The organism is Taibaiella lutea (assembly GCF_008629695.1).
Taxonomy (GTDB): Bacteria; Bacteroidota; Bacteroidia; order Chitinophagales; family Chitinophagaceae; genus Taibaiella; species Taibaiella lutea.
Genome location: NZ_VWSH01000001.1, coordinates 147,661 through 205,331 on the forward strand (window position 1 = coordinate 147,661; position 57,671 = coordinate 205,331).

The following is a 57,671-nucleotide window of genomic DNA, read 5'->3' on the forward strand; positions in this document are numbered from 1 at the left end:
AATACATTAACAGCTGTTATTGAAGCAAGGGCCAAAGCAACACAAATGAATGTGAACGCATCTGACCTGACTCCTGAAAAGATGCAGGAATTTCAACAAGCTCAGGGACAATTGAGCCAGGCGTTAGGCCGTTTGATGGTTGTTTCGGAAGCTTATCCCGATTTAAAAGTAAATCAAAACTTCCTGGCATTACAAGATCAGATTGAAGGAACAGAGAATAGAATTACTACAAGCCGGAAATATTACAACGATGTTGTATTGGTTTATAATACAAAAGTCACCAATTTCCCAACCAATATAGTGGCGGGCGCTATGGGCTTTCAGAAACGTCCGACTTTCAGCGCAGATAAAGATGCACAAAAAGCGCCTAAAGTTCAGTTCTAAACACAGCAATACTTATTCACAAAAAGGCGGTTAATACCGCTTTTTTAATTTCATACAACCATGTTTGGATTATTGAAATCAAAGAAGGAACCTTTAATAGCGGATGCTGAACAACGAAAAATTGTAGAGGCTATCAAAAAGGCGGAACGCAATACTTCGGGAGAGGTACGTGTCTTTGTGGAATCGCGCTGCAGCTATGTTGATGCAATGGACAGAGCGAAGGAAATATTTTTCAAATTACAAATGGACAGGACGGAAGAACATAATGGTGTATTGGTGTATGTTGCGCTTGAAGACCGTCAGATGGCTTTGTACGGAGATGAAGGTATTTATAAAAAGACCGGGGGAGACCCTTATTGGGTTTATGAATTGAATATGATGAAACGTTCGTTTCAGGAAGGCAAAATAGCGGATGGTATTGCAAATTGCGTTATAAATATAGGTACAGCATTAGCACAACATTTTCCGTATAATATTGACACTGACAAAAACGAACTGCCTGACGATATCGTTTTCGGCAATTAACTGCAAAGAAAAAATAAAATGAAATCATTATTCTTAAAAAGACTGGCAGCCTTCGGCCTGTTGTTGCTGCTGACTTTGACCGCGTTTGCAGATGATTCAAAGGAATATCCGCAACCAATGAATCCGCCAAGACTGGTCAATGATTTTGCCGGCATGATGAATCCGGATCAGCAGGCTGATCTGGAACAGATATTACTGAATTACGAAAAGGCCAGTTCTACGCAAATAGCTATTGTTACTGTCCAGACGCTGAATGACCATGATGTGGCCGAATATACCATTGAACTGGCGCACAGGTGGCAAATAGGCCAAAGCAAAAAAAACAATGGTGTTTTAATTCTTGCATCGGCAGGTGACAGAAAAATGTGGATTGCTACGGGCTACGGCATGGAAGGGGTGTTGCCGGATGCTCTGGTAGGAAGGATTGTAAGGAATGAAATGCGGCCTGAATTTAAAGACGGCAATTATTATCAGGGTTTTAAAAACGCGGTCAGCGCTATTATAGCCGCAAGCAAAGGGGAATATACGAATGAAGACAAGGGTTCTGATGATCGTAAAGGTACGGGGGCAGGGTTTATTGTTTTGTTTATAATTATTATCATCGTTCTTGCCGTCATAAAAGGTGGCGGTGGCAGAGGCGGTGGCAATTATATGAGCCGCAGAGGCGGCGATTTCCTTACAGGTGCCATTATCGGAAGTTTATTGAATGGCGGCGGAAGAAGTGGCGGCGGTTCATGGGGAGGAGGAAGCAGCGGAGGTGGCGGCGGTTTCGGTGGTTTTGGCGGCGGCGGTTTTGGCGGCGGCGGAGCCGGAGGTAGCTGGTAGATGTTAGACGTTAGATATGAAATATGAGATGTGGATGTGGATGTTGAATTTAAGATGGTGAATGATAGATGTATGAAATCCTGTCTCTCTAATTTGATATATTTTTAAACTAAACCATAAATAAAAAAATCAAACCAAAGGAAAATGATAAGCAATCACGAAATTGATTACAGGATTGTAGGAGAAGAAATGCAGTATGTAGAGATTGAACTTGATCCTAACGAAACTGCAGTTGCAGAACCCGGCGCCTTCATGATGATGGATGACGGTATTGCAATGTCAACGATTTTTGGAGACGGCAGTAACCAGCAACAACAAAGCGGGCTGTTGGGCAAACTGTTCAGCGCCGGGAAAAGAATGTTGTCCGGCGCCAATTTATTCATGACCACTTATACTAACATGGGTCAGGGAAAGAAACATGTTTCTTTTGCGGCGCCTTATCCGGGTAAAATCATTCCTATAGATTTACTGAGACTCGGAGGAAGGGTTATCTGTCAGAAAGATAGTTTTCTTTGCGCTGCTAAGGGCGTTTCTATTGATATAGAATTTCAGCGTAAACTTGGCACAGGGCTTTTTGGTGGCGAGGGCTTCATTATGCAACGGTTGGACGGCGATGGCATGGCTTTCATGCATGCGGGCGGACATGTGGTGGAACGCGAATTAATACCGGGAGAAGTTGTTAAGATTGACACAGGTTGTATTGTGGCATTTACTTCTTCGGTTCAATACGATATTGAATTTATCGGAGGTATTAAAAATACATTGTTTGGTGGCGAAGGTGTGTTCTTTGCAACATTGCGCGGCCCCGGAAAGGTATGGATACAAACATTGCCGATAAGCAGGCTGGCTGGAAGAATATTAAGTTATGGAACTTACAAACGCAAAGAAGAAGGCAGTATACTGGGAGGATTAGGCAATTTGCTGGACGGAGACGGGATATAAGCGTTGAAGACCTTTCCAAAAGGAGGAATCACTTATGTGATTCCTCCTTTTTTGTACCATAAATACTGTGCCATTTCTTAATAACATTATAGTAAGCATTATTGTGTCATTGTTTTTAAACAAAAATGTCTGAAATGTATTATAGTGTTGATTCAGTATGATTTTTTGCGCTGAAATTCAATGACCATTTTAACCTATACCTATGTCGGACTTAGCAAATCGATTGATTAATTTTAATAAAACCCGCCTTGCCAATGTACTTCAATATAAATACGATGCTATGGCAGAAAACATTTTTCGTTTTTACAGAGGCACCTGTCATATCTTCTATGAAAACCTTCAAAAAATAAAGAACATCCCTAAATCACCGCTGACATGGATTTGCGGCGATTTACACCTTGAAAACTTCGGTAGTTATAAGGCAGACAACAAACTTGTATATTTTGATCTGAATGATTTTGATGAATGCATTAAGGCTCCCGCGCTTTGGGAGGTATTACGGCTGATTACAAGTATTTTCATCGCCTTTATTTCATTGGATATAGATCAGGATCAGGCAGTAAACCTGGCTACGCTTTTTATAAAAACATATAGCCTTACTTTAGCCAGGGGTAAAGCTGTGAGTATCGAACCCAGAACAGCAAAAGGAATTGTTTGCCAATTTCTGAAGGGCGCAGATAAAAACAGTTATAAAGATATACTGGCTAAAAGGACTAAAACAAAACATAACAAGGTTATCTTCTCGCTGAAGCATGAAAGGCACTTTCAGCTTGATAAGAAACTGAAGGAACAGCTTATAGAGCACATGACAAAATGGATAAGGCTGAACAATAACAGTCCTTATAATTATGAAGTGAAGGATGCTATCTTCCGGCTGGCAGGCACGGGAAGCATAGGAGTGAAGCGTTATCTGTTCCTGTTAAAAAGTACAAAATCGAAAGATGATTATCTGCTTATCGACATGAAACAAGCTTTACCTTCTTCTTTACAACCATTTTTAAGAAACAGGCAACCCGAATGGCAATCTGACGCGGAAAGAGTTATAGCAATCCAGCAACGAATGCAGAATATGTCGTCTTCTATGCTAAGCACTTCTGAATTTCAGAATGACCATTATGTGATGCAGGAATTACAACCGGTAAAGGACACTTTGAAATTTAAGATGATTAAAGATCAATACCGCCATCTTTATCAGGTTATTGATGATATGGCTGTACTTACTGCGTCGTCGCAAATACGCTCCGGGGGAACAGATGGCTCGGCAACTATAGATGAACTTAAAGCGTTTGGAAATTCCAAAGACTGGCAGGATGAGATATTAATGTGTGCTATTCAGTTAGCAGCAATAGTCAAGCAAGATTATAAGCAGTATTTGAAGGATTACAGAAGAGGTGCATTTAATCAGGAAACCTGATTTCAAAAGTCATCAATGCTTCCAGAGCAAACAACCGTCACCATAACTCAAGAACCTGAAATCGCGCATCAGTGCGTACTCGTATATTTCACGCCAGGCCTCGCCTACTAATGCGGATACAAGCAGCAATAAGGTGGATTGAGGCTGATGAAAGTTGGTAACCAATCCTTGTATTACCCTGAACTGATAGCCGGGGGCAATGATAATCTGGGTACGCATGATGATCTTTTGCTGCTTTTGTTGCTGCAGGTATTGCAATACTGCTTTATATGACTCTATCGCAGTCATTTCACTATCCTTATCATAAGGATACCATTGCGGCACTGCAATGCCTTCGAGGGAATCAATATCTTTTCTGTGTAAGCGAACGCCAAGCCAATAAAGGCTTTCGAGTGTTCTTGAAGATGTAGTACCGACTGCAACAACTGGCAAATTTTGTTCCAGCTGCTTAATGACTTGCTGCAATAATTCCGGTGAAGCTTCCAACCATTCTGCATGCATATCATGGCCTTCCATCGTATCGCTCTTCACAGGCTTAAATGTTCCTGCTCCGACATGTAATGTTACAAAGCCCGTTTTAAGCTGCTTTTCAGATAAGCGTTGTAACAATGATGTAGTAAAATGCAAGGCAGCAGTAGGAGCAGCTACACTTCCTTCATGCTGTGCAAAAATAGTCTGATAACGTTCTTTATCTTCCGCATCCGCCTCTCTGTTCAGATAAGGAGGCAAGGGCACTTTTCCTGCAATCTGCAATGCTTCTGCAAAAGAATATTTTTTATTCCAATTTAGCTTCAAAATGAAATATCCCTGTTGTTTCTCAGCAACCGCAGCTTTTAATTGCAGATCATTTACTGCATCATCCGCAACCGATAATTGTAATACCTGTTCATCTTTCCATTTGGCTGCACCGCCTACAAGACATTTCCAATATACTTCTCCGTATTGCAGCATCGCTGTCTGAACATCGGGATATCGTTCATCTGCTTCCAGACAAAATACTTCAATTTTTGCTCCGGTAGGCTTTTGAAAAAGCAGCCTTGCGTGAATTACTTTTGTCTCATTAAAAATAAGCAAGGTATTTCCGGGCAGATATTGATCCAGGTTCCGGTATACATCTTCCGTAATTTTAGCACCTTCAAATACGAGCAGCCTGGACGCATCTCTTTCTGACAGAGGATATCGCGCGATTTTTGCATCAGGAAGATGATAGGTAAAATCTTTTATTTGCAGTAAAGAAGGGTGCATTCTTGGATGTTAGATGTTGGATGTTAGATTTCCTGTCTCAAATAAGGGTAGTTGGATACTAACATCGAATATTAGAAAATCAGCAAATAATTTTATTGATTAAGGAAGAAACAAAAAACTTCCTTTGGCCCGTGAACGCCTGTTACCAATGTTTTTTCAATGTCGGCAGTGCGGCTTGGTCCGGTATTCAGATTAATCATGGACGGGAGCTGGTCGTTATATTTTTGCTTCAAAAATTGTAAGCCATCCCCGATATCGGCAACAATCTGATGTGCCTGTAAAACCACAATATGTACCGGAAAATATACAGGCGCTACCCTACCGTGATTCTGATGGCTGCTAAGAAGAAAACTTCCGGTCCTTGCTATGGCTGTTTCACAGTCGGTAATGCAAGCTTGTGCATGGTCATGCTTCGGATTAAATTCCCGTACAAAAGAAACGCCATTATTCACAAGGTAAGAGAACAATGGTTTATGTGCACAAAGCACTTCCGTCCAGCCACGGCTTTCAGCTAATAATTTAAGATTGGCCAAAAGATCTTCCTGTGTGTTGCAAAATACAAAATGCCCGCCCGCATTGGTAAATGAAGCAGCAAAATGTTCTTCCATTGTACCCTCGTTCATTGTTGCAAAAAGGGATGCAATTTTTGTTTTTTCCACTTCCGGAAATGGCAATGAAATGGCATCTTCCTGCAAAGCAGTCCTGATTTTCCGCAATATATTTTCCTTGGCCTTGGATGTTTTGAATGTTTGCATACAACGTAAAACGGTTCAGCGGACGAAGTTAAATGATTTATGGTTAATGAAAACGGGGATGGTATTTTTCCAATGTCATACGCAGGAAATTCCGGTCGAGATGTGTGTATATTTCTGTAGTGGTAATACTTTCATGTCCCAGCATTTCCTGAACTGCTCTCAAATCCGCGCCACCTTCCACAAGATGGGTAGCAAAGCTATGCCTTAAAGTATGCGGATGAATATTCTTTCTGATACCCGCATTTAGACCGGCTTCTTTTATAATGTAAAATATCATTACTCTTGATAAGGCAGCGCCTCTCCTGTTGAGAAACAAAGTGTTTTCAAAACCCTTCTTTGGTACCTGATGTACCCTGATATTCTCTTTGTAAAGGTTTATATATTTCACAGCTTCATCACCTATGGGTACCAATCTCTCTTTATTACCTTTACCAATTACCCGAATAAATCCTATGTCCAGGTACAGATTAGTGATTTCCAGATTAACAGCTTCGCTTACACGCAGGCCACTGCTGTACATTACTTCAAGTATGGCGCGGTTACGCTGGCCTTCAGGCTTACTATGATCTATGGAAGACAGCAAAAGCTCCACTTCTTCAATTCCAAGCACATCGGGCAAAGCTCTTTTTAGTTTGGGAGCTTCCAGTAAGTCTGTGGGATTTGATTTAAGGATGTCTTCCAGCATAAGATATTTAAAAAAAGATTTTATACCTGAAATAATTCTTGCCTGTGAAGCCGCTGCAAATTCCTGCAAGCTGGCCGATGCAAGAAATTGCTGTAAGTGTTCCAGTTCAATTTTTTCAAAAGATAATTCCGGAAATTTTTCATTCAGAAAAAGGGAAAACAAATCAATATCATGCAGATAAGCTTCTACAGAATGCTTCGATAAAGATTTTTCTAACTGCAAATAACTCTTATAGCCTTTGATATAGGTCTGCCAGATTTTCATTTATAGATTTTCAAAAGCAATTTAAGCTATATTCCTGATTGCATCCAGCCAATCAGCCATTTCTCTTGCCTGTTCTTCCGACAAAACATTGCTTATGTCGTTAATTGCTTTCTGAGCAATGCTATCGGCCTCATTAATGACTTTTAAACCTGCTTTTGTAATCAATATATCTACTATTCTTCCGTTATCGGGGTTGTTTTTACGGGTAACCAGTTTTTTATCTATCAGCTTTTCAATGATTCTTGTAACATTAGATGTACGATGAACCATACGGTCCTGAATGGCAAATGCACCAATGGGAATACCATTCTGACCACGCAAAATACGGAGTACATTAAATTGCGGAGGAGTAAGGTTATATTTTTTTAAATCCTGCTGCATTTTAGACTGCAGGAAATTACCGGTAAAAACGATGTTCAGATAAGCTCTTTGAAAGTCATCACGAAAACGAGACATTCTCAATTCCTGTTCCAATTTCATTGAGGTAGATAATTTTGAGGTTGTTGTGTTTTAATTATTCTAAATTTGACAACATGTTATAAAGTGACTGAAGATATCATAAATGAAACATGCATTATCAAATAGAATATGATAGCAAAAATAAAGGAAATCATTAATAAATACTGGAGAATTTTAAAAGATGCGGCTAACGGTTTTTCAGATGACAAGGGTATGAAGTTAAGCTCTGCCCTGGCTTATAGCACCATTTTTTCATTACCACCTATGCTATTGCTTATTATTGTTTTTGCAGGAACGTTTTATGGTAAAGATGCGGTAGAGGGGAAAGTTTTTATAGAACTAAGGAGAATATTTGACGATTCGGAAATTGCATTACAGATTCAGGATGTAATAAGGGGGCTTCAGAAACAGCGAAACAGTACAATGGCTACCATTATAGGTTCCATTGCTTTGATAATAGGTTCTACAGGTATTTTCGTGGAAATACAGGATTCGTTGAATATGATATGGGGCGTAAGGCCCAGAGCAAAAAAAGGCATCATTAAATTTTTATTGAATCGCGTCATTTCTTTTTCCATGATTATCGGCCTGGGATTTTTGCTGATTGTTTCACTGATTATAAATGCTCTTTTGATTGCTTTGAGCTCCAAGCTGGTGGAATGGTTTCCCGGCCTTCCTCTCAACCTTTTAAACTTCATCAACTCGGGTCTGATTTTCCTTGTACTTAGCTTTTTATTTTCTGTCATTTTCAAAATGCTGCCGGATGTAAGAATAAGGTGGAAACAGGTCTGGCCGGGTTCCATTGTGACGGCAGGTTTATTTCTGGTGGGTAAATTTGTAATCGGCATTTATATCAGCCAAAACAAAACAGTGAGTTTATATGGGACGGCAAGCAGCATTATTATATTGTTGCTATGGATTTATTTCTCCTCAGCCATTCTATATTTTGGCGCCGAATTTACCAGAGCTTATATAGAATATCATGGTAAAAGAATTGTACCAAACAGTTATGCCGAATACAGTGATAAACGCATTCTTAAACATTTAAGGGAAGATGAAACTAAAGAGAAAACGTAGCTTGTTTTCTCTTTTTTTATGGAAAATAAAAAATACCAGGTCATTAAAAGAAAACAATATCATGGCCCAAATACTTTTAAAATCCGACAAAGGCGGCAGGTCCAAAGCTGCGCCAAGAATAGATCTTACGCCAATGGTTGATCTTGGTTTCCTGCTTATTACTTTCTTCATGCTGACTACTACAATGAGTAAGTCCAATGTAATGGATATACAGATGCCGGCAAAAGTACCGGTAAAATCGCCTACCACATTTTACGAATCTTCTGCAATCACTTTACTGCCTGCAGCTAATCATTATATTTATTATTACGAAGGCATCTTCAATCCGAATAATCCGTTAAAAATGGCAAAAGATATTGCGGACATAAGAAACATACTGCAACATAAAAAAGCGCTTCTTAAAAATCGGACCAAGGTTGAAGAAAGAGATCTGCAGGTGCTCATAAAAGCCAATAGTGATGCAACATGCAGCGATATTGTGGCTTTGTTTGATGAAATGAATATTTCATCCGTAAAATACTATGCGATGGTTGACATCAGCAAAGAAGAAACAGCGCTGATTAGCCAAGACAACAGACCATTTTAATATTATCTGAATATCATTTTCTGGAAAACAACATCGGCAATGCACACAGGAATCCTCCGATGGCTAACATGATCAATAAAGACGGCATTACAGCTCCTATATTCCCATTACGGATAACCACCTGATTTACGCCTTCGAGGCTCCAATGCAAAGGAGATACCATTGCTACTTTTCGCATAAGATTCGGCAAAATTTCAATAGGTACCCAAACACCGCCCATGGCTGAAAACAGCACTACAGATATGGCGCCGACTGGCATTGCCTGATTAGCAGTTTTAAATACGCTTCCGACAAAATAACCATAGCTTACTGCTGCAAAGGCAATACTTAAGGCGACAGGAATCAATAACCAAGGGTGAAGCCCCAATGTGAACGACTGCAATCCAAAGACAGGCAACAGATAGACACCAACCCAGGTCATTACGAAAAACTGAAAGACGCAGACCAATATGTAAAATACAATTTTACCTATGCTAACGGGCGTATTTGCGTTAGGAATAAGCTTGATGCGCACATCGCTTCCTTCGTCACGCTCTCTGATCATATTACCGGAAATAGGCACCACAATAAGAAACATACCGAATATGGTCCAGGCGGGTACATTGTGCTGTGTGGAATTAACTTGCTTTAATTGCTGGCCATTGTCAAGGCTCCTTTCTATTACGGATAATCCCTGAAATGTGCTCAAATCGACAGGAGTGGCGTTATTGGCGCCATTCAGTTTGGATAATCGCCCCAAAAGCACTTCCATCTTTACTTTTGAAATATATTCGTTCAATGCAAAAGTCAGTGAGCTCCTGAAAGAAGGCTTTACAACGGGATCGAAAACGAGTTCGATATCGGTAGATTTAATGATATTATTAACCGGCAACGCAGCAGGCAGCTGCATAGATGCTGCCAATTGATTTGCGACTTTATTAGACATGTTTACCATTGTCTTTGTCGCATCTTCGGGAATAATAATACCCATTTTGTATTTTCCGTTCCGCAGGTTTTCCTTGAAACTTTTATCATTCAAAATATCATTATCTGCCGAGTCTATTACCACAAAGTTTTTACTCATTCCAATCTGTTCTACAATTTTCTTTCCTACATCGCCTTTATCGTTATTGATTACCAGAATATCAAACTTCATTTCCTGATAATCTTTATAGGGAGCTTCCTGTACAAGCGCCATTACAATAATCAAAGCAGCCGGCATGATGAGTAATAAAAGCAACCCACCGGGATCTCTTATGAGTAGTAAAAATTCTTTTCGGATAGTAGCAAACAAAGGAACAGTATTTATTTTTGAAAGAAACGGGAGGCTGAAATTAAAGATTTTAAGGCAACTTTTTATTGAGCTGTCAGCTTATCTGCAAATTACATTGTTTGCAGATGGATGCTAAAATATTTTCAGGTTTTTGGGAAATGTATCCGGTCTAAAAAAGTAAAGCCCTGCCGTATGGCAGGGCTTTACTTTTTTAAGATAAGAACTATTTAAAAGCCGAAGCTTTCAAACCTGTATTTGCTTCAATTGAATCGAATGCAATTTTTTGTGCAGGTTGTCCGGCAGCACTTATGCTTATGGAAAAAGGCATTTTATAGCCGTTACCGTTTTTAATCTCTTTATAATCGCCAAAAGTAGAAATCTGGATACCTTCTGATGATTTCTTGATTTCCTTTACTTTTAATCCACTTGCTACATCATAATAAGAAAGTGTTTTATCTTCGGAACCGGCTTTTGAAGTTTCTACTACGTAGGCTTCTTTACCATCTACATCTTCTTTACTGATAACTTTCAAGGTATTGCCATATTTTTCAGGATGCAAATCAGCTAACAAGTCAGCTTGTTCTTTTGCTTCTGCCAGTTTTTTCGCATCAAAATCCTTCGCTCCCTGACCGGCCTGAGATGAATATCCTTTATCTCCGTTCAAAACTTCTTTCTGAACTTCACCGTAACCGCTTACGATGATAGACATCATCCATTGTGTAGGAGGAATTGTTTTGATAATAAGGTTAATTTGCGCACCATTTGCTTCAAACTCTGAAGACATTGTTATATCCTTGATAGCTTCCAAAGCTGTTTTGCCTCCTGTAGCTTTGATATAATTATCAATAACTGTTGCAGCGGAAACACTATTATCTACTGCTTTAGGCGCTTCGTTTTTAATAGGATTGCCGGCATAGTCATAATAATTGATGGTACCGTCTGTGCTGTATTTGGTTAATTTAGCAGCTTCGCCTTTATCACCCACTACAACGATGTTTGCTTTATCGGCATGAATGTATTTGTCGGCAGTTGATTGTACATCAGCGGCGGTAACAGCATTCAGCGTTTTCAGGTAATTTTTGTAATAGTCTTTTGGCATGTTATACCTGTCGATATTAATTGCATAGGTTGCAATTGTCGAAGGATTCTCAAGACCAATGGCAAAAGTTCCTGTCATGTAATTTAATGTGTTTTGCAAAGCATCTCCGTTAACGGGAGTCTTGCGCAAATTGTTCATTTCATTAATGATTTCATTTACGGAACTGTCGGTAACTTCATTACGCGCCTTTGCATATGCCTGGAAATGGCCTACTATCTCATCAGATGCAATTTGTGAATAAGAACCATAAGTCCAGCCATGTTGTTCACGCAGGTTAAGGAACAATCTTCCCTGAGAAGAGCCACCAAGAATTTCATTCAGAACTTTTGCTCTGATAACATCAGGTGTACCCGGTTTCAATTCTATAGGATAAGTAATACCGATTACACTTTGTACAGCGCCTTCACGCGGCACAAATTGCACAATAGCTTTATCCGGTTGCGGAGTAGCGGGATAAGTTGCAGACGGAACATTTGCTTTTTCCCATTTGCCAAAATACTTTTCAGCCATTTTTTTTGCATCTGCAAAATTAACATCACCTACAATTGCAAGATATGCTACGTTTGGTCTGAAATAGGTTTTGTAATAGTTGTTACAGTCAGCCAGTGTGATATTACCTAATGTTGCTTCTGTCGTTATCTCTCCGTAAGGATGTTGCTTTCCGAAATTCAAAACAGCGGAAACGTTTTTCAACATTTCATCAGGTTCATTTTTGCTTTGCTCGAGGCCGGCTTGTGCTTGTTTCTTTAACTTGTCTAATTCGCTTTGCTGAAAATTGGCATTCATCAAAGCATCACTCATTAATTGTAGTAATTTGTCCTGATGTTTTACCAGTGAAGAGCCGCTCATACCATCATTAGATGCATCAATAGAAGCGCCTATCAAGTCTGTTTCTTTATCAAACTGGTCTTTGGTTAAAGTTTTGGTACCGGCTGTAATAAGTTGACCGATAAATTCATTGACACCCGTTTTGTCACCTTCCGCTTCCGGATGAATGTTCAATAGAATATTATAGGAAACTCTTGGTAATTTATGGTTTTCAACTACAAAAACTTTAAGTCCGTTTGGTAAAGTAAAGGTTTGAGCGTCTGCCAGTTTAATTTCAGGTGCAGGACCGGGTTGCGGACGAATGCTGCGATCTAAAGTCTGCGCATTAACCGAAGTCAATAAAGCTAATGCTGCTATGGATAATGTTACTTTTTTCATTTTTGTTAATTTGAATGTTTTTGAATGAGATTTTTAAAACCGGAGATGATTTTCATACATCCGCTTATCCCTTTTTCTCCATTGATTTTGGAAGGTAATAAACAACCGTTCTGTTACTCTTATTCAAATATTTATTAGCTACGCGTTTCAAATCTGCAATAGTAAGTTTCTGATATTTTGCCAATTCGCTGTTCACAAGATTAGTGTTGCGGAAATAAGTATAGTTTGACGCTAAATTTTCAGCAATACCGGCAATTCTTGCATTCTGCGATACGAAGTCTGTTTCAGCCTGATTTTGTAATTTGGTAAATTCTTCTGTTGAAATTTCACCGGTTTTTACTTTCTCAATTTCGGCATCCATTGCTTTTTCCAGATCTTCAGGACTTACACCCATATTACCGATACCAAAGCACATTACCAAACCCGGATCTTCCAATGGGAAGGAGAATGAACCTACTGCTACTGCTTTCTGGTCTTTGTCAACGATTTGTTTTTGGAAGCGGGAGCTTGCTCCTTGAGATAATAACTGATTTAATAAATTCAAGGCGTAAGAATCGTCAGAACCCATTTTAGGGCTGTGATAAGCAAGAATTACAGCAGGTAATTGAACATTGTCATAAAAATCAACATGCTTTTCAGCAGTTTGCTCTGGCTCTGCGTTGGTTGGTCTTGGAATAGCTTTTGTCCCTTTTGGAATAGAACCGTAGTATTTTTCAATCCATGCTTTTGTCTGGTCAGGGTTAATGTCACCTGCTACAACCAGTACAGCGTTATTCGGAACATAAAACGTTTTATAGAAATCCTGGAATTCGCTGTAGCTTGCCTGATCGATATATTGCGCAGAACCAATAGGTGTCCATTTGTAAGGATGTGTTGTATAGGCATTGGAAAACACCGACTCCAGCAAATGGCCATAAGGACGGTTATCGTAGCTTTGTTTCTTTTCTTCTTTTACAACTTTACGTTGCGTCTCAATACCTATGCTGTCAATTTTTGAATGAAGCATTCTTTCCGATTCCATCCACAAAGCAAGCTCTGTCTGATTGGATGGCATAGTCTGGAAATAATAAGTACGATCCTGTGAGGTATTTGCATTCAACACACCACCATTAGATTGTATCAATTTCATGTATTCGCCTCTTTTGATGTTTTCGGAACCTTCAAACATAAGGTGCTCAAAAAAGTGTGCAAAACCGGTACGTTGCGGATCTTCATTTTTTGAACCCACATGATACATTACAGATACATTAACAATAGGAGTGGTATGGTCTTCATGCAAAATCACATGTAGTCCGTTAGGTAAATCATATTCTGTGAATTTGATTTCTCCTTCTTTAGCAGAAGCTGATAAAGCCAACGCCGACAGGATTACAGAACTTAAAATAAAACGTTTCATGAAAATTATTTTTTATAATTGCTCGCAAAGATAACAGATAAACCTTTTAATCGGCTCACACTAAATGGGGGAAATTGAAGTTTTTTCTGTCAATTAAAGAGAATAAAAACAGGCATAACTTTCGTTATGCCCATTTGCTTCTCTAAAAATATCATCAGTAAATACTGTTTCTGCTGCCTTCAAATTCCTTCGGTTTCACAATCTGGAATATTCTTGAAATATTAAACCCAAAATGTATCTGTCCTTTGCTCCAGGAATCTGATGTCTGACCTATAAAAGCACGTTCCGTAATACCGGTGGAGTTTGTAAAAAACAATTGGAATACGTGGCCGCCTGTTTCAATATCTATACCAACAGACAAAGAGTTTTTTGTGTCTGTCAATTTATATCCCGGAATCTGATAATAATATTCAGCCGTCAATGATATGCGGTTAGAAAGTTTTGCCCTGCCACCTATTCCGACAGCCAAAACATTATTAGGATCCACATCCAGTGGAACAAGATTGTAATGAATAATAGTCGGCATTAATTGCAATGAAAATTCGTTGTTGAATTTACGGGCAATCAAAATCTGGTTAACATAACAATTGCGGTAAGCAAACTTATATTCGACACCGGTTCCCAAATCGGGAGCAGCATCAGATTGCGTAGAAATGGCGCCCACATAATCCAAAGTAACAGGTATGTGGTTATCTTCCGTCTGCGCCAGTATTTTGGCTTTTACATAGCCTTCGTACTCTTTATTGTAAGTGCTGCGGCTTACGCCCACAGTCAATCCCCTTGTAATGCCGTAATCGAAGCCTAATTGTGTTACCGCGCCATCCAAACCAAAAAACTGTTTCACGCCACCATCAATAGAACCAAAGCGATGCGAAATTTTAAAATCCAGCACACCCTTCCCTGTTGTTTCAACACTTTGCCCGTTAATGATACGGGTTGTCTTGAAAGTACCGGTCACCGGCTCGTGAGCGCCCGAAGGTTCTGAAGCATTGAGCATGTCTGTCAGATTACCTGAAGTGGAGTTATCAGTTTGTGCGTGCAATAAAACGGGAGCCTGAAAAAAGGCAATGAAAGAAAGTAAAGATAAATAACGCATTGATTGTATTTGTAAAAATGAAATTACTGTATGCTCTGTTTTAAAAAAAGACCCATAAAGTGCTTCACTTTACAGGCCTTTTTGGGGGATTTGAAAATTTATTTAAGGATAGCATTTACCGTAATCGCAATAGATTTTGCAATTTTACCTTCAGCTATACTTGGTATTTTAATATTGTAATCGGCAGTCGCCACATTGAAAGTTGCTTTAAAAGTAGCAACACCGTCTTTCACATCAATTGTTCCCGGAATACTTACGCTTTTGTTTACGCCATGTATTGTCATAGTTCCGTTGGCAACTACTTTATAGCTTCCGTTCTTTTTAAAGTCAACTTTATTATAGTCTGCAATTTTGCCTGCGAAGGATGCTTTCGGAAATTTACTGCTTTCCATATAGTCTTCGTTAAAATGCTCCTGCATCAGTTGCTTTTCAAACTTAAAGCCTTTTACAGCTATCTGAAATACCAAATCACCTTTGGATACATCATAAGCCGCCGCCACTTCGTTATTGAAAGCTTCAATGTTTTCAATGGAAGTTGAAGAAAAGAAACTTACTTTACCTGTACGGGTCATTATTTTTTGAGCAAACAAAGAAGTTGAACAACTTAGCACCAGGCCTGCCAGAATTATTATTTTTCTCATTCTTTAAAAATTTTCTTGTTTAGACTATTCAGGTGCTCCTGCGTTTACCCAGGCTGTAATCTTGTTTATGGTACAATCGCTCAATTTTGCTGCATTTTCAGGCATAGCGGTGAAATTGTCATTGTGATTAATAACACCAAGCAAAAGACTTGTATTATGTTCTGTTGTAAGTGCAACGCCTTTAACACTGGCATAATTGCTTAAATCTATCCCATCGCTTTTTGTGGCGGCATCATGACAACCGGCTGTTGCACAACTTCCGTCCATTACGGATTTCACATAACCGGTATAAGTAATATTGGTAGTGTCGCAACCGTTTCCAGAATTATCAGGAATAATATTTTCCTTGCTTTCGTTGGTACAGGCAATTATCGATAAGGAACTTAATAAAATCGTAATAACCGCAATCGTCTTAACTTTTTTGAACATACAGGTCAAACTAAAATTTAAAATTTATTTCTCTATCAGGATACAATCGTTGACAACAACATCATTAACCATTCCCGTACATTTTCCTTTTACAATTACCGGTTTCCCTTTCTCGCTTGTGGCGTTTTTATCACGCATTACGCACATCACAGCCTGCATCAAATCACCTGTCTCCAATATCAATATTTTTTGACCATCCTGATTTGTATCCACGCTTTGAACATTGCCACTCACTTCCAGCCACTTACCTAAATAAAGGCTGTCGGCGGCTTTATCATTTTGAGCATAGGCAGTAAATAATGATTTTGCCTCTACTTTCAAGGCATCCTGGTTTTCAGCTTTAGGCGCAGGCTTATTCCATAAATAAATGCCGTAGCCAACGCCTCCTGCAATCAGAATCAATAAAACAATCCCTATTTTCTTTAGCATAAAACTAATTTTCTAATACCTCTTTTTATAAACGGCCTATTTGCTAAATGTATTCTATTTACAAATAAAACTCAAAAATAACTTCAGTTGAAGCAGATTATTACAATACTATGTTAACCAGGCAATTTTTCATCAATTATACTAATACAAACAAAAAAAGATGTTACGCTTGTTTTCAAGTGTAACATCCGGATTCCGTTAAATGGTAATTATGTTATTTAGAAAATTGAAAATATAGAAGGGACAGGAGTCTGAATTCTTTCAGGGCAACCATATTTGTTACGGGAGGACGCGCATGACTGCATCATTAAACACATCACAGCTCCAACGATAGCCGCAGTCCAGAATTTATTTAGTTTTTTCATTTTCAGATGTTATTTTTAATAAAGATAGTATTTGGCGATACCGCTGCAAAATAAATAAAAATTCCGTTTAAAAAAACGGTTGTTATTTTTGCAACAAATTTAATACAAATAATCCTAATGTACATACATTTTATTGCAGTTGGCGGCGCTATCATGCATCAATTGGCTATAGCCCTTCAAAATAAAGGTTACAAGATTACCGGAAGCGATGATGAAATAACCGATCCGGCAAAAACAAACCTCGCAAAGAAAGACCTGTTGCCCCCATCTTTTGGTTGGTTTCCAGAGAAAATTACAAAAGAAATAGACGCCGTTATTTTAGGTATGCACGCCAAAGGCGATAATCCGGAAATATTGCGTGCAAAAGAATTGGGCATTCCTGTTTATTCTTTTCCCGAATATATTTACGAGGCATCGAAAAACAAGCAAAGAATTGTGGTTGCGGGAAGTCACGGTAAAACAACTACCACTTCCATGATTATGCACGTGCTCCGCGACCGGAAAATTGATTTCGATTATCTGGTAGGCGCTAAGGTGGAGGGTTTTGATTTATCAGTAAAAATATCGGATGCTCCTGTTATCATTCTGGAAGGCGATGAATATCCTGCTTCTGTATTGGAAAAAAGGCCTAAAATCCATTTCTATCATCCGCATGTATCCGTCTTGACGGGTATTGCCTGGGATCATGTAAATGTCTTTCCTACTTATGAATTTTATAAAGAACAATTTGCCATTTACCTGCGCGATATGCAGCCCGAAAGCACTTTGATTTATAATGCGGAAGACAAAGAGGTAGTATCATTGGTATTGGATGAGGCCAAACATCTGAAGCAAATGCCTTATGCTACCCCTTCTTTTAAAGTGGAACAGGATGCCGTAACATTAGACACTACGGACGGCAAGGTTTCTTTACAGATCTTCGGCGGACATAACCTGCAGAATATGGAAGCGGCAAGAAAAGTGTGTAACAGCCTGGGCGTAACTGATGTGGCTTTTTACCAAAGCATTAGAAGCTTTACAGGTGCGGCCCGCCGGCTGGAAAAAATAAATGAACGTGAAGGGTTTATTGCCTATCGCGATTTTGCGCATGCTCCATCCAAATTAAATGCCACATTAAAAGCAGTAAGAGAGCGTTATCCAGACCATTATCTGATTGCCTGCTTCGAGCTTCATACATTCAGCAGCCTGTCAGAACAATTTCTAAGCCAATACAAAAACTGTATGGATGCCTGCGACAAACCGGCAGTATTTTACAGCGCACACGCATTGGCGTTAAAAGGCTTGCCTGCTTTGAATCCTGATGAGATTAAAGAAAACTTCGATAATGCTACTTTGACGGTCTTCAATCAAAAAGATGCCTTACAGCAGTGGATAGCAGAAAGCATTCAAAATGCACCAAAACCTGTATGTTTGCTGTTAATGAGCTCAGGTACTTTCGATGGGATGGGCTTTGAATTTTAATTTTTACAGATGTTAGCTATCAGACATTGGATATTAAAAAAAGAGAAGCTTATTTCTAATGTCAATATCTAAAAAAATCAATCATTCGGACAGTATCTGACATCTAAAATCTAACTACTAATATCTAAAAACAAAATGAATAAAATACTTGTTGCCAATCGTGGCGAAATTGCTTTGAGAGTAATGCGTTCTGCAAAAGAAATGGGTATAAAAACTTTAGCTGTTTATTCTGAAGCAGACAGGAATATGCCTTTTGTGTCGTATGCTGATGAAGCAGTATGTATTGGTCCTGCACCTTCCGCGCAATCTTATCTGAGAGCCGATAAAATTATTGAGGTGGCGAAGGAGTTTGGCGCTGATGCCATTCATCCCGGTTATGGCTTTTTGAGCGAGAATGCTTCTTTCTCCAAAGCAGTTACGGATGCAGGCCTGACTTTCATCGGGCCATCGGCCTACTCTATCGAGATTATGGGTAGTAAAATAGGTGCTAAACAAGCTGCGCAAAAGTTTAATGTCCCAATGGTTCCCGGTACGGACAAACCATTGGAGAGTGTTGAAGAGGCAAAAGAAGTCGGCATGAAAGTCGGTTTCCCTATTTTGATAAAAGCTTCTGCAGGTGGTGGCGGTAAAGGTATGCGTGTGGTAAATAATGTGGATGAGCTGGAAGAGCAGATGCGCATGGCAAAGAGCGAGGCATTGAGCGCATTCAGCAATGATGATGTTTTTATAGAAAAGTATGTGGCTTCGCCCAAACATATCGAAATACAATTGATGGGCGATCAGCACGGCAATTATGTTTATCTTTTTGAACGTGAATGTTCCATTCAGCGCCGTCATCAGAAATTGATTGAAGAAGCACCATCCTCTTGCCTCACGCAAGATATCAGGAAAGCGATGGGTGAATGTGCCGTAAATGTTGCAAAGGCTTGTAAATATTACGGAGCGGGCACTGTAGAGTTTTTGGTGGATGATGATCTGAACTTTTATTTCCTCGAAATGAACACACGTTTGCAAGTAGAACATTGTGTTACAGAAATGATCAGCGGCGTTGATTTGGTTAAAGAGCAAATCAGAGTGGCAAGAGGTGAAAAATTATCTTTTACGCAAGATGATTTGAAAATAAACGGCCACTCAATAGAACTGCGTGTTTGTGCCGAAGACCCGATGGACAACTTTATGCCTGATACCGGAAAATTGAATATTTATATTCGTCCACAAGGCCCGGGGGTTCGTGTAGATGACGGTTATGAACAAGGCATGGACATTCCGATTTTCTATGATCCGATGATTGCTAAACTGGTAGTTTGGGGAAAGGACAGAAATGAGGCAATCGACAGACTATGCAGAGCGGTAGATGAATTTAAAATTCAAGGTATTCAAACAACTTTGGCTTTTGGTAAATGGGCCGTAAAGCAGCCTGCTTTCATGGAAGGAAAATTTGATACCAATTTCATCGGGAAATATTTCAAACCGGAATACCTTATTCATGAAAATGAAGAAGAAGCAGGCGTAGCAGCAGCTTTGGCCGGGGTGCTTTGGGAGAAAGGTAAAAAGGTGCATCAGGTTGCTTCGCAAAGCAGCAATCTTTCAAAATGGAAAATGCAACGGAATTAATTTATTCATTTGACATAGAAAGGAAAAAGAGGTTGAAAGCATAATTTTCAGCCTCTTTTTTTGCGAAGATATTATCAGAAAATATTCAAAAATAATTTCACTGTACAGCCAAATAGTTTAGTTTTACTATGATTCAGAAGATGCGTGATTTTGCAATATCAAAAAAACTGAAAAAATGAACGAAGACAATAATAAAGAACATAACGAAGAAGAAGAACAGTTCAGCGATGATCCGGAAGAACAGTTAAGAATTGAAAATGAATTATTACGCTTAAAACTGCAGGCCGAAACGGGTGCAGAATTACAGCAATTGGAAAATATACCGCCTGATGTTGAAAATGCTTTCCTGAATAATATACTTGCGTTTGAAAGACAATTAGATAGCATTGAAGAAACAAAAATATTTGATCTTATCGGTCAACCTGCAGATTTCAAAAATGAATCGGAATTAAGTAACGAGGAAATAGAAACAGAACTGGAACGGTTAGTAGAATTATTGGAATCACATCAGATAGAGGTGGATTACGGAACAGATTATTCTTCCAGATTAAAATACAAATTCATTACCGAAGAATTGTTTGAGCACAGCACACAAAAGTTCGATATCCCTGACATGGTGCATCATTTTATTTATGAGGAATTTCACCCCAATCATACGCTTTCTATAGAAGGCATTGCAGAAGACTTTCTGGAGATGTGGTTTTCCCGCAACATGGAAAAGGATAGTTATATTTTCAGTGATGAAATGATTTCGAAAGACGGCGAATCTGTAACCAAGGAACAGTTCTTATTGCGTGTACAACATGTTTTTGATGCTTATATTGATTTTGAAAACGCAAAGTATGAAATACAGGATGTATCATTTCATATGACACATGAAGGAGAGGAACCTACTGCAACAGGCTATACGGAAGGTATTTTGGAATATGATGCGGTTCTGGAAAATAAGGAAATCCAGAAAATAAAAAGCCCTTTCAAACTGTATATGCAACACCGCTTTGGTTACTGGGAATTGTTTAAAATTAATATGCCGGGCCTGGAGTTGTAGCAACCGCACATTCCAAACCATTCATTGCAGGTTATGACACTTTATAATAGATACCTTAACGGTGAAACAATACAGGTTTATAAAGATATTTCTGCCATGGGAGCAGATGCTTTTTTACCTAATAATTTTCCGGAAATTAAAAATGTATTAACTGAAACATTTCAACGGGTTTCTTATAATCTTAATATCATATACAAGGAGCTTAAGGATATACATTATCTTTTTAGAACCGATTTTGAATACAATTCAGATTTAGCCTTGATAAAGCCTTTGGCTAATGTAGACGTATTATTAGCAGATTTGGATAAAGTGGTTCGCCCATTTGGCTTTGTTCCACTATCTTTAAAGATGTTTTACAAAATTGTAGGATCGTGTAATTTTTCATGGGATTTTGATATAAATGAAGAACACATCTGGCAATTTGCAGATCCAATACAAATTTCAGGTGTGGACGATGTTTTGGAAGAATTGACACAAGAAGGGTTTTTAGACGACCTATCGGAGTTTTATGAAGAAGATGGTTATATTGCTTTGGAAATATCTGCCGATTATTTACATAAAGATAATACCAGTGGAGGTCCGGCTTACGCATTGCTATTGACACAAAAGCCAAGTATCGATTCCAGTCTGTTAAATGAAGAACATGATACCACCTTAATAGATTATTTAAGAATTTGTTTTGATAACTGTGGATTTCCCAGAATTACAAACAAAGAACATAACAATGATTATAAAGATTTTTTCGATAAAGTAAAGCCACAACTTAAACCAATATAAATTATGGCAGTATTTACTTTAAACCATGTGAATGCCTAAACAAATCTAAACATTTAGAAACTTGCCAAGGTTGGCAATCTTATTGTCATGGTTAGCAGTGTAGGTTTTCTACACTTGAAATCACATTTTATTCGATGTCTGATTGCTTTAAACCAAGGTCATATTTTGCACTTAAATCTTCTATAGCTTTTTTCTCCTCATCAGTGATCTTGTTCTCTTTTCTGTGCTTTTTAATCTCTTTAGATTTCTTTGCGTAATCCTCTTTGTATTTTTCAAATAATAGTAAAAATTTCATGGGGTATATATTAAGAGGAGGAATTTGGATTAACGTTGCTTTGACACGGGTGGCATTAAATATATTTTGATGAGTCAAAGTAAATTGATCTACAAATCTCTTTTTCTAATCCAATATTCATACCCAAGAAATAGCTGTTTAAAAATATCACTTTGTTCATCCTTTAAAATTTCAGTTAATCTATCCATTCCAACCTTAACTACATAAAGGAGATATTCTACATTCAATGATTTGATATTGCCAATATTAGTAAAGAGGTTTCCTCTATTATAATCTTGATATCCTAAACCATATCCAAGTTGAGCAAAAAAAGAATGTACAACACAATGTCTGTAACAGTCTTTGAAATTTTCATAAGTGTCGAAATTTTTCAAATCATCTCGATTCGAAATTTGGCTAAAATAATTTTTGGCAGAAATTCCAAAGTCATCATTTGGAGGATTATTTAACCATCTTCCAAATAGATCAATAATAGAAAAACAGACCATTGCAATTGGTATGGTACAGCGTGAAACTTTATTTTGAATTAGTGAATAAGAAATTTCATCTTCGGGTCGAATTGTAGTTTTCGTGGTAGAGGACGAGGAGGAATCAGAAAAACATCCATAATTAGCGATTTGTTCTAAATGGCTTAAATCTTGGGAACTATCTCTATAGTTCGTTGAACGAAATTCTTAAATTGATGATAAGTTATTAAACATTCAGTCATTATAATTCAGTTTTGTAAGCCTCTTAAATATTTTGTGATTTCCTATGTTTTAGAATTATTCGAGATAGTTCTAAAACCCTTAAAAAGGATAAAATCAAGTTGTTGCAATACCCTTTGGTTTTAATCCTATATTTCATCTTTCAAACTTAATTGAGCTATTTTGGAATTAATGTGAAGCTGAGATAAAAAAGCATTTTTTCTCCCATTGCCTATGGTGTTTTCACGCTCATCCCTTAATTTAAGTATTTTATTAAAAGTATTTAATTCTAACGTTTTAAGTGTTTTATCAACATCTTCAATTTTTATTTTGTTTAATTGTTTTTTTGATATTACTGCACAAGTAATTACATGCTCTTTGCCTTTAACAGCAATTGAAGATGGCAAATTCTCCATATTGAATAATACCTTAAGTTCATCTAAGTCTAACAATATAAATCCTTCTTTACCTATCCTTTCTCCTTTTGTCAATATTTTTGCCTCAATAATTATCAGGAAACCATTATCATTTATTGCTTCAATAATACTGTTTATGCTTTCTACCCATTCTTTAATTGGTATTTCGTGTAGAACGTTACATAACAGAATAAAATCGAAATGCGTTTTGGGTAAGTCCGAATGTTTGCCATAAACATTTTTCGCTCCCATTCCTTTAAGATTTTCATGGAATAACGGTTCTATCTCCAAAGCACTATAAGTAACCTTACTCATAAAAATTGAGTCAGATTTAAGATGCTCATATAAGCGTCCTTTACCTGCCCCAAAATCAAGTAAAAGATTTGAAGATGTCGTTGAACTTTGAGCAATAGCTTTTTTGAGCGCTATTAATTGAGGATCATCAGGTCTTGCACTTTCTATTACTTCTGGATCAGCAAAACATTCTGTCATGAAATTTACAAATGTCCATGTAGCAATGGATGATAAAAAATCTGACAGTTTATTAACTCGATCTTCGATACTCATTAACTCTGCTAATGATTCACCAATTGTTTCTTGTGAAGGATGTTTAATTTTCCCATCTTTAACCATAAATATTTCATCATAATTTAAGTTTGACAAAATATTTATTGAATGTGTTGCAAAAATTAATTGTCCAGTTTCTCCAATGACTTGGCGCAATCCATTAATCAAATCTATTTCTGAATCTGGATGTAAATGTAACTCAGGTTCATCAATCAAAATTATACACTCCTTGATATTCAGGTTAGGATTTTGATCGAGTAAAAAGAAAAGTAAAGCATAAGAAAAAAGTACTTTTTCCCCGTCAGAAAAGTCTGTATAATCAAAATCACGACCATTAAACTTCCATTGTCCCACAAAGTTACCAGTAACTCCTGTAGTAGTTAGTGTATTTGTTGAACTTTTTCTTTCCCAAGTAAGTTCTTTGTTTAAAAAGTCTTTAACGAATTTTTTCAAAGAAAGAAATCGTTTGTGTGAAATTCGTTCTTCATATTTAGATTTCTCACCCATGCAATCCATGTAATCAAATGTTAATTGATGTGGAAGCTTTGCCAAGAATTTTAGTGCACTTTTGTTAATAGATTTTAATTCATCATATTGTACTAAATTTGAGACATTTTCTATTAAATTCTCAAAAGATCCATTTTCTTCTCTTTCTGTTAATACATCTTGTAATTTCTGAATTTCGGAATATTCAATCTTTCTTAAATAAATTTGTTTTAGAGTTGTAATTGGTCCCTTTAAAAATTCATTTTCCATCGATTGAACTTGTTGAGAAAGATGGGTCTGCATTTGCGCATTTGGTTTTCTTTTTAACAATTGAATCTCAATGTTATTTTGAGTGTTTGAGGGATATTTTTTCTGTATTTCTAATTTTTCTCTTAATGCAAACCAATCTTTATAAGGTTCTAATTGCCTCACTTCATTTTGTATATGCTTAGGCATACCTACGATTGACTTATCAAAAATGTCTTGAATCTTTATATCATTAAGTAGATTTTCTTGAAAAATTCTTAAAATCCTTGTTTTACCTGACCCATTCTTTCCAACAAGCGCTATTACGTTACTCAATCTTTGAAGGTTAATTTCATCAATCCCTTTACTCGATGTTATTGACTTACTTATTTTAATCTTATTGAATTTCATAGATATGTTTTTGGGAGCCTTACAAAAATAGAATATAAGCAATGAAATATATCTATAACTTTTACACAACTCAAGCATATTGAATAAAATGTTATGTTTATCTTTATTCCATGGATAACATTTCAGAATTTTTCAAAGAATTTAAAAACAGACTTAATAATCCAATTTTTGGATCATTCATCATCAGTTGGTTGATTATTAACTGGCGAATACCAATCGGACTTTTTGGGTATAGACTCAGCGATTTAAAGTTGGATGGATATAATTCTTATGCTGATTTAATTCTTAGGAATGCATCAACATGGAATTATTTTTGGCATCCATTAATCTTTGCAGTTTTATACACGTTTTTATTTCCTGTATTCAGAATGCTCATTATAGCCTTTTTAAGCTATATAAAAAAGAAAAGTAACAACTGGAACACAGAGATAATGAAAGATTATTATGTGCCAATGAATCGGTTTGTAAGACAAGAGCAGAAGTATGACGACTTAGCCAGAACACTTCAACAAATATATACCGAAGACTCAAAGACAGTTGAAGAAAACGTGGAATTGAAAACCCATATATTAAAGCTCAATGAAGACTTGGTTGTAGAAAAAAACAAGCTACCGCAACTAAGATTGGAAGTGGAAGATATGAAAAGCGAACACCAACGATATGTTCAATTTAACAACATAAATTGTATTTCAGGTGAATGGCTATTTATAAGAACTAATCCTAATAGTGAATCTGAAAATGAAGAGGAAATAAAAATAATGATAATAGGCTCCAGTATATCAATTATGACACCAATCGATGTAATCCTTTGGGGACGAATCCTATCATTTAACTATAATAGCTTAAGAAAAGACATCACAATTGTTTGGGAGTATATGGATTATCATCCGCTTATAGATGCACATACATTAGGAAAAGCTGCCTTTCTGGATGTTCACATTCTTCAACTTGGTTACAGAGGAAAAACAGATGTTATCAGGGGCATGGAGGGTGTCGATCATTTGGGTAATAAAGTTCAATATTCACGCCTATTGAAAGAATCCTCTCGCTTATAAAATATTGAATCGTTTATGGAAAAGAAGCTTTGGCAACATGCAATAGAGAAAAATCAAAGAACATTGGATTCTATTATCTCAACTTATGAATATAGTAAGAAAGAACATTGGTATAATGTTCTTGCTAATAGCCCATTGTTAAATGGGAGACAAGCAAAAATATGGTATGAGGAGAATCATTTTCATTTCCATATTGCAATTGTGGATGATAATGTTAAACCAGCCGATTTGGAATTAATCATGAAGGCAAAGAATTTATTATTGATCTTCCAAAATTCTTCCTTTGAATGGAAATGTGATTTTGATTCTGTCGATTCTCTATCATCATCGATTCAACCAACGCAAGGTTATACGATTATTGAAGGCAAGCTCAAACATCTTAAATCCAATGAAAAAAACGATGATAAGCAGTTGTACACTGCCATTATTCAATGTCCTGATGAGAATTTCCTTGGCTCCCACTTTCCAGCATATAATTTAAAAGTTGGCGAAATAACCTATGGAATGAGACTTATTGAGCTAAGTATTATTGGACAACCATTACATTTTTATATTTACGGAAAAGAAAATTTAAAGGAAAAATTCTTGTTTGTAGAGAGTATTGACCAAATTGAATACGAGAAATTTAGCTGTATTATTAACGAAGTTCTGTTATGCATCGCTTATCTAACGGGTATATCTGTTGGAAAAGAAATTTTTACTTTAGTAAATCACCCTAACGAATCGTACAAAGCTTATCCTTATTGTCATTCTATTTATAAGGAAAATATTCAGTCAAACAAGTATGGTACGATTTTAAAATTGGATGACGGAATAACTGAACATTCAACAATTTTTTATAAAAATGGATTGGAGTTTTTAAAAACAATAATTGAAAAGTGCATATTATCAACCCAATATCGACGAGCAATATTATTACTTATTAAAGCAAATTCCGAAGAAGATTATATTAAAACAACTATTTATTCTGTGGCTTTGGAATCTATGTGCAAGCTTATGTATGAGAAGAAACCAATCAATCCAATTCCTGAAAAGAAGCTTGCCAGCCAGATACGAGACGATCTTAAAAAGATAATTAATCATCATGCTAAAGATTTACAAGAGGAATCAATTGCCAAGCTGAACAATTATGTCAATAATATTAATCGACCCAGTAACTCTGATATGCTAACCAAACCATTTGTCGAAAATAATATTAAACTAAACGAATTGGATTTGCAAGCTATTAATCATCGTAACGATTTTTTGCATGGACGATTACCCTATGATTCAGGAACGCATGAATTGTCAATTATTGCTTTGAGATTATTGTATTGCGTCAGTTGTTTAATATTGAAGTACTCAGGATATATAGGAGGATTAAATTACTACAGCTTCCATTATCAACATTATAATAACCTGAAAAAAGAGGGCAATCCTTATTATCTCATTTGAAGTCTTAAACCATCTACGACAAAATCTGTTGAATATACCTTTGCAATATTCTCCATATTGCCAATACTTATGACAAATGGATCAATTGCTTCTCTTTCGACATAAAATCGAAATTCTTTCTGATATTCAAATTCCATTGGCTTTTCGAATAAATTGACCTTTCGACTTATTTTCATTCTATCGTAATAATCTACAAAACCATGGCTGTATTTTACTCCTGCTTCGGTAAGTTTTTCTTCTATTAACTCTAAAAATCTTTCACTGTTTTTAACCATTAAACAATGTGTACCAAATTCTTTGACTTTTTGATTGATTTCAAATTCAAGCGGATTACCCCAACCATGTGATGAAATGCAATATAGACTGTAAATATTACCTAATACCTCTGGAAATGCTTCACGAATATGTATGTTAAGATAATTACCTTTAAAACCTATTTCTGGTATCTCAAATTCCCCAGGGAGACAGTTAGTTATTCTACTTGCACCCTCATATATATCTCCCCGCAATTCCTTATCTTCAAATAATCTAAAGTGCTGTATAGAGTTCATGTAGATAGTTCCGTTATGAAGTAAATCATAAATATTTTCTTCACAACCGAATTTTAAAAAAGTAGTAATCGTCGCCATTGTCATAAAAGTTTGTAACAAAAATTATGCTCTGTTTCTATATATGGCACTTTCTATTTTATTCAGCTCCTCATTAAATTTCTCAACACTTTCATCATTAGCAGATATAACAAGGGTCGCTTTTATTTCGACTTTTTGAGTTGGGTCAGAATTATATTTTTGGATACCTTGCTTGATTTCTTGACTTGCAAAATCTGGGTATTCCCAAATTTGATTCAATGTCACAGCAGGAAAATCTGAAAGTACTTCTTTCAGATTTTTATAATCTTCGTGCACTTTAGTTGATTTAACCATAATAGACCATTTCGCAATTTCGCCATACATACGTGCTATAGAAGATGCCACATAATATAACCCTTTTAAATCCGAAGGTTGATTTGGCTCTCCCCAATACTTCTGCAATGCATTATTAACTAAGTTGGTCAAAGAGGCAATTAAGTTTAAAATTATTTCGAAATTGATTTGTATCCAATTTGATAGTGCCTCAGGGTTTAAGATCGCACTATTACAAGACGTTGTGATTCTATATTCTAAATCCAGTTTTAAATCCTCAAATTTTTCAAGCTCGTCTTTTAGGACTTGAGCAAAGAAAAGAGGTTCCCATAATTGCTCTTTCTTCAAAATTATATCAAGAGCTTTTGCAGATAAATGTTTATAAAAATTTGGTGTATCCAGCATCCTGTATTTCTTTCTCAAATCAAGATTGCTTTTTGTTAAGTGAGATAACTGAATACGTAACGTATGAACTATATCCTGAGCTTTTTCAAATTCAAAGCACCATTTGAGATTTTTTTCTCGGATTTCTTCCAAGAATTCAAACACTTTAACTGAATCTACAACATTATTAAAATTGCCGTTTTTATTATCTTTCCAAACAGGAAGAATATTAATCAGAGGCTTGTAAATAAAGACATAAACAGGTATGCCGTTTTGTTTTGCGTATAAATATTCAGTGTTAGTTATAGACTTTCCTGAGTCGGTAATATATCCATATCTGCCACCCAGTATCAAGATAAAAATATCACAAGATTGAACATTTTGTAAACAATTCTCCAGAGTGTCGTTGTCGGGGTCTATTGGAAAAGAAGAATATTCTGATAATACTGGCAAGTATCCAATTTGAGATATAAAATCATTTAAATCCGCTCTTACTTGGGAAAGATCGTAACAGGTCGAACTAACAAATACTTTTGGTTGTGCCATGGGTAAATAGGTGATTTATTACATTGACCCTAAGATAATCTATCTGATAGCTTATCAATTAGAATCATGAGTTTATTATTCTGTTCTTCCAGTCGTGCAATAGTATCTTTATACATTTGTCTTTCTTCATCAGCTAATCCATTATGATGAATATTTACATTCTCAGAACATATACCATTGCTATGAGTAATGTGATGAATAATCGTTTGGTCATTTATTCGCAAAAAATCTCCAATATCCATTTTGTACAACTGCGCTAACTTTTCAATTCTATCAATGGAAAATGTTGCTTGACCTTTTTCCATTAATGAATATGTGTTAGGACTGATATCTAAAATCGAAGCAACATAGTCCTGAGTATAATTATGGACTTCTCTAAGCATGCGCAATTTAGGGGCTAATTTTTCGGATATATTCATAAGAGAAAGAATGTGTTGCAAAGTAATAAAAATCCTGTAGGAAATAGGAACATTCCCCAAAAAATCGTGGAAATTTCCTATTTACAATTACAAGTATTTCGGTCCATTTTTCGTCCTTTGTGAAACATTTCTTCACCTAAAAACACTATAAAAAAAATGGCTTCAGTTAAAATAACACTCGTAAACAATAGTAAAAAATCAGTCACATACAAGCATAGTTCAGGATCGGGAAACCTTCCTGCGGGTGCCCGTCGTGAAACAGTCGCTACTGTAGGCACAACCCTTTATTTTGAAAATGATAATGGGGCAAAATATACAATTGCTGAATCTGATAGAGGCAAAATTTTCTATTATAATAGGTAGTCAATATTCAAATATTTAAAAGATAAAAATAATGAAATGTCCTCATTGTAAAGAACCATTAAAAGTGAAATTAGTACCGCTTTTTGTGCCGTCTATGATAACTAATTTAGATGCATTGGAGTGCGTAAGTTGCCAAGCATTTATTACTCTATATCAAGATCATTTCAAAATTCTAAATAAGATAAATGATATAGCTGATATGAATCACTCACATCAGCAATAGCACATCCTATATATCATTATCTTGTCACTTTTTGACTTTAAAGCAATCCAAATTTGGATTGCTTTTTTAATATATAGGGTATGAAATATTTAAAAACGTATGAAAATTTCAATGGTGACTCCAGTCCTGTAATATTGACTTATGAACCAGAAATGGAACATGAAATTGAAAACCAAAAAACACAGGAAGAAAAGGAAAAAGACTGCAAAAAGAGCATTGAAAAAATCGAACTTTTTCCTCCGAAACAAACCGTACAAAAAACACTCGATGCTATAGAAACCGAAAATAATATACAACACCAAACGCTGCCTAATTAAGGTTCACGTCTTCAAGATAAAAAATACAATAACGATGAGAATCAACAATAGTTATTTCGCAATCAGAGTGCAATTAATAAACTTAGAAAACAATGAAAAATTAGAATATCGTTCTCTTTATTCTCACTTACATAAAATTGGATTGAGAGAATATTTTTTTGATGAGCACGATAATGAAATAAAATTGCCAGAAGGCATGTATGCTATATTATCTTATAATTATACAGGAGAGTCTATTCTTCGTAAAACAGCAGATGCTATAGAGGAAGCCCTAAAAGAATTTTATCCGAATAGTTGGTCAAATAAATTTACTCTAATGATATCAGGACCAGGCACCATATACTATGAGCATTTAGAACATGAAAATTCTGAGAAAAAATCTAATCATAAGTAAATCATCTAAGTAAAATATCTATCAATAAGATGTATATTTGGGTCATGCAAAAGAAGAAAAATTCCCTTCCGAAAAAATCATCAGCAGGGTCTGAAGATTTAAAAACCAAGAAGATTACCAAAGAAAAATTTGAAGCGAATCTTCTGAAATTTCTTGTACAGAAAGACAAGAAAAAAGAAAATTGATACTCCTATCTTGAAGCTCATTCCCATTTTGAATATAAGGCTAAATTCTTGTCATTATTTATTTGAATCAATTCAAAGTTTTCATCATAATCTTCTTCGTTTATTAGATGCACTTTGAATATTGTTTCAATCAAGTCTTGATCACTATACTCATAATATGATTGTTCAAAATAGTGATAACTTTTATCATCTGAATCATAAAACATTGAGTTTTCATCATCAATTAAAATATCCACTTTGTATTCTACTAAAGCATTGACTTCAATAGTAATTGATTCATCATCAACCGCAATTACTTCATAAGTACTATCCAATAGAGCAGTGGTAATCCCATCAACATCATAAATGTCAAAACCATTTACGACTCCATAAAGATTTGACGTGTCTTCCAATTGAGCTTCAACCCAGTCAAGAATTCTCACACTCCAATTCTCTTTTGCTGTAAGATAAAGTTTTGCCAAGAAATCTATGCGATTACGATACTGATGAATATCTTTCAACTTTGAAGAAAGATAATCTTCATAACTATTAACAGTCTTAAATGTGCCATGTTTATAATTTTGAAGATCGTGATCCATCGAGAATATCGTGCATTCAGTCTTAGTTTCTATGCACCACTCTTCAAGCATTTGTAATATAATGGCATCAGGAAACTCTACTTTTTTATTCTTTCCTTTAAATGGATAATCTCCGTTAAAATACTTTTCAAATACAGGTTGAACATTCATCAATTTATATGGTATAATGATTGCTTTTGCTTCTACTAATGCTATGTCAAATTTTTCATCAAATTCAGTACAAACTTGAAATAAATTGTAATCTTTTAATGAATCAAAATACAGAGGAAGATTCTTTAGATACTTACCTTCGCCTTTCTTTAAAATACCAATTTTATCATTGACTTCTTGTAAACTTTTTTTAAAGTTGTTTTTAACTTCAGCTATAACTATTTCCGGGACTACGATTTTTAAAAATAATTCTTTAGATAATCTTAATAACTCCTTGATACGAGTTCCTTCAAGATAATTTTCTTTAATGAATACACTTGTGTCTAAAAATACATGTTCCATATATGGTCACTTGAGATCAACAAGATAATAATTTTGAAGAACTAATGGACAACCGTTCATTTCAAATCAAGAAAAAAGAGAATTAAGTAAGTCATTGAACATATTGGAGCTATAGCGAAAATTATATTTAAAGATGGCTTCTTTCAAGTATAAAAATAAGTATTTCTTTTTAACACTTATATAGCTTCCGTTGAGAGTTCTTTTTAGGCAACTCCATAGGTTTTCTACCGCATTCGTACTTGCGTTACTTTCTGAAACATATTGTTTCTTTCTATGATTACACATTTCACGATTGTAATATCGTTCTAAAATTTTATACCCCCTATACTCATCAGTCAGAATGGTGCTTCCAGTCTTTATATGATCTAATAATACAGTTTTTAATGTAGTGCCTTTAACATCTGGAATTACTTTTGCAATAGCTCGACCACTGGTCATATCTATCATGCCAAGTACAGGTATTTTGTCAACATAAGCCCGACCTTGACTTTTCTTTGCTTTTTTGTCCGCATGTCTGTTCTTATTCTTACCGCCTACAAAAGTTTCGTCAATTTGAATAAAACCATCCATCGGGCTTTCATCGTTAACAAGGAAGATTCTGATCTGCTTTAAAATACGTAGTCCCGTCTTTTCACTGACCTTAATCATACGGGCAACCTCATGGGCACTAATACCATTTTTAGAAATCGTAAATGCGAAGATTGCATGGAACCAACTTTTGAGTGAAATTCGAGTTTTCTCAAATGGTGTACCTACTGTGGGATATACTTGATTATAGCATTTATATTTTCTACACTGATATGCTCTACGACCCTTTACTCTAATATAGTCCAATTTGCATTTACACTTAGGACAAACTTCCATTCTACCATATGTCATTTGGAATATCTTTTCCAAGCAAGCATCATCATCTGGATAATCCCTTAATAATTCATCAAGCGTGTACTCGTTCTTGGTAACTTTACCCATAGAGAAATTTAGTTTTAAAAGGTTAGAAAATAAATTGACTATCGTAAAGACAATAAGAATCGTACCCCATCATTGATAGGTTGTTTTATTGCCAAAAATATTTTTAGGATTTCAAGAAGTACTTGTTCCTATATCCAGAAGAATCTACACCAATCTCTCCAGCGATTCCAAGATTGCTTGCATACTGAGATATTGTTTTGATAACGAACTTAACACTATCAAACGCTTCTTCCTTCATTATAAAATCAGCTATCTCATTGACTATTGCTGGTCTGCCGATTTGGTTTAAAGCATACAATAGCTTATCAGCCCAAGTGCCACGCTTTGGATATTCTTCAGTTGACTGTAAAGGAATTGTATTGGTTTTGGGAAGAGTAACAGGAGTGATTACACTCTGTCGTTTAGGTGGACTCTGAGTGTCCATCGGTACTGATCCACCATAGTGAATTATGAGATCAGATACTTTGTATAATTTGTCTGTAAGGTCTTTATGTACTAAGTACAGTGAAGGTAAGATTGTGGACAAATAAGGGAGATTTTTTACAAAGATACAGATTTGACCCATTTACGCCAAATATTTTTACTAAAAAAATTTATTTTCTAAAATTTTATTTTGTATAAATAAGAATTAAAATTTCTTATTTATTATGTTTGCTGTTAAAAAATAAACAATGACAACTGACAATCCATTTGAATCCAAAACAGTTACTCTCACTCCACCATTTCACTTTACAGTAAGAATAGTACTTCGAAATATAAATGAAGAAGATTCAAAAGATAATCGAATATACACCGCCCTACACAAAGAAATGGAAGAGTTAAATTTTAAAAGAACCATTGAAAACGGAAGCTTACGATTACCTGATGCTGAATATTTTATTTCTTACAATACAAATTGTGAAGACGTAGCAGACTATGCTAAAAATGCAATAATGAATTTATTTGAATATTTTACTCGTTATAAAGCTATAATAGATAATCATTATTCAATTTTAGTTACAGGCAGAGGTACTTACTTAGCCCGAAATCTCGAACCAACTCCACCCATTAATTAATTAATCATCCCCACATATATTTCCATGACGTGTATAAACGCCATCATATGTAATATGGTCTGTTATGTTTTTCTTTCCCATTCTAATTCCAGATTTGTAGAGATAAAGAGAATTAACTTTAGATTCTAACTCATAAATCAACTGATTAACGTCACGTACATTCAATGTTAAACTGCTGATAATTTCCCTATCATCCATTTCAACAATTGTTTTTTCGTCAAGCTCTATTTTTACTTTCATGTGACTATATATTAAAAAATATCTCTCCCTTTAAAAAATCGAATAAATCTCTGCATTTGATTTTTTTATTTTTCAAACGAAATATCTTTTAATAATAACTAAAATGTAACCGTTGGCATTATATGTAGAACCAGTGTCTCAATTAACTCATATGCTATATATTAAAATTGGCATTTCCTGTTGTTGCTCTTAGGAAGAGTACTTTACAAATGAAAAGAAAGTAAATTATAGGTAAGTTAAGCGAATAATTTCTTTTATTAATTGTAATAAGCTTAGTAGAATATATAAAACCTCATTTCAAATCTTGTCTAAAATTAGACACATGTTTTAAAGGCTATACTGCCTAAATTATAATTCAAGAGGAAGTAATAACCCATCAATAAATCAATATCCTTTTATTTTTCTCCTTACTATGTGGATAGTCATTTTTTACTCACTTCTCGGATCCTGCAGTAAAGGTACTCTCGCCACTTTTTCAACTTCTATGGAAGGATAGCCGAAATCCAACACCACTTTACCTTGTATGAGATACACTCCAAATCCGTTTAAAGGATAGGCTTTAAGTGAAGGCGGAAAATGAATGGTATCAAAAAAGTCACCATTTACATCAAAAAAGGTTCCGAATTTCATTACCTTATTTTGTTTGGTCCACACTTTTTTATCGGCAACAAAATCGCCAAGGATGCGAATGGTTTTACCTTCAAACTGAGTCAGTGTTTTGGCAGAGGCATCGCCTCTGAACGTGGTCTTTACGAGATCAAACATAGAAGCCGATATAGGGAATCCTAATAATTCAATTTCATCATAAATATCTTCTACTACGTTTGTTTCCAGCTCGGGCAATGTAAATGTCCTGACATCATGATCGAATAAAGACAGCGTATTTACTTGTTGCTTTGCTCCGCTTAATAGCAAATGTGCTTCCCAAAGCAATGTCTTTTTATCAATACCCGTAAAATTAAATGCACCGCTGCGAATCAATATCACAAGCTGCTCCAACCCAATACCGGTCCGCATTAATAAATTGCTCAGGCTTGTATAATTACCATTTTGTGTTCTTTCATCAGGTATAAGATGCGCAAAATGTGTTTCGAGGTTTTGAATATGTTCCAGGCCTACATAGACATTATTATCTTTGATATTAGTAGCATAACTGCTGTTATTCACACAGGGCGTATGCAGCCGGGCACCTGCTTTTTTCACTTCATTAAAATAGACTTTGCTATGATAAAAACCACCGTGATTATTAATAACTGATACCATAAACTCCATCGGATAATTAGTTTTCAGGAATAAACTCTGATAACTTTCTACAGCATAAGACGCAGAATGCGCTTTATTAAAACTGAATCCTGCAAAGCTTTCTATCTGCCGCCATACTTCAAGGGCAGTACATTCAGAATAACCTTGCCCTTTGCAATGGTTAAAAAATTTGTCTTCAATCTCTTTTAGCTGAGTGGCATCACGTTTTTTACCACTCATCATTCTCCGCAATACGTCCGCATCTGCCAGATCAAGGCCTCCAAAATGATGTCCGATGCGCATCACATCTTCCTGATACACCATAATGCCATAAGTGTCTGTCAGATGTTCTTTCATTACCGGATGCAGATAAACAATATCTTCAGGATCCGTATTATGCCGTTCAATATAGGCTTTCATCATACCGCTGCTTGCAACCCCGGGCCTTATGATAGAACTTGCAGCAACTAATGTCAGGTAATTATCGCAATTCAACTTTGATATCAATTGCCGCATGGCCGGACTTTCAATATAAAAACACCCGACCGTATTGGCAGACTTTAACTGATTATTGATAGGTTCATTTTTGAAAAAACTTTTCACATCATGCACATCAATTGTCTGCTGTTTATTTTGTCGTACCAGTTCAATACAATCCTTAATGTGTCCCAATCCACGCTGGCTTAATATATCAAACTTCTCCAGTCCTATGTCTTCGGCATTATACATGTCGTATTGAACGGTGGGCATACCTTTTGGCGGATAATCCAATGCGGAATAGCTGATAAGCGGCTCTTCTGCAATCAATACGCCACTTGCATGTATCGTACGTTGATTGGGAAATTTCTCCATCTGACCATGAACCGAAAGTATCATTTTCGCTACTTCGTGTTTATTCATTATGGCTTCAGGATCATGTACCATTAAATCAATTTCACTCTTAGGGAGGCCATATATTTTCCCTAATTCCCTGATGATGCTCCGGTTTTTAAAAGTACTTGTTGCACCCAGTAAAGCCACATTGGGATAAGTTCTGAAAATATGGTCATAAATCGCATCCCTGTCGCGCCATGAAAAATCGACATCAAAATCAGGCGGGGATTTTCTTTTAGGATTCAGGAAACGTTCGAAATACAGATTCAATTCAATAGGGCAAACATCTGTAATGCCCAGGCAATAAGCAACCAGACTATTGGCACCACTACCCCGCCCTACATAATGAAATCCTTTATGAGTGGCGAATCTGCAAATATCATTAGTAATTAAATAATGAGGCGTAAAATTCAGTTTTTTGATTATGTCCAATTCCCTGCGGACACGCTCATTTGCTTGTTTATTATGTAAACCATATCGTCGTTCCAGGCCTTGCAACGCAAGCTCTTCTATATATTGCTCGTCGGCATACCGGCTTCCTTTAAATGTCTTTTTGTTTCTGTTGGTTGAAAAATCATAATTGATATTAAACGTAAAATCAAAGCTACAGGTACGCAGTAATTTTTCCGTATTACTTATCAATTCAGGGAAATCTTTAAATCCATTCAGTAGTTGCTGTTTTGAAGGAAAGGATTCCATGTTGTCGGCATACTGTTGCGGATTTAGCTGGGAAACCAGCAGGTTGTTATCAATGGCCCTGAGCTGCTTATGTAGTTCATAATCTTTGAGGGTGATGAATGAAACCGGTTGCCAGATTAGATACTTATTTTTCGATGCAGTATCTAACCGCAATTTATTAAGTTGAAAACGGCGTACACCTATATATTCCTGCTCTTTCAATGCGGTTATCTGTTTCTTGCCAAAAGGATAAATCCAGTAAACATCATTGTATTCCGGAGCGTCTTCAGGCAATTTGATATTATATTCATTATGGTAAGTACGCCATTCGTTCAACTGCCTGAATCCTGCAGTGTTCTTTGCGATACCGATATAAACTAAAGCGTCTCCATTACGGAATTCCATGCCGGCAAGCCCGTTAATGCCTCTTCCCTGACATTCTTTGATGAAAGCCAGGGAAGCAGCACTGTTGTTAATGTCCGTAAGTACAGCAGTATCATAACCACGTACAAGCAATCCCGTTACCAAATCATTGATGGCAATGGTACCGTAACGAAGGCTGTGGCAGCTATGTACGTTTAGCAGCATAAGCAAGAAGTAGTAATAGTTTCAAATTGTTTTGAAGCACGAAAGGCTTAATGCCAATGGTTCAACCCAATTATTAACAGACAGGGTTTGTCAAACACGAAAGGTAGCGGCTCTATAAGTCTTTCTTTTATCCTTTTTTTCTGTAAGCATAGCCTTTTTAATCATGGCTGTACCAAACCGCGTCCTGATATTATCCATTGCTGCCGATAAGTTCAACTCTGTAATAGCGTCGTTAAATAAATCAATCTGATAGCTGCCTGTAACCAAATCACTGCATTTTACACCTATCAGCCTTATCAACATACGTTTGGAATACAGTTTATGGAATAGGGCTAAGGCTTGTTCTGAAAGCGTTCTGTCTGATGCAGTATAGTCTATTTTTATTTGCCTGGTATATGTTTCAAAATTGGAATAGCGGATTTTCAGTGTCAGGCAGGAAGTCAGTTTTTGCTCCTTCCGTAATTCAAAAGCAAGTTCATCGACCATCGTTACAATGTGTTTTTTCAACAATTCCATATCAATCGTATCCTTGTCAAAAGTATGTTCCTTACTGATGGATTTCTTTTCACTATAAGGTACTACAGGTGAATCATCCAGGCCATTTGCCTTTTTCCATATCGATACCCCGTTTACACCCATCACTCTTGCCATTACTTCCAGGTCCATCTTTTGTAATGTGCTAATCCTTGCAATGCCCATATTGCGCAAAAGCGTAAAGGTCCTGCTTCCTATCATTGGTATTTTACGAATAGACAAGGGCGCTAAAAATTCTTTTTCCCCGCCCCGAAAAACATGTTTTTCCCCATTAGGCTTTGCCTGGCCTGTGGCTATTTTTGAAACAGTTTTATTAACAGAAAGACCAAAGGAGATGGGCAACCCACTTTCCGTAATAATATGCTGTCTCAATTCCTGCATCCATTTCCAGCAACCGAAATGTTTATCCATGCCGGTCAGATCGAGATAATGTTCATCTATGGAAGCCTTTTCTACTATAGGTGCTTTTTCAGCAATAATATCAGTAACCATTTTGGAATATCGTGCGAAAGAATCGTAATCGCCCGGCACCAAACGGGCTTCAGGGCAAAGCTGACGCGCCAGTTTCATAGGCATAGCACTATGAATTCCAAACTGACGCGCTTCATAACTACAGGAAGCTACAACACCCCGATCGGAAGAACCACCTATAAGCACAGGTATGCCCCTAAGACTTGAATTTTCCAATCTCGCTACCGACACAAAAAATGTATCCAGATCTAAATGAACAATATTTCTTTCCATTGGTCTATAAATAAGAGTCTTTATAAATTGACACTATAAATGTCATTATTTTGACTACAATAATAACACTAAAAGACAGTTTTGCAAAAAATATTTTATGCCATTATCATTGAATAACCCTGCTCTACAATCTATAAAATTATTATCCTTGAAAAAATTTAATAAAAAATCGCAAGTAAATATTTTGCAACCGAATAATTGCATTTATATTTGCAACCGAATGGTTTCTTTAATAAATTTAAATCTTAGAAATGAGTAAAATTGATATTTGGCTGGAATGGTTTAGAAAAACCTGGGAAAGTCGCTTTAATGAACTTGAAAATATATTATCCACTTTTAAAAATAAACAATCATGAACAGTAATCTTCTTTTCGATTTTTCCGTAGATAAGGAAAACAAATGCATCCGAGTAAAACGTGCTTTCGCAGCAGACAAGGAGTTAGTGTGGGCAGCCTGGACAACTCCTGAACTATTGGACTTATGGTGGGCTCCCAAACCATATAAAGCACAGACCAAATCAATGGACTTTAAAGAAGGTGGCACCTGGCTTTATGCAATGCGTTCACCGGAAGGCGTGGCACACTGGTGCAGAGCCGATTATCAGAAAATTTCAGCTCCTGAGTATTTTTCAGGGTTAGATGCTTTTTGTGATGAAAATGGAAATATAAACAAGGATTTTCCACGATCCTTATGGAACAACACTTTTAGCGAACATAGAACAACTACACAAGTAGATATTGTAATACAGTATAAAGAGCTTGTCGATCTTGAAAAAATTATTGAAACAGGGTTCAAAGAAGGATTTACTATGGCATTAGGCAATCTTGACCAGTATCTTGAAGAACAATCCAAACTCCGGAATCAATTGCGTGAGAATAAATAGTCCGGGCTATTTTATTTACCTTACTTTAATCCAAAAGGCGAACATCAAATTGAATGTTCGCCCTTTTTATAATATTTGTTTGAATATGATCAGACACAGTATTATTTCGCTATCTGTGCGAGATAGATACCGTATCCGCTTTTTTTCAAAGGTTCGGCCAGTTTCAGTAATTGTGATTTATCGATAAAACCCATTCTGTAAGCTATTTCTTCAGGACAACCTATTTTCAGCCCCTGACGGTTTTCAATAACTTGTACAAATTGGCTCGCCTGCATTAAAGAATCGTGCGTGCCGGTATCTAACCAGGCTGTACCACGACTTAAAACCCCTACTTTTAATTTGCCTTGCTCCAGGTAAACTCTGTTTACATCTGTAATTTCGTATTCACCACGTGCAGAAGGCGCAATATTCTTCGCTATTTCTACTACCGAGTTATCATAGAAATATAATCCGGGCACTGCATAACTGGATTTGGGTTGTGCCGGTTTTTCTTCAATTGAAATTGCCTTAAAATTATCATCAAATTCAACTACACCATATCTTTCAGGGTCGCTTACCTGATAAGCAAAGATGACTCCGCCTTCAGGATTATTGTTTTCCTGCAATAATTTAGCTAAGCCACTGCCGTAGAAAATATTATCACCCAATACCAAAGCAACACTGTCGAAACCAATAAAATCTGCACCTAATACAAACGCCTGTGCCAAGCCATTAGGCACTTCCTGAATCACATATTCAACCCTGCAACCCCATTGAGAACCGTCACCCAATAATCTTATAAATCCTGCCTGATCTTCGGGAGTAGTAATAATCAATATTTCCCTGATACCTGCCATCATTAAAATGGAAACAGGATAATAAATCATGGGTTTATCATAAATAGGCATCAATTGCTTACTGATACCTTGTGTTATGGGATATAATCTGGTTCCGGAACCTCCGGCGAGAACAATGCCTTTCATTTTGATTTGTAGTTTGGGATAGTGTGTTTTTGACTATTGGCTATTTAAAAATATAAGCTGATTGAAAATCTCCAAGCAGGACATCCTTTTCTGATATTTCAGCACTTTTCATGGGGATTTTCCAATCTATATTAAATTTGGGATCGTCGTAACGGATACCGGATTCGGAAGCTTTATTATAGAAATTGTCACACTTATAAGAAAACATAGCGGTTTCACTTAAAACAGAAAATCCATGCGCAAATCCTCTTGGAATATACAACTGCAGGTTATTATCTGCGGAAAGCTCTATTGCAAAATATTGTCCGAATGTTTCTGACTTTTCCCTTAAATCAACTGCTACATCTAAAACGGCTCCCTGAAGCACTTGAACCAATTTAGCCTGTGCATGTTCTCCCATCTGAAAATGCAGCCCTCTTATAACTCCATATCCTGAAACAGAAATATTATCCTGCACAAATGCACCACTTTGTCCGATTGCGTCTTCGAATTTCTGACGATTAAAGCTTTCAAAAAAAAATCCTCTCTTATCCTTAAAAACTGCAGATTCTATAATGAAGCAATCTTTAAGTTTTGTCGCTGTTGCCTTCATTTAAGATTGATATTGTTTTTCATAATATTGCTGATAACTTCCACTTGTAACATTATTAAGCCATTCTTCATTAGACAAATACCAGTCAACCGTTTTTTCCAACCCCTCTTCAAATTGCAGGCTTGGTAACCATTCCAATTCTTCTTTTAATACGGTAGCATCTATTGCGTATCGTAAATCATGTCCCGCCCTGTCTGTTACATAGGTAATCAGTTGTTCGGATGTTCCTTCATGCCGTCCCAGTTTTTTATCCATTATGTTACACAGCAATCTTATCAGATCAATATTCTTCCATTCATTATGGCCGCCGATGTTGTATGTTTTTCCTGATACCGCTTTATGAAAAATAGTGTCGATAGCCCTTGCATGATCTTCTACCCAAAGCCAGTCGCGTACATTTTCACCTTTACCATAAACAGGAACGGGTTTGTTGTTTTTGATATTATTGATAGCCAGAGGAATCAGTTTTTCAGGAAAATGATGGGAGCCGTAATTGTTGGAACAATTGGAGATAACACAGTCCATACCATAGGTATCCTGATAGGCTCTTACAAAATGGTCGGAACTTGCTTTGGAAGCAGAATAAGGACTGTGGGGATCATAAGCCGTTTCTTCGGTAAACATACCTTCTTCGCCCAAAGCCCCATATACTTCATCGGTACTTACATGATAAAAACGATGCGCTTTCAGGTTATCTTTCCATTGATGACGGGCTGCATTTAAAAGGTTTACCGTTCCTACTACATTGGTCATAACAAATTCAATCGGATTGCTGATAGAGCGATCTACATGCGATTCTGCAGCAAGATGTATAACGGCATCAGGCTTAATCTCTGCAAATAAGTTAGTAAGAAAAGCAGCATCTGTAATGTCTCCTTTTACAAATGTATAATTCTCTTTATCTTCAATATCCGTGAGATTAGCAAGATTGCCTGCATATGTCAACTTATCAAGATTGATAATTTTATAATCTGGATACTGATTTACAAAGCGGCGAACGACGTGTGAGCCTATGAAACCGGCGCCTCCGGTGATGATGATGGTTTTCATTTTTTTTATTCCTCAGCAGTTTTACTTTATGATATTCATAAGCGGGAACAAAAATAGTAAATGTAAGAAGGAGTTCCAAGCCTGATGTAAGTAACGGGTGTAAGAACAGGAATTTTATTTCACAGAATGTGAATTTCAAAACAAGAATAGGGGTTTCAAGCCAAAACATGCAATTTTATTCATGTAACACAGCGTATAAAATTATCATTATAACATTTTACAGTTCTTTTTTAAATAAAAATTCGGTGAAGAATAGGCTATATGCCACTTCCTTTACCTGTTTTTCCTGCAATTTTTATATCTTGGCATCAACCAAACCATCCATCTCATGTATAATGAAAACTTAAGTGCTTCTATGCGCATCCCCGGCCCGACCATGTCTAAGCTTTTAGGCATATCATTGTTGGAGTATTATAATCTCAAACATGATATTACAGAGCATTCTGATGGCTTCGGAAATGTATATGAATACATTATAGAAATTCATCGTAATAATGACCCTGGACTTCTTTCAAAAATCATACTACCAGACAATTACATTCTGAAATTTGACGCACAATGTGTATTTCCGCATTTAGTTAGCTGAACATTAAAAGTTATGCATACTAAAAGAAAATAGCAGATCCGATTGACCTGCTATTTTCTTTTAGTATTATCTCTGCTGCTTCCTAAGCGCTTCTTTTCTTTTTAACTACAATGTTATATACCGCATTAACAAAATAACGTGTATCTGTGAAATGAGGCTTTTCAATTTTCTCAATCAGATAATGACGCTCTGCTTCCTGCACGCTTTCTACATCACTTCTTCTGTTCAGCGCTACATACGGAGGAATGCATCCCGGCTTTTGGGTAATACGTAATTTTTGTAAATCTTCTGTAATATCTTCAAAATATCTTCTTCCGACAGGACGGATACCCACCAATTTCATTTCGCCTTTAATTACATTCACTATTTGCGGCATTTCATCAATCCAATATTTCCTGAAAAACTTACCCCAGGGTGTTAACCTGAAGTCATCCGCCGGCTTACCTGATGCAGCATAACCATTTTGTTTCAAGACATAATCATGCAAATATTCGGCATAAGGGTGCATTGTGCGAAACTTATAAACGCCAATCATTTTACCATGTTTACCAATTCGCTGCATTTTGAACAATAGACCGTAGCTCGGGTTCATATCAAAAGCAGGTTGCTTAACTTTTTTACCTACAAAATACAATAATCCGTTTATACTACGTTGGTCAACAATTTCAAATCCGCAACTTACCAGACGACCGAGGATTTCAGCCTTGGAAAGCAATCTTTCTCTACCTTTTGTTACGAAAAAATAGATTTTTTTTAAACCTGTTACTTTCGGGAACATACGTAAAAAAACAAATTCAAGCATAAAGTAAAAAGAGCCGATTATTGGCACTTTCCCTATTTTTTTTCGCTGTTTGCGAGCATGAAATGTTTCACCACAGCCAATATAAATACCGTCTTGTTCTAAAGTGGCATTAACTGTTTCGAAAAATTTATTAATTCTCCTGATATTATTTGTCTTTGCCAGGTTAATGATCGCAGTCTTTGAATCCTGACTCTGGATGTTAAAATCAGTTGTAGTAGAAACAATAAACGTCTGTTCATCGGCTGTATCCACAAAGGAAGATACATACTCATTTACCTCCGAACCAGCCTGGGAACTGATTAGATTTTTCATAATACTTTCTTGGTTTGGTTATTGGGTTAAATTAATTACATCCATATACCTGTTAGCCGTATATGATGAAAAAAATCTTATGGTTAATTTTATGGCTTACTTAAATTACTTTGGTCAGAAGTAATTGTCATTTCGTGCAAAGGTAATAAAATTAGGTTAATTTAAAATAAACAAATTGAAACATAACTGTGTACAATGTTAAATCTAAGAAATGTAAGACAATTTTTGTTTATTAGAAGGTTTTGACGTATTACATCTCAAACCTTAATATTGCATTTAAACATCTTTCAGCTGTTTTACCATCCCATAGTTCCGGAAAAACTGGCTGAGTTTGTGTATTATATACAACTTCAAATTCTTTCCTGATCCTGTCAATGTTATTGCCTACCAATACACTCAGGCCACCATGTTCTTTAAGTGTAACCGGTCGTTCCGTATTCCATCGCATTGTAAGGCACGGAGTACCCAGCACCGTGCATTCTTCCTGGAGCCCGCCGCTATCTGTTAACATCAGCTTTGCGCCCATATTCAAGCGTAACATGTCATGATATGCCAAAGGATGTAATAAAACGGTACGCTTATTTGAAATCAGCTTATTCCATAAACCAAAAGCTTTTAATTGCTTTTCGGCTCTTGGATGAACGGCCCATGCGATTTCCATCTGAGTGGTCACTTCATTTAAAAGGAAATTAACCAATGCAACAAACACTTTTTCATTATCTACATTAGATGGCCTATGTAAAGTAACTACAGCAAACTCTTTCTTCAGAGCATCCTGATATTCTGTATCGTTGATCTTGTTTTCCCTGATTATATCTTCTATTTTTATTTTCGAAGCCTGCTCTCTGTGTTCTTCAAGCGTATCAATCATGATATTACCAACAAATTCAATATTTTTTGCCTGCACGCCTTCTTTAACCAAATTATCCACGGCCATTTTATCAGGAGTCAATAGCAAATCAGAAAGCCTGTCTGTGACAAGCCTGTTTATTTCTTCCGGCATATCCATATCCATCGAACGCAAACCTGCTTCAATATGGCATACTTTTATTTTAAGCTTTTTGGCGGTTACAGAACAGGCCAATGTAGCATTTACATCACCTAAAACAACTACCCAATCTGGCATTTCTTCCAATAATACTTGTTCAAAAGCTATCATTGTGTTTCCCACCTGTTCGGCATGCGTGCCGGAACCAATTCCCAGGTTTATATCTGCGTCGGGAATATTCAATGATTCGAAAAATGTTTTTGACATACGGTCGTCATAATGCTGTCCTGTATGTACAAGTATATGCTCAATTCTGTCTTCATTTATCGCATTATAGCGATTGATTGCATGAATAAAAGGCGCAATTTTCATAAAATTAGGCCTTGCTCCGACTACTGATATTATTTTAATCATTTTGGTACGAATACTTATTTACTTTTTATTTGGCAAAGAATAGTTTATAATATAATCAGTTAAGAATTCAGCTAAATCAATACAATCATTCAGCATTTCGGTCCTTCTTTGTTGAAAAGTAGCTTTGAGATTTGGTAGTGATAATATTTCTGAAACTTTTTCATACATAGCCGCTTCATCAGCAGGCCTGATACCATAGCCCAGTTTATATTTTTCTTCCAATTGTTTGAGATAACTGATTTTACCTACAAAATCATTAAATCTTATAAACGGTATTCCTAATACACCTGCTTCAGCAGCCATTGTCTGGCTATCACCGATGTATAATTCGGTAAAGGCCATTACATGATGCATATCAATAGGTTTAACAGCAAGCCTGTATGGTTCAAGTTCCTGCCCTAATTCACGTTCACTTGTAATAAACACTTTGCCATGTTTCGACAAAATATCAATTATTTTTAAAGCGATTGTGTTGGTAATTCCTTTGATTCCATCATCATGATGTGCCGTCAATTTAGCAAAGCGAAGAATGAAGTACTTTTCCTTTGTATTTAAATATTTTGAAGCTATTTCTTCGGAAGGTGTAAAATGATTGGGGTGTAGGTAAGCCAATTCATGATAACCTTTATATGGCACTTTTTTATTCTCCCATTTACCTACGGAACATACTTCCGGAGCAATGATGCGCGTTGCCCAAGGATAAGCCAACTTTGCATAAAGCGGGACAATCTCCGCATCATCTTCATTGACATTAATGGAGGGGATGCCTAAAAATTTGCCAACATGAGAAATGGCAACAGAGGTGCCTGCTAAAAGGTCCGGCTTAAATTTCAAACAAACTTGCCATAATTTCAAATCCTGCTTCAACTGTCCTATGGCAACGTGTAGCTTGCCATCTTTTCTACCATCCGGCAATATGTTCAGATATTCTATGTCCGTTGCTTTCAACAGCTCTTCCAAGACATCTTTTTTCTTTATTACTACCAATACTTTATCACCACGTGAACGAAGATTAAAGATTACATTTTTGAAAAGATGAAAATGAGCCGGATGCCCGAGGTGAAAAAGTATATTCATTTAATTATTATTTCTATTCGATAATGCATATGCCATTCCTGCGAACATCCAGGCATTTGACCACCTCATAAATGAAGTTTTAATAATGTAGTTTTTAAATTTCCTAAAATAGAATCCTCCATTTGGAGCCTGCATATTTTTCACCATCCAATCAGCCACTAACATAGCCTTATCTTTTTCCCCAAAACGAGATAAAGTAAGCAGTGATTGCCCTGCGGCTGTACAATCAACAGGATAATGCTTATGAGAATAAAAGTAGGGTCTTCCATTACCGGAAAAAAAGGTATTTTTATAATAATCAAAACCTTTTCTTAACTGCTCGTTGTATGAGGATGTATCAAAGTGAGTAATAAACTCATCCAAACAATCTAAAACGTAGCCTGTATGATAATTATCTACCCAGTTACCTTTATCTGAATAATTAAAAGCTCCATTAGGCTGCTGAAAATTCAAAACAAATGCAACAGCTGGTAATGCATGATTAAGGAGTGATTTATCCTTATTAATTGCAAAAGTCTGCGCCAGAATTCTCACACCTTTCATCGAGGCATTTAAAACAACTTGTTTATCAAAAGGGGAATAAGAATAGCAAAAGCCATGTTCTCCTTCCGTTCTGTTTAAATCCCTCAGTACAAACTGAGAAGAACTAACAACCAAATCTGCACATTTTTGAATGCCTGTTATCTTCCAGCATTCAAATAATCCATTTGTAATGATCCCGGTTGCAACTACTGTAGGCTGGTAGGCAGGAATGTTTGCCCTGCGTGCTTCCCAATCAAAGTCGTATCCCCAACAAGCTCCGGAAAAACCTTCAGGAATCAGCAATTCAAGTTCTGACAATAAATATTCAATCTTTCCGATAAGTTCCGCTTTCACCTGCGGGTTCGACATTATCAGATATGCATAGGCCTGTATACACAGACCTATTGTTACGGGGTTGTTGCCTTTAGGCACCAAAAGAATTGGTCTAAGGTTAACGGGAATTCTCTTTAAGAACTGTTGTGCTCCGAATCTTATTAATTTTGATGATTTTAAACCGGGCAACCTAAAAAACGGAGATTTAAGGGCATCATACGGATCATGTCCTTTGTATTCTTCTTTTTCAATAAAAGATTTCAGTTTAAATACTGCACTTTCTAATGATGTCATTTCATTTGTATTTTCCTGTTCTCTTTAATACTTTGCAATATTTTAATGGTTGCCAATGAACTTAGCATACATTCTTCAAAGGGTATAGGCTGTGGTGAGCCGTTCTTAATCGCATCCAGAAAAGCATGTACTTCATTTGCATGACCTTTATCCTGACCTTTGTATTTGGTTGTTTTTTCAGCTTTGTTATAAACCGTCATTGTCTTGAAATCGTCAATTTTGACAACTGTTCCACCACAGAATACTTCTATAAGCTCTTTTGAAAGAGCCTTACTACCATTTGCAAAGTAATTAACCGAAGCAACACTACCATTTTCAAATTCCATGTTTACAACCACTGTATTGTTTAATCCGTTTGGATCAATCATGGCAACAGCCGATACTGATGTAATTTCAGCTCCTGCGAGAAACATAGCCAGATCAATAAAATGACATCCTTCTCCAATAATACGACCTCCGCCAATTTCAGGATCATTTACCCAATGATCGGCCGGCATAACACCTGAATTGACTCTTATATTTATAGACTTTGCCTGCTCTTTAACAAACATCTTCCGGACTGATAGGATTGCCGGCGCAAAACGTCTATTGAATCCAACCATAACAAATATGTTTTTGCCTGCCTTTGTTGCACTATCATGAGCTTCCTTTATTGCTTCCAGCTCTTGTTCATTCATTGCCAAAGGCTTTTCGACAAAAACATGTTTGCCGCTTTCAATAGCTTTAATAACATATTCTGCATGAGAATTATGCCTTGTCGTTATAAAAATCGTATTGATTTTTACGTCCTGAAATAATTCTTCGGCAGATTCTGCGCAGTAACTAAAGTCATATTTCGTTCCCGTATATTTTGACATATTTCCGCGAGCTGTTGCAATACCTATAAAATTGCATCTTCCCTTCATTTGCGGCATAAGGGTGCCTTGCGCGAAATTACCTGCGCCAATCATTCCTACGTTCGGTTCTGCAGGGTTCACTACAGTTTGCCTAAGCTCAATCCTCTTTTTAATTTCCCTACCTTTATCATATTCTATCACAATGCCATTAAATGGTTCATTTTTGGATAAAATCATATCATAGGCATCAGGAGCATTTTCCAAATTGTAGGAATGCGAAATGAAATTACTGATGTCCAATTTTCCAGCTGCCAATAAATCCAAGAAACTTAGCATGTTTCTTTTCTCTGTCCAGCGCACATAACCAATAGGATAATCCTGTCCCTTTTCTTCATAGTTAATATCACCACGGCCCGGCCCATAAGACATTGACATCCTCAGATCCAGTTCTTTTTTGTAATAATTTACCCTATCAAAACCAGTAGGAACAGCCCCGACAATCACAACTTTAGCCTTTTTACGGGCTGCCTTACCTGCAAGCTCAACAGGATCCAAAGATGAAGTACCTGCCGTTATAATAATAGCATCTACTCCATAGCCATTACTGAACTTTGCAATAATATCTTCGATGCCAGGCGTATTTCGATTAAAAACGTTTTCAATACCACTGTCTATAGCCTGCTTAATTTGAATATCGGAAACATCAACGCCTATAGTTCTTACACCTGAGGCGCTTAAAATCTTTGCCGTGAGTTGTCCGATCAACCCCATTCCTATTATCAAACAGTTTTCACCTAATCTTAAATCGGCCTGACGAATACCTTGAATAGCAATTGCTGCTATTGTGCTAAATGCAGCTTGCTTTACTTCCACGTTTTCAGGAATCCTGGCGACCAGATTTACAGGAACAGCTATTACATCTGCGTGAGATGCGCTTGCGCCACCGCATGCAACATAGTCGCCCACTTTATATTCTGTAACATCAGAGGCAACTGCTATTACTTCACCGGAGGTACTGTAACCCAAAGCAGAAGGTGCATCCAATTTGTTCATTACAAATTTATAAGTGGAGATTAAGCCATTGAGCTTAACCATTTCTATAACCTGTTTTACTTCTTTCTGGCGGCTGCGTGCTTTTGCTATATAACCTTTCCTTGCGTCTGTAACTGTCTTTCCTTCTGTGCCTGCACTAATAACAGAATAATGATTTCGAACCAAAATTTGTCCCGGAGCCAAGGCAGGAAAAGGGACTTCCAATATTTCCATTTTTCCTGATTTAAGTTGTTGTACTAATTGTTCCATGTTTGGTATATGGTTTTATTTTTTTTGTAAGATTTGATTAAAAACCTTACTGAAATTTTGGATCATTTTAGCAGAAGTAAATGCTTCAATATATTTTTCCTGACTTTTAAAGCCCATTTGTTTTCTTACTAAAGGATTTTCGTAAAGATATATCAGCTTCTCAGCAATTTGAACCGGATTGTTAGATTCTACTATATAACCATTTTCCCCATTCGTAACCGATTCGGAAATTGCGCCTTGATTTGTGGCGATAATTGGCAAACCGGCAGCCATAGCCTCAATTAAGACTATTGGATGGCCTTCTGGCATATTGGGTGGAAAAAGGAAAATGTCAGAACTATATAGCTCTTCTAATTTTGCAGCATCATAAAGTGGTCCATAAAATTTAACAGAAAGACTATTGGATTTAACCAAAGATTCACAATATTCCTTGGTCTCTTCATCTCTCCATTGTCCGATCACCTTTAAATGATAATTAATATTGGCTTCCTGAAGCTTACAAGCAGCTTCAATAACAGATTTGATACCTTTGGATGGCTGCAGATTACCTAAATAGGTAATTACCATCTTATCTGATGCTGACTTATTTTTAGTAATGAAATCTACATCTAAGCCATTAGGAACGGAAAAAATTAAATCTTTTTTGTAAAATTCTTCAAAAAGATATTTTAAATTTTCTCCAAGGACAATCGCACCAATGGTATCCTTTAATGTACTTCTGACATAATTATTTAAGGTGAGTGAAGATTTTTTTAACCAATTTATCCAATTTGCCCCATGAAGCATAAGTAACGTAGGTGCATTTTTTTTTGCAATTTTAATAAAAATTGAATCTTTAATAAAGCCTAACGTAGCCTGGCTCATAGGAATTAATATCAAATCGGGTTTATTTTTTTTTATAAAAGTCCGAAAGGCATTGTATAACCTGATATTATTAATTATGCTTTTAAACCCAAGCTTTCCTAACGTAGAAAATGATGAATGGATATTGTTATTAAACCAAAGCATTTCAAATTCAGATGGCCATAAGGTATTCTGTAAACTTTGGAACCAAACTGTAGTTCCAAAATATGGTGGTGGATTCTTCCCAACAATTAAAATTTTTTTATCAGGCACTTTTAAGTATTTTTTTGGGCAATGAAATAAAAGCAATTATTGTAAAAGAAAAATTATTAAAGCCAGGGTAAAATGTAGGAACTGTTGAAATGGAGTATAGTACATACGTTACCATTGCAGCAGTTGCCAAATATTTCTCTGACAAAGGCAATGCTCTAATACGGAGAAAAATTCTACCAATAAAATAAACATAGATTATTATCCCAATTATTCCTGTAAAGAACAGAATTCTCAGAAAGTCATTATGTGGCGTAACACCTATCATGTGATTTGAATAAGATATTGTAAACGGATAACCAACAAGCTGAGGTACTAACCCTGCTTCAGCAAAGTCATTTGCACGGTCTTCCCATCTACTCATGCGGCCATGCAACGCCTGACTTTCTTCCCTATCTCCTTGTGCAACTTCTATTTCATTATTTATCCTTGGTTGAATCACCTCCGAATATATGGTACTACCAAATAAGGCAAGAAAGGCAACAGCGATTACAATAAAACCAACTGCAACACCTGCTTTTTTCTTTGACAGGTAAAATACGAAAATAAAGCTGACACAAATAACGACTGCTATTGATGCCATGTGTCTGATGCTCAATATACAAAGTATTGCAAAAATAAATCCTACAATCAGCATCTTAGAATTCACATTCATGAAATTTATCTCTTTACTTTTTTTCTTAAAATTAAAATATAGCAAAATTATGAGACCAAAATTGGCGTAAAACCCATAATTAACAATATCTGCGAAACTACTTCCATCTCTCAGATTGCTTCCATAATGCGCTATATCGAATACAAACCAAAACATAGATAATATACTGGCATAAAGAAATAAAGTTAATATGCCATATAAATCAATTCGAGATTTAATTATCGTCCTCAAGAGAAAAAATACCAATACAGGGTAAGAAAGCTTTAATCCAAAAAAGATAAAATCTAATATATCTGAAGTAAAATATAGTAAAAAGACATTTGCAATTACTAAAAAGCTCCAAAATTGAAATGGAGTATCAAATTTTGATTTTATTTTAGCCGACTTGAATATGCCAATTATAGAAACAATAAACGTCAAAAAACCTAACCAATATAACGGAGATAATAGTGGAGAAGAAGATTTAAGATAAAAAAACGGTTCTACAATCGGCCTCAAAACAATAAAAAATAAAAATATTTTCTCATGTAGTTTCTTTGTCTTAAACCAATATCTAAGGTCTTTATATTTCATTATTTATTGCTTAAATAGTTTATTGCATTTTTAAAACCTTCGCTCATTTTCTCCATTGATACTTTCTTTTCTATATTTAAAGCTTGTTCTGAAAAAAAATCATATCTTTCTGTATCTTTTAATAATTCGACAATTTGCGAAGCTATTAAAATAGAATCGTTCTCTACAATTATACCATTTACATTATTTATCAGGTATTCAAATTCCGGACCATGGCGAGATAAACTGTCGCCTGGTACATTTTCACAAGACACAATCGGACACCCAAAAGAAAAGGCATGCACAATAGTCAAGCCGACTGCTTTAGGCATAAGTAACAAATCTGCAGCATAAAAATATTTTCCTATTTGTTCATCATTAAAACAAGCACCATAACAAAATATTTTACTATTGTGGATAGCCTTTTCCTTAATAAATGACATTTCAGGCCCATCTCCAATAATATGTAAAGCAGTATCAAAATCCACAGGTAATAACTCGAAAATTTCAACAATTTGTTGCAATCCTTTTGATTTCAATAATCTGCCGACAAATATTAAATTATAAGTATGTTTCCAACCAAGTTCGCTTTTTACTGCATATTTACCTTTATCATTTAATTTTTGATAAAGACGATTCATAGCATCTGTATCTATAGAATTTTCAGCGACGAAAATTTTGGTAGGGTTATTTACAATTCCTGATAAAACTTTCAATGGAGTTTTAGAGTATAACAATATTGCATCTGCGGTATTAAATAAGAATAATCTCAATTTACCTGAAAATCCCTGAAATGGTGCATTGGACTGGTGGCTTTTGACACCATGAGACCAAATAATGAGTTTATACCGAAAAAAAAGTCGAAATAATACTAATAGCCAAACCGTACCATAAGAGGTCGAGCCTTCGGAAATAATAATTTTGGGTTTATATTTAAAGATTTTCGGCAAAGGATTTTGTAATATGGCTGTTTGAGATTTTCCATAATATATTTTAGAAATATTTTCAGATGGGAAATCTAAAGAAACCGATTTCATATCTTTTGTATAATCACTATAGCAAACAATTATACCAAGCGAATTGTGTAAATACCTGAATATCGCTTTGCGATATTCAGGTATGATTCGTTGAAATAATAAAATATTTTCCCCTTTCACTGTCATTTAGCTGCCTTATATTTTTCTAAAAAGTAATTACAATAATTTTCCCATGAAGCAATTTTAGCGGCATACAAACACATTTTTGCTTTCTCTGCCACCAAATCTCTATTTTCTATTATCTCATTTAATACATACGTAATAGAAGAAATACTATAAGGGTCAACCTTCCAAGAAACTCCCAAATCTTTAATTAAGGGCCATGCTCCTGTATTTTCAGTTATAATTACCGGGAGATTACAAGCTAAGGCTTCAAAATAACTTAATCCAAATGTTTCCTTAAAGCTAGGCTGAATAAATACATCAAAATTAGGCAAGATATCGGGTAGTTCGCCATTTGGAATCGCCCCCCCGAACACTACAATTTCTGAAAGATGTAACTCATTAGCTTGCTCTTTTAATTCTTTCTCCAAAGGTCCTGTGCCATATATAGTATATTCTAATCTTGTTTTGTTTTCTAATGCAGATATGGCAAGAAGAACGGACTTTAGATTCTTTATTGGTAATAAATTGCAAACTGAAACAAGTCTGATTTTATTACTTTCTGTTTTTATTTGCTCTCTGACTTCAAAAAAGCGTTCGTCAATACCTGTAGGCAAAAGTTTTACGCTATTAAATCCCAACTTTTCTAAATGTTCGTGCATTTGAAAGCTCTGAGTTGATACTGCATAAGCTCTTGTTATAATTTTTCTTGCTAAATAGCGAGAATACCTGTTCTTAAAAAAACGCGACTCTTGTCTTAAAGTCAGAACATACGGAATGCCAAGTTTACGCTTTATTGCATAAGCAAGAATACCATCAGGAAATAAATAATGAGCATGAATAATATCAGAATCGTCCAAAGCCTCCCTTTTTAAGAATGAAACGATTTTAAGGGAATAAAAATAACAAAACAAAGAATGTAAAAAAGAAATGCTTCCAATTGAAATATAAGGGAATATATGAACTTTGAAACTTTTATCTTTATATAATTTTTTACTTATAATTTTAAGCCTATTTTTCCAACTACTTTTATTAGCAACAAAAGTCATCAACCATGAGGGAAAAAATGCTTGCGGTTTTATGATATCTATTTTGATTGAGGAATCCCTCGCTATAATTTTTTCTGAAAAATTTTTCACGTATGGATTATCAATCGGATTATCTTCAACCGGAAATACAGATGATATTTGCAATACTTTCATTACTCGAAGAAGTTAATTCATATTCTCAATAGTCCACATAAAAGCTGCATTATGTTCTTTCTGAGTTAGCACATTATGTGCGTTTATGTTCCATAAAGCAGTTTTCTTATCTAAGAAAACATTACATGTTTTTAAGTCAGCTTCCAAGTCACCTTCAATAGAAAATATTATAAAATTATTATTTTTAAACCATAAAAAAAGAGGGTTTTTAATGCTCAAATAAACTTTCAATCCACACATAATAGCGATCAATATATTTCCAAGCGCCATTTGCCGGTAAGAATTATATATAGCAGCACAATGACTATTTATAAAATCTATATAATCATCATACTTCATGAAAGTTTCAAGGAAGTTAACATTCATATTTAAACCCGCTGTATACTCTTTCAATTTATTTGCATAATTTATATCAGATCCATAATTAAATGGAATATTGATTTCTCCGTTGAAGGCATTGTTCTCAAGCGTTGTTAAAATATCAATATGATTATTAAAGGGACTTCTTGAGTTGCCAATCAGTAATCTTAATTTTTTTTCCTCCTTAGCCACAATATGCTCTAAACGATTATTAATAGATAGTTTCAAAAATGGAGGCAATCTATTTTTTAAAAGTTCATTCAGGTAATTATATTCTTCTTCACTATACCAGGTGAAATAATCAATTCTTTTCATTGCTCTATATATCAACTCACTTGTTGATTCCTTTCGTCTTAACGCTCTAATAACTTGTTTGACAGAAAATTTTAGTGAAGAAATAAAACTTTCAGACATTTTTTTCTCCAAAATTGTTTTGGTACTTAAACTGAAAAATGTACTCCTTACAGAAGGCATATTATAAATTTCAGTTCCATAGAAATTCCAAATTATTTTTAGCCTAGATGAATCAATGGCATTAATAATTTTTGCTTTTTCAACATTCAAATTATATACAAACAAGATATCATATTCACTAGAAATCTTTCGAGCCAAATTAAATAGTTCATTTAAATTCGGTGTTAAATACAATAACTTTGGAGTATTATTTCCTTTATATAAATTTAATTTATTTACATAAAAATAAGTATTAATGAAACTACTTTCACTAAACATCTTTATGTGCAAATCAATAAATTTTTCATCACTAAATATATGGGCTATTCTTACTGAGGACATTTTATAACTTAATATTGATTAAGTGAGTTTTAAAACAAAAATAAATTATAATTTTATTTCCATAGTATATTTCAATCCTTCTGTATCAACCGTTTGAAATCCTTTCTTTTTATATAAAAGAAAGGCAGTTTCATTATCTTTACTAACTTGCAATTTGATAGATCGAAAGTTAATCTGTTTAACATGTTCAAATAGATTTTCCAAAAGATTGCCAGCGATTCCTTGTGAAAAAAACTTAGGCGCTACTACAACTGAAGTAATAAAACCAATGTTAGTTTCATTATCATTCAGATATACCGCTATTAGTCCTACTAAGATATCATCGTGCCAAGCTTCAAAAGTGGTAGCTTTAGAAAAGATTTTCTCAGCATATTCTTTTATATCTACTTCTTTATATAAAGGTGGAAAGAAATATTCTGAACTAAGTTCTAAAAGCTGCAAAATATCTAATCTGGTTGCAGTTTCCTTTTTGTAAATAATATCCATTACAATTATATTAATTCAAATTCTAGAAGTAGATTATTAATTTCAGATTTATTATTGAACATTAAAACATCGATAACACTCAATCCTGATACAAAAGGATGTTTAAATTGATTGTATTTAATTTCTTTCGTTTTGATAAAATTTATTAGAATATTATCTCCTTTAAAAAAATCAGAATCATATAACTCTTTACCACCAATTGGATTAATATAATGGTCAGCCCCCTCGTATTTACATATATCTAAAATACGTTGTTGTCCTGAAAAATGATTATTGTCATATTTTGTAGTACTTAAAATTAATGGAGTTTCAATTTTCAGATATTCCAAAACTTTAATTACACTTTTTATTGCCAAATCAGAAATACTATACTTTCCATTAAGGTCCATAACTTCAGAAATTAATTTGAATACCTCAACAAAATATGGCGCTTTTTTATAATTTATTTCAATAGTTTTAAGAAATTTATTTTTCCAAACAATAAAATTTACCGTATCTATATCTATATCTTTAATTTTAGAAAATTGGCTTACATTTTCTAATGGTATAGTAAACATAAAATCTGTTCCATTCGATAGAATACGATTTCGGTTTATCCAGCCCTTTTTAATAAAATTTACATCATCATAAAAAATAAATTTATCGACTTCTTTGATTAATTGAAAATAGCCAATATACGGAAAGACATATGGCTGCATTATTGCAATTTTCATAATGATATATCTTAATTCACCACTGACATTAATGTTCTAATAGTCAATATGAAAATTTTAAAATTAATTATTTTGAACTCTCAAAAGTAAGCGGCAGATTAAATCAACTTCCTCAATTGACAAATCATAATATAGTGGAAGACAAAGAACACGCTTCGATATCAAGTCTGTAATTTCCAATGGTTTAGGTTCAATAAATGGCAATGAATCAGCTAAAGAAGGATAAAAATATCTCCGAGTAAAAACCTCCATTGAATTAAGATGTTTTATACACTTTAACATTAAAGTTTCGTCATTAAATACTAAAGGATAATAAGCATAGTTCAATGTTGCATATTTGTGCCAAGTAGGTATTCTTGCTTGAAATGCTTTTAACTTAGAATTATAGTATTCAGTGAGTAATTTCC

The 57,671-nt window shown here is 35.6% G+C and carries 57 protein-coding genes (2 of these 57 only partly in view); 18 read left to right on the forward strand and 39 right to left on the reverse strand.

What is annotated here, in order from left to right; genetic code table 11:
• The 5 genes from F0919_RS00610 to F0919_RS00630 form a co-directional block, all read left to right on the forward strand.
• A protein-coding gene (locus F0919_RS00610; RefSeq protein ID WP_150030775.1) for a LemA family protein crosses the window boundary here: on the forward strand, positions 1-384 show its 3' portion. The gene continues 210 nt to the left of window position 1, outside the view; the window shows 384 of its 594 coding nt (coding positions 211-594); its start codon lies beyond the left edge, outside the window; it ends in the stop codon at positions 382-384.
• 60 nt (positions 385-444) lie between these two features.
• A complete protein-coding gene (locus tag F0919_RS00615) occupies positions 445-909 on the forward strand; it encodes a TPM domain-containing protein (protein ID WP_150030776.1) in 465 nt (154 codons plus the stop codon).
• An 18-nt stretch (positions 910-927) separates the two neighbouring features.
• A complete protein-coding gene (locus F0919_RS00620; RefSeq protein ID WP_190277203.1) occupies positions 928-1,734 on the forward strand; it encodes a TPM domain-containing protein in 807 nt (268 codons plus the stop codon).
• Positions 1,735-1,878: 144 nt separating this feature from the next.
• The gene (locus tag F0919_RS00625) at positions 1,879-2,676 is read left to right on the forward strand and encodes a TIGR00266 family protein (RefSeq protein WP_150030777.1); all 798 of its coding nucleotides are present in this window, start codon (positions 1,879-1,881) and stop codon (positions 2,674-2,676) included.
• 202 nt (positions 2,677-2,878) lie between these two features.
• Entirely contained in the window at positions 2,879-4,090 is a 1,212-nt protein-coding gene (locus F0919_RS00630; RefSeq protein ID WP_150030778.1) for a DUF2252 domain-containing protein, read from the forward strand.
• Between the two features lie 12 nt (positions 4,091-4,102).
• On the opposite strand, the gene F0919_RS00635 is transcribed toward F0919_RS00630, so the two are convergent.
• From F0919_RS00635 to F0919_RS00650, 4 genes are all read right to left on the reverse strand, one after another.
• The gene (locus F0919_RS00635; protein WP_150030779.1) at positions 4,103-5,335 is read right to left on the reverse strand and encodes an S-adenosylmethionine:tRNA ribosyltransferase-isomerase; all 1,233 of its coding nucleotides are present in this window, start codon (positions 5,333-5,335) and stop codon (positions 4,103-4,105) included.
• 92 nt (positions 5,336-5,427) lie between these two features.
• Positions 5,428-6,090 (reverse strand): LutC/YkgG family protein, encoded by a 663-nt coding sequence (locus tag F0919_RS00640; protein ID WP_150030780.1) that lies wholly within the window; start codon positions 6,088-6,090, stop codon positions 5,428-5,430.
• 43 nt (positions 6,091-6,133) lie between these two features.
• Complete coding sequence (gene xerD / locus F0919_RS00645; protein WP_190277205.1) at positions 6,134-7,039, reverse strand: site-specific tyrosine recombinase XerD; 906 nt, start codon at positions 7,037-7,039, stop codon at positions 6,134-6,136.
• A gap of 21 nt (positions 7,040-7,060) precedes the next feature.
• Complete coding sequence (locus F0919_RS00650) at positions 7,061-7,519, reverse strand: MarR family winged helix-turn-helix transcriptional regulator (RefSeq protein ID WP_150030781.1); 459 nt, start codon at positions 7,517-7,519, stop codon at positions 7,061-7,063.
• 108 nt (positions 7,520-7,627) lie between these two features.
• Here F0919_RS00650 and F0919_RS00655 point away from each other — a divergent pair, with 108 nt between their 5' ends.
• The gene (locus F0919_RS00655) at positions 7,628-8,575 is read left to right on the forward strand and encodes a YihY/virulence factor BrkB family protein (RefSeq protein ID WP_150030782.1); all 948 of its coding nucleotides are present in this window, start codon (positions 7,628-7,630) and stop codon (positions 8,573-8,575) included.
• Positions 8,576-8,636: 61 nt separating this feature from the next.
• A complete protein-coding gene (locus tag F0919_RS00660; protein ID WP_190277207.1) occupies positions 8,637-9,161 on the forward strand; it encodes an ExbD/TolR family protein in 525 nt (174 codons plus the stop codon).
• Between the two features lie 13 nt (positions 9,162-9,174).
• Here F0919_RS00660 and F0919_RS00665 read toward each other — a convergent pair whose 3' ends face one another.
• From F0919_RS00665 to F0919_RS00695, 7 genes are all read right to left on the reverse strand, one after another.
• Complete coding sequence (locus F0919_RS00665; RefSeq protein WP_190277210.1) at positions 9,175-10,434, reverse strand: ABC transporter permease; 1,260 nt, start codon at positions 10,432-10,434, stop codon at positions 9,175-9,177.
• Between the two features lie 202 nt (positions 10,435-10,636).
• On the reverse strand, positions 10,637-12,718 hold the full coding sequence (locus F0919_RS00670; RefSeq protein WP_150030785.1) for an insulinase family protein: 2,082 nt from the start codon (positions 12,716-12,718) through the stop codon (positions 10,637-10,639).
• Positions 12,719-12,782: 64 nt separating this feature from the next.
• Positions 12,783-14,114 (reverse strand): M16 family metallopeptidase, encoded by a 1,332-nt coding sequence (locus tag F0919_RS00675; protein WP_150030786.1) that lies wholly within the window; start codon positions 14,112-14,114, stop codon positions 12,783-12,785.
• A gap of 154 nt (positions 14,115-14,268) precedes the next feature.
• Positions 14,269-15,210 carry a DUF5777 family beta-barrel protein gene (locus tag F0919_RS00680; RefSeq protein WP_216629348.1) on the reverse strand — a complete coding sequence of 314 codons (942 nt, stop codon included), beginning with the start codon at positions 15,208-15,210 and terminating at the stop codon, positions 14,269-14,271.
• A gap of 98 nt (positions 15,211-15,308) precedes the next feature.
• Entirely contained in the window at positions 15,309-15,851 is a 543-nt protein-coding gene (locus F0919_RS00685; RefSeq protein ID WP_150030787.1) for a YceI family protein, read from the reverse strand.
• Between the two features lie 24 nt (positions 15,852-15,875).
• Entirely contained in the window at positions 15,876-16,280 is a 405-nt protein-coding gene (locus tag F0919_RS00690; protein WP_150030788.1) for a hypothetical protein, read from the reverse strand.
• Positions 16,281-16,304: 24 nt separating this feature from the next.
• Positions 16,305-16,709, reverse strand: a complete 405-nt coding sequence (locus F0919_RS00695) for an OB-fold protein (protein WP_150030789.1) — start codon at positions 16,707-16,709, stop codon at positions 16,305-16,307.
• Positions 16,710-17,191: 482 nt separating this feature from the next.
• On the opposite strand from F0919_RS00695, the gene F0919_RS00700 reads away from it, so the two are divergent.
• The 4 genes from F0919_RS00700 to F0919_RS00715 all read left to right on the forward strand — a co-directional run bounded on the left by F0919_RS00700 (position 17,192) and on the right by F0919_RS00715 (position 21,974).
• Positions 17,192-18,535 carry a UDP-N-acetylmuramate--L-alanine ligase gene (locus tag F0919_RS00700; RefSeq protein WP_150030790.1) on the forward strand — a complete coding sequence of 448 codons (1,344 nt, stop codon included), beginning with the start codon at positions 17,192-17,194 and terminating at the stop codon, positions 18,533-18,535.
• Positions 18,536-18,670: 135 nt separating this feature from the next.
• Positions 18,671-20,149 (forward strand): acetyl-CoA carboxylase biotin carboxylase subunit, encoded by a 1,479-nt coding sequence (gene accC, locus F0919_RS00705; RefSeq protein WP_150030791.1) that lies wholly within the window; start codon positions 18,671-18,673, stop codon positions 20,147-20,149.
• 175 nt (positions 20,150-20,324) lie between these two features.
• The gene (locus F0919_RS00710) at positions 20,325-21,197 is read left to right on the forward strand and encodes a hypothetical protein (RefSeq protein ID WP_150030792.1); all 873 of its coding nucleotides are present in this window, start codon (positions 20,325-20,327) and stop codon (positions 21,195-21,197) included.
• Between the two features lie 33 nt (positions 21,198-21,230).
• Positions 21,231-21,974 carry a hypothetical protein gene (locus F0919_RS00715; RefSeq protein WP_150030793.1) on the forward strand — a complete coding sequence of 248 codons (744 nt, stop codon included), beginning with the start codon at positions 21,231-21,233 and terminating at the stop codon, positions 21,972-21,974.
• A gap of 127 nt (positions 21,975-22,101) precedes the next feature.
• Here the strand turns inward: F0919_RS00715 and F0919_RS18350 are convergent, their stop codons facing one another.
• The 3 genes from F0919_RS18350 to F0919_RS00725 form a co-directional block, all read right to left on the reverse strand.
• The gene (locus F0919_RS18350; protein ID WP_190277212.1) at positions 22,102-22,269 is read right to left on the reverse strand and encodes a hypothetical protein; all 168 of its coding nucleotides are present in this window, start codon (positions 22,267-22,269) and stop codon (positions 22,102-22,104) included.
• A gap of 89 nt (positions 22,270-22,358) precedes the next feature.
• Positions 22,359-22,757, reverse strand: a complete 399-nt coding sequence (locus F0919_RS00720; RefSeq protein ID WP_150030794.1) for a hypothetical protein — start codon at positions 22,755-22,757, stop codon at positions 22,359-22,361.
• A 347-nt stretch (positions 22,758-23,104) separates the two neighbouring features.
• Positions 23,105-25,081, reverse strand: a complete 1,977-nt coding sequence (locus F0919_RS00725; RefSeq protein ID WP_190277214.1) for an AAA family ATPase — start codon at positions 25,079-25,081, stop codon at positions 23,105-23,107.
• Between the two features lie 110 nt (positions 25,082-25,191).
• Between F0919_RS00725 and F0919_RS00730 the strand changes: the two genes are divergently transcribed.
• Together F0919_RS00730 and F0919_RS00735 are read left to right on the forward strand one after the other, a co-directional pair.
• The gene (locus F0919_RS00730) at positions 25,192-26,136 is read left to right on the forward strand and encodes a hypothetical protein (RefSeq protein WP_150030796.1); all 945 of its coding nucleotides are present in this window, start codon (positions 25,192-25,194) and stop codon (positions 26,134-26,136) included.
• A 15-nt stretch (positions 26,137-26,151) separates the two neighbouring features.
• Positions 26,152-27,570 carry a hypothetical protein gene (locus tag F0919_RS00735; protein ID WP_150030797.1) on the forward strand — a complete coding sequence of 473 codons (1,419 nt, stop codon included), beginning with the start codon at positions 26,152-26,154 and terminating at the stop codon, positions 27,568-27,570.
• On the opposite strand, the gene F0919_RS00740 is transcribed toward F0919_RS00735, so the two are convergent.
• Genes F0919_RS00740 through F0919_RS00750 form a run of 3 tightly spaced genes read right to left on the reverse strand, consistent with a single transcriptional unit; the run spans position 27,558 to position 29,821 of the window.
• Positions 27,558-28,199, reverse strand: coding sequence for a hypothetical protein (locus F0919_RS00740; protein ID WP_150030798.1), 642 nt, complete (start codon positions 28,197-28,199; stop codon positions 27,558-27,560). The two genes, F0919_RS00735 and F0919_RS00740, sit on opposite strands and share 13 nt — an antisense overlap.
• Positions 28,200-28,223: 24 nt before the next feature.
• Entirely contained in the window at positions 28,224-29,402 is a 1,179-nt protein-coding gene (locus tag F0919_RS00745; protein ID WP_150030799.1) for a DUF4062 domain-containing protein, read from the reverse strand.
• 29 nt (positions 29,403-29,431) lie between these two features.
• The gene (locus F0919_RS00750) at positions 29,432-29,821 is read right to left on the reverse strand and encodes a helix-turn-helix domain-containing protein (RefSeq protein WP_150030800.1); all 390 of its coding nucleotides are present in this window, start codon (positions 29,819-29,821) and stop codon (positions 29,432-29,434) included.
• Between the two features lie 156 nt (positions 29,822-29,977).
• Here F0919_RS00750 and F0919_RS00755 point away from each other — a divergent pair, with 156 nt between their 5' ends.
• The 3 genes from F0919_RS00755 to F0919_RS00765 all read left to right on the forward strand — a co-directional run bounded on the left by F0919_RS00755 (position 29,978) and on the right by F0919_RS00765 (position 31,118).
• Positions 29,978-30,184 carry a hypothetical protein gene (locus F0919_RS00755; protein WP_150030801.1) on the forward strand — a complete coding sequence of 69 codons (207 nt, stop codon included), beginning with the start codon at positions 29,978-29,980 and terminating at the stop codon, positions 30,182-30,184.
• 303 nt (positions 30,185-30,487) lie between these two features.
• The gene (locus F0919_RS00760) at positions 30,488-30,724 is read left to right on the forward strand and encodes a hypothetical protein (protein WP_150030802.1); all 237 of its coding nucleotides are present in this window, start codon (positions 30,488-30,490) and stop codon (positions 30,722-30,724) included.
• Positions 30,725-30,758: 34 nt separating this feature from the next.
• Positions 30,759-31,118, forward strand: coding sequence for a hypothetical protein (locus F0919_RS00765; protein WP_150030803.1), 360 nt, complete (start codon positions 30,759-30,761; stop codon positions 31,116-31,118).
• A 202-nt stretch (positions 31,119-31,320) separates the two neighbouring features.
• On the opposite strand, the gene F0919_RS00770 is transcribed toward F0919_RS00765, so the two are convergent.
• From F0919_RS00770 to F0919_RS00780, 3 genes are all read right to left on the reverse strand, one after another.
• On the reverse strand, positions 31,321-32,373 hold the full coding sequence (locus F0919_RS00770) for a PIN domain-containing protein (protein ID WP_150030804.1): 1,053 nt from the start codon (positions 32,371-32,373) through the stop codon (positions 31,321-31,323).
• 66 nt (positions 32,374-32,439) lie between these two features.
• Positions 32,440-33,342: an IS1595 family transposase gene (locus F0919_RS00775; protein ID WP_150030805.1), complete on the reverse strand. Its 903-nt coding sequence runs from the start codon at positions 33,340-33,342 to the stop codon at positions 32,440-32,442.
• A gap of 103 nt (positions 33,343-33,445) precedes the next feature.
• On the reverse strand, positions 33,446-33,907 hold the full coding sequence (locus tag F0919_RS00780) for a hypothetical protein (RefSeq protein WP_150030806.1): 462 nt from the start codon (positions 33,905-33,907) through the stop codon (positions 33,446-33,448).
• A 106-nt stretch (positions 33,908-34,013) separates the two neighbouring features.
• Here F0919_RS00780 and F0919_RS00785 point away from each other — a divergent pair, with 106 nt between their 5' ends.
• Positions 34,014-34,397 (forward strand): hypothetical protein, encoded by a 384-nt coding sequence (locus tag F0919_RS00785; protein WP_150030807.1) that lies wholly within the window; start codon positions 34,014-34,016, stop codon positions 34,395-34,397.
• On the opposite strand, the gene F0919_RS00790 is transcribed toward F0919_RS00785, so the two are convergent.
• The 3 genes from F0919_RS00790 to dinB form a co-directional block, all read right to left on the reverse strand.
• Positions 34,398-34,637, reverse strand: a complete 240-nt coding sequence (locus tag F0919_RS00790) for a hypothetical protein (protein WP_150030808.1) — start codon at positions 34,635-34,637, stop codon at positions 34,398-34,400.
• Positions 34,638-35,066: 429 nt separating this feature from the next.
• Positions 35,067-38,018: a DNA polymerase III subunit alpha gene (gene dnaE, locus F0919_RS00795; RefSeq protein WP_150030809.1), complete on the reverse strand. Its 2,952-nt coding sequence runs from the start codon at positions 38,016-38,018 to the stop codon at positions 35,067-35,069.
• A gap of 90 nt (positions 38,019-38,108) precedes the next feature.
• On the reverse strand, positions 38,109-39,296 hold the full coding sequence (gene dinB, locus F0919_RS00800; RefSeq protein ID WP_150030810.1) for a DNA polymerase IV: 1,188 nt from the start codon (positions 39,294-39,296) through the stop codon (positions 38,109-38,111).
• 352 nt (positions 39,297-39,648) lie between these two features.
• Here dinB and F0919_RS00805 point away from each other — a divergent pair, with 352 nt between their 5' ends.
• Positions 39,649-40,179, forward strand: a complete 531-nt coding sequence (locus tag F0919_RS00805; protein WP_150030811.1) for an SRPBCC family protein — start codon at positions 39,649-39,651, stop codon at positions 40,177-40,179.
• Positions 40,180-40,280: 101 nt separating this feature from the next.
• Here the strand turns inward: F0919_RS00805 and rfbA are convergent, their stop codons facing one another.
• The 16 genes from rfbA to F0919_RS00885 all read right to left on the reverse strand — a co-directional run.
• Positions 40,281-41,141 (reverse strand): glucose-1-phosphate thymidylyltransferase RfbA, encoded by an 861-nt coding sequence (rfbA, locus tag F0919_RS00810; RefSeq protein ID WP_150030812.1) that lies wholly within the window; start codon positions 41,139-41,141, stop codon positions 40,281-40,283.
• 40 nt (positions 41,142-41,181) lie between these two features.
• Positions 41,182-41,733, reverse strand: coding sequence for a dTDP-4-dehydrorhamnose 3,5-epimerase (gene rfbC, locus F0919_RS00815; RefSeq protein ID WP_150030813.1), 552 nt, complete (start codon positions 41,731-41,733; stop codon positions 41,182-41,184).
• Positions 41,734-42,783, reverse strand: a complete 1,050-nt coding sequence (gene rfbB / locus F0919_RS00820) for a dTDP-glucose 4,6-dehydratase (RefSeq protein ID WP_150030814.1) — start codon at positions 42,781-42,783, stop codon at positions 41,734-41,736.
• Between the two features lie 668 nt (positions 42,784-43,451).
• Complete coding sequence (locus tag F0919_RS00825) at positions 43,452-44,483, reverse strand: sugar transferase (protein WP_150030815.1); 1,032 nt, start codon at positions 44,481-44,483, stop codon at positions 43,452-43,454.
• A gap of 250 nt (positions 44,484-44,733) precedes the next feature.
• A complete protein-coding gene (wecB, locus tag F0919_RS00830) occupies positions 44,734-45,885 on the reverse strand; it encodes a non-hydrolyzing UDP-N-acetylglucosamine 2-epimerase (RefSeq protein WP_216629349.1) in 1,152 nt (383 codons plus the stop codon).
• 18 nt (positions 45,886-45,903) lie between these two features.
• Entirely contained in the window at positions 45,904-46,962 is a 1,059-nt protein-coding gene (locus F0919_RS00835) for a DUF354 domain-containing protein (protein ID WP_150030816.1), read from the reverse strand.
• A complete protein-coding gene (locus F0919_RS00840; protein WP_150030817.1) occupies positions 46,963-48,111 on the reverse strand; it encodes a prenyltransferase/squalene oxidase repeat-containing protein in 1,149 nt (382 codons plus the stop codon).
• The gene (locus tag F0919_RS00845; protein ID WP_150030818.1) at positions 48,108-50,249 is read right to left on the reverse strand and encodes a bi-domain-containing oxidoreductase; all 2,142 of its coding nucleotides are present in this window, start codon (positions 50,247-50,249) and stop codon (positions 48,108-48,110) included. Before F0919_RS00845 ends, F0919_RS00840 begins: the two co-directional genes overlap by 4 nt.
• Before the next feature lie 15 nt (positions 50,250-50,264).
• A complete protein-coding gene (locus F0919_RS00850) occupies positions 50,265-51,365 on the reverse strand; it encodes a glycosyltransferase family 4 protein (protein ID WP_150030819.1) in 1,101 nt (366 codons plus the stop codon).
• Positions 51,358-52,590 carry an O-antigen ligase family protein gene (locus F0919_RS00855; protein ID WP_150030820.1) on the reverse strand — a complete coding sequence of 411 codons (1,233 nt, stop codon included), beginning with the start codon at positions 52,588-52,590 and terminating at the stop codon, positions 51,358-51,360. Before F0919_RS00855 ends, F0919_RS00850 begins: the two co-directional genes overlap by 8 nt.
• Complete coding sequence (locus F0919_RS00860; protein ID WP_150030821.1) at positions 52,590-53,732, reverse strand: glycosyltransferase; 1,143 nt, start codon at positions 53,730-53,732, stop codon at positions 52,590-52,592. The genes F0919_RS00855 and F0919_RS00860 overlap by 1 nt, the downstream gene beginning before the upstream one ends.
• Positions 53,729-54,910 carry a glycosyltransferase gene (locus tag F0919_RS00865; protein ID WP_150030822.1) on the reverse strand — a complete coding sequence of 394 codons (1,182 nt, stop codon included), beginning with the start codon at positions 54,908-54,910 and terminating at the stop codon, positions 53,729-53,731. The genes F0919_RS00860 and F0919_RS00865 overlap by 4 nt, the downstream gene beginning before the upstream one ends.
• 12 nt (positions 54,911-54,922) lie before the next feature.
• Positions 54,923-56,065, reverse strand: coding sequence for a TDP-N-acetylfucosamine:lipid II N-acetylfucosaminyltransferase (locus F0919_RS00870; RefSeq protein WP_150030823.1), 1,143 nt, complete (start codon positions 56,063-56,065; stop codon positions 54,923-54,925).
• A 45-nt stretch (positions 56,066-56,110) separates the two neighbouring features.
• Positions 56,111-56,551, reverse strand: a complete 441-nt coding sequence (locus tag F0919_RS00875) for a GNAT family N-acetyltransferase (RefSeq protein ID WP_150030824.1) — start codon at positions 56,549-56,551, stop codon at positions 56,111-56,113.
• A gap of 5 nt (positions 56,552-56,556) precedes the next feature.
• Positions 56,557-57,264, reverse strand: coding sequence for a WbqC family protein (locus F0919_RS00880; protein ID WP_150030825.1), 708 nt, complete (start codon positions 57,262-57,264; stop codon positions 56,557-56,559).
• A gap of 63 nt (positions 57,265-57,327) precedes the next feature.
• Positions 57,328-57,671, reverse strand: the final stretch of a protein-coding gene (locus F0919_RS00885) for a DegT/DnrJ/EryC1/StrS family aminotransferase (RefSeq protein WP_150030826.1). 739 nt of this gene lie beyond the right edge of the window; the window shows 344 of its 1,083 coding nt (coding positions 740-1,083); the start codon falls outside the window, past its right edge; its stop codon occupies positions 57,328-57,330.

Coding starts and splice junctions, on each gene's coding strand:
- F0919_RS00680 (WP_216629348.1), bottom strand. CDS start 15,210: ATGCGTTATTTATCTTTACTTTCTTTCATTGCCTTTTTTCAGGCTCCC.
- F0919_RS00625 (WP_150030777.1), top strand. CDS start 1,879: ATGATAAGCAATCACGAAATTGATTACAGGATTGTAGGAGAAGAAATG.
- F0919_RS00670 (WP_150030785.1), bottom strand. CDS start 12,718: ATGAAAAAAGTAACATTATCCATAGCAGCATTAGCTTTATTGACTTCG.
- F0919_RS00790 (WP_150030808.1), bottom strand. CDS start 34,637: ATGAAAGTAAAAATAGAGCTTGACGAAAAAACAATTGTTGAAATGGAT.
- F0919_RS00760 (WP_150030802.1), top strand. CDS start 30,488: ATGAAATATTTAAAAACGTATGAAAATTTCAATGGTGACTCCAGTCCT.
- F0919_RS00740 (WP_150030798.1), bottom strand. CDS start 28,199: ATGGCGACGATTACTACTTTTTTAAAATTCGGTTGTGAAGAAAATATT.
- F0919_RS00770 (WP_150030804.1), bottom strand. CDS start 32,373: ATGGAACATGTATTTTTAGACACAAGTGTATTCATTAAAGAAAATTAT.
- F0919_RS00805 (WP_150030811.1), top strand. CDS start 39,649: ATGAACAGTAATCTTCTTTTCGATTTTTCCGTAGATAAGGAAAACAAA.
- F0919_RS00620 (WP_190277203.1), top strand. CDS start 928: ATGAAATCATTATTCTTAAAAAGACTGGCAGCCTTCGGCCTGTTGTTG.
- F0919_RS00835 (WP_150030816.1), bottom strand. CDS start 46,962: ATGAATATACTTTTTCACCTCGGGCATCCGGCTCATTTTCATCTTTTC.
- F0919_RS00855 (WP_150030820.1), bottom strand. CDS start 52,590: ATGAAATATAAAGACCTTAGATATTGGTTTAAGACAAAGAAACTACAT.
- F0919_RS00615 (WP_150030776.1), top strand. CDS start 445: ATGTTTGGATTATTGAAATCAAAGAAGGAACCTTTAATAGCGGATGCT.
- F0919_RS00710 (WP_150030792.1), top strand. CDS start 20,325: ATGAACGAAGACAATAATAAAGAACATAACGAAGAAGAAGAACAGTTC.
- F0919_RS00780 (WP_150030806.1), bottom strand. CDS start 33,907: ATGGGTCAAATCTGTATCTTTGTAAAAAATCTCCCTTATTTGTCCACA.
- F0919_RS00825 (WP_150030815.1), bottom strand. CDS start 44,483: ATGAAAAATCTAATCAGTTCCCAGGCTGGTTCGGAGGTAAATGAGTAT.
- xerD (WP_190277205.1), bottom strand. CDS start 7,039: ATGAAAATCTGGCAGACCTATATCAAAGGCTATAAGAGTTATTTGCAG.
- F0919_RS00775 (WP_150030805.1), bottom strand. CDS start 33,342: ATGGGTAAAGTTACCAAGAACGAGTACACGCTTGATGAATTATTAAGG.
- F0919_RS00695 (WP_150030789.1), bottom strand. CDS start 16,709: ATGCTAAAGAAAATAGGGATTGTTTTATTGATTCTGATTGCAGGAGGC.
- F0919_RS00685 (WP_150030787.1), bottom strand. CDS start 15,851: ATGAGAAAAATAATAATTCTGGCAGGCCTGGTGCTAAGTTGTTCAACT.
- rfbB (WP_150030814.1), bottom strand. CDS start 42,783: ATGAAAACCATCATCATCACCGGAGGCGCCGGTTTCATAGGCTCACAC.
- F0919_RS00715 (WP_150030793.1), top strand. CDS start 21,231: ATGACACTTTATAATAGATACCTTAACGGTGAAACAATACAGGTTTAT.
- F0919_RS00785 (WP_150030807.1), top strand. CDS start 34,014: ATGACAACTGACAATCCATTTGAATCCAAAACAGTTACTCTCACTCCA.
- F0919_RS00865 (WP_150030822.1), bottom strand. CDS start 54,910: ATGAAAGTATTGCAAATATCATCTGTATTTCCGGTTGAAGATAATCCG.
- F0919_RS00880 (WP_150030825.1), bottom strand. CDS start 57,264: ATGAAAATTGCAATAATGCAGCCATATGTCTTTCCGTATATTGGCTAT.
- F0919_RS00845 (WP_150030818.1), bottom strand. CDS start 50,249: ATGGAACAATTAGTACAACAACTTAAATCAGGAAAAATGGAAATATTG.
- F0919_RS18350 (WP_190277212.1), bottom strand. CDS start 22,269: ATGAAATTTTTACTATTATTTGAAAAATACAAAGAGGATTACGCAAAG.
- dnaE (WP_150030809.1), bottom strand. CDS start 38,018: ATGCTGCTAAACGTACATAGCTGCCACAGCCTTCGTTACGGTACCATT.
- rfbC (WP_150030813.1), bottom strand. CDS start 41,733: ATGAAGGCAACAGCGACAAAACTTAAAGATTGCTTCATTATAGAATCT.
- F0919_RS00640 (WP_150030780.1), bottom strand. CDS start 6,090: ATGCAAACATTCAAAACATCCAAGGCCAAGGAAAATATATTGCGGAAA.
- F0919_RS00675 (WP_150030786.1), bottom strand. CDS start 14,114: ATGAAACGTTTTATTTTAAGTTCTGTAATCCTGTCGGCGTTGGCTTTA.
- F0919_RS00745 (WP_150030799.1), bottom strand. CDS start 29,402: ATGGCACAACCAAAAGTATTTGTTAGTTCGACCTGTTACGATCTTTCC.
- F0919_RS00765 (WP_150030803.1), top strand. CDS start 30,759: ATGAGAATCAACAATAGTTATTTCGCAATCAGAGTGCAATTAATAAAC.
- F0919_RS00870 (WP_150030823.1), bottom strand. CDS start 56,065: ATGTCCTCAGTAAGAATAGCCCATATATTTAGTGATGAAAAATTTATT.
- F0919_RS00735 (WP_150030797.1), top strand. CDS start 26,152: ATGGAAAAGAAGCTTTGGCAACATGCAATAGAGAAAAATCAAAGAACA.
- F0919_RS00690 (WP_150030788.1), bottom strand. CDS start 16,280: ATGTTCAAAAAAGTTAAGACGATTGCGGTTATTACGATTTTATTAAGT.
- F0919_RS00700 (WP_150030790.1), top strand. CDS start 17,192: ATGTACATACATTTTATTGCAGTTGGCGGCGCTATCATGCATCAATTG.
- F0919_RS00750 (WP_150030800.1), bottom strand. CDS start 29,821: ATGAATATATCCGAAAAATTAGCCCCTAAATTGCGCATGCTTAGAGAA.
- F0919_RS00630 (WP_150030778.1), top strand. CDS start 2,879: ATGTCGGACTTAGCAAATCGATTGATTAATTTTAATAAAACCCGCCTT.
- F0919_RS00725 (WP_190277214.1), bottom strand. CDS start 25,081: ATGAAATTCAATAAGATTAAAATAAGTAAGTCAATAACATCGAGTAAA.
- F0919_RS00840 (WP_150030817.1), bottom strand. CDS start 48,111: ATGACATCATTAGAAAGTGCAGTATTTAAACTGAAATCTTTTATTGAA.
- dinB (WP_150030810.1), bottom strand. CDS start 39,296: ATGGAAAGAAATATTGTTCATTTAGATCTGGATACATTTTTTGTGTCG.
- accC (WP_150030791.1), top strand. CDS start 18,671: ATGAATAAAATACTTGTTGCCAATCGTGGCGAAATTGCTTTGAGAGTA.
- F0919_RS00860 (WP_150030821.1), bottom strand. CDS start 53,732: ATGACAGTGAAAGGGGAAAATATTTTATTATTTCAACGAATCATACCT.
- wecB (WP_216629349.1), bottom strand. CDS start 45,885: ATGATTAAAATAATATCAGTAGTCGGAGCAAGGCCTAATTTTATGAAA.
- F0919_RS00730 (WP_150030796.1), top strand. CDS start 25,192: ATGGATAACATTTCAGAATTTTTCAAAGAATTTAAAAACAGACTTAAT.
- F0919_RS00755 (WP_150030801.1), top strand. CDS start 29,978: ATGGCTTCAGTTAAAATAACACTCGTAAACAATAGTAAAAAATCAGTC.
- F0919_RS00660 (WP_190277207.1), top strand. CDS start 8,637: ATGGCCCAAATACTTTTAAAATCCGACAAAGGCGGCAGGTCCAAAGCT.
- rfbA (WP_150030812.1), bottom strand. CDS start 41,141: ATGAAAGGCATTGTTCTCGCCGGAGGTTCCGGAACCAGATTATATCCC.
- F0919_RS00650 (WP_150030781.1), bottom strand. CDS start 7,519: ATGAAATTGGAACAGGAATTGAGAATGTCTCGTTTTCGTGATGACTTT.
- F0919_RS00875 (WP_150030824.1), bottom strand. CDS start 56,551: ATGGATATTATTTACAAAAAGGAAACTGCAACCAGATTAGATATTTTG.
- F0919_RS00720 (WP_150030794.1), bottom strand. CDS start 22,757: ATGGTCTGTTTTTCTATTATTGATCTATTTGGAAGATGGTTAAATAAT.
- F0919_RS00635 (WP_150030779.1), bottom strand. CDS start 5,335: ATGCACCCTTCTTTACTGCAAATAAAAGATTTTACCTATCATCTTCCT.
- F0919_RS00655 (WP_150030782.1), top strand. CDS start 7,628: ATGATAGCAAAAATAAAGGAAATCATTAATAAATACTGGAGAATTTTA.